The sequence below is a fragment of the Modestobacter sp. SYSU DS0511 genome, from assembly GCF_054050755.1.
In genome coordinates this window covers 1-56,777 of sequence record NZ_JBJGZY010000004.1, presented here as the reverse complement: position 1 = coordinate 56,777, position 56,777 = coordinate 1, and the positions used below count along the sequence as shown (strand labels likewise).

Sequence of the window (56,777 nt, the reverse complement as noted above, 5' to 3'; positions counted from 1 at the left end):
GAGGTGGGGGGCGGCGGTGGCCCGGAGGCCGCCGCCCGGGCCGGCCGCTACGCCGCCCTCGCCCGGGTGGCCGGCGAGCACGGGGCCCGGGTCGCGCTGGGCCACACCCTCGACGACCAGGCCGAGACGGTGCTGCTCGGGCTGGGCCGCGGGTCGGGCCCGCGCTCGGTGGCCGGCATGGTCGCCGAGCGGGTCGTGGACGGCGTCCCCTGGTGGCGGCCGTTCCTGGACGTCCGGCGGGCCACCGCCCGGCAGGCCTGCGCCGACCAGGGCCTGCCGGTGTGGGACGACCCGTGGAACAGCGATCCGGCCTACACCCGGGTGCGGCTGCGGACCGAGGTGCTGCCGCTGCTGGAGGAGGTGCTCGGCGGCGGGGTCGCGCCGGCGCTGGCGCGCACCGCCGGGCTCCTGCGGGAGGACCTGGAGGCCCTCGACGAGCTCGCCGGCGCCCGGCTCGCCGCGCTGCTCGTGGACGGCGGGCTGCCGGCCGGACCGGTGGCCGAGCTGCCCGACGCGCTCCGCCGGCGGGTGCTGCGCGGCTGGCTGCGGTCCGCCGGCGTTCCCGATCTGCAGGCGGTCCACCTGCGCGCGGTCGACGCCCTGCTCACCCGCTGGCGCGGTCAGGGCCGGGTGGACCTACCCGGTGGCGCGGGGGTGCTGCGCTCGTCTGGCAGGCTGGTGCTGCGCTCCGGCGCCGGGCACCCCGCCGTCCGGCGCCGCACCGCCACCCCCCGCGCAGCCGAACTCTCAGAGGAGCCCTGACCGTGAGCGAGCCGACCACCCCCGGAGCGCAGGGCACCGGGCAGTTGGGCCCCGACCACGGCTACGGCCCCGACATCGACCACGTGCTCCTGTCCGAGCAGCAGATCCAGGACAAGATCGAGGAGCTGGCCGCGACGATCGCCGCGGACTACGCCGGCCGGGAGGTGCTCCTGGTCGGGGTGCTCAAGGGCGCGGTGATGTTCATGTCCGACTTCGCCCGGGCGCTGCGGCTGCCCACCCAGATGGAGTTCATGGCCGTCTCCTCCTACGGCAGCGCCACCAGCTCCTCGGGTGTGGTGCGCATCCTCAAGGACCTCGACCGGGACATCAGCGACCGGCACGTGCTGGTGCTGGAGGACATCATCGACTCCGGGCTCACCCTGTCCTGGCTGCTGAAGAACCTGGGCGGCCGGCGGCCGGCGAGCCTCGAGGTGTGCACCCTGCTGCGCAAGCCCGACGCGGTGAAGGTCGACGTCCCGGTGAAGTACATCGGGTTCGACATCCCCAACGAGTTCGTCGTCGGCTACGGGCTCGACTACGCCGAGCGCTACCGCGACCTGCCCTACATCGGCACGCTCAAGCCCGAGGTCTACGAGTAGCAGAAGGACCCCGCTGCCCCCCGACGCCCGTACGCTCGCGGCGGGACCCGGCAGCGTGGCCGGGCTCGCGACGAGCGGGCGCACAGGTCCCGCGGTGTACCGTCGTGCCAACGACGTCGCCCCGCGGCGGGCTGCCGCCTCCGTCCGCGTGCGGCGTCCTTGCGACGATCAGGAGGGTCGACGGGCGGGCCGGGTACGTCCCGGGTGGCCCGGCATCGGTGTATGGAACGTAAGAAGATCTTCCGCTCGGTCTGGTTCTGGGTCCTCGTGGTCGTCGCGCTGGCCTTCATCGGCTCCAGCTTCTTCCGGGGCAACGACGGCTACGACGAGGTCTCGACGTCGACCGCGCTCGCCCAGATCGAGGCCGGGAACGTCACCTCCGCGACGATCAACACCACCGAGCAGACGGTCGACCTCGACCTCGAGAACCCGGTGGAGGGGAGCCAGCAGGTCAGCGCCTCCTACCCGGTGGCGCTCGAGGAGGACCTCGTCGGCCTGCTGCGCGACGCCGACGACGAGTTCGACACCACCGTCACCCAGACCAGCCTGCTCACCAGCCTGCTGGTCAGCTTCCTGCCCTTCCTGATCCTCCTGCTGCTGCTGTTCTGGCTGTTCAACTCCATGCAGGGCGGCGGCCGCGGCGTGATGGCCTTCGGCAAGTCCAAGGCCAAGGTGGTCAGCAAGGACACCCCGAAGACGACGTTCGCCGACGTCGCCGGCGCCGACGAGGCGATCGAGGAGCTGCACGAGATCAAGGAGTTCCTGCAGAACCCGGTGAAGTTCCAGGCGATCGGCGCCAAGATCCCCAAGGGCGTGCTGCTGTTCGGGCCGCCCGGTACCGGCAAGACGCTGCTGGCCCGCGCGGTCGCCGGCGAGGCCGGGGTGCCGTTCTACTCGATCTCCGGCTCGGACTTCGTCGAGATGTTCGTCGGCGTCGGCGCCAGCCGGGTCCGCGACCTGTTCACCCAGGCGAAGGAGAACGCCCCGGCGATCATCTTCGTCGACGAGATCGATGCCGTCGGGCGGCAGCGCGGCGCCGGCATGGGTGGTGGGCACGACGAGCGCGAGCAGACCCTCAACCAGATGCTGGTGGAGATGGACGGCTTCGACGTCAAGGGCGGGGTCATCATGATCGCCGCCACGAACCGACCGGACGTCCTGGACCCCGCGCTGCTGCGCCCGGGCCGCTTCGACCGGCAGATCGCCGTCGACCGCCCCGACCTGGCCGGCCGCGTCGCCGTGCTCAAGGTGCACGCCACCGGCAAGCCGCTGGCCGACGACGTCGACCTGGAGACCGTCGCCCGCCGCACCCCCGGCTTCACCGGCGCCGACCTGGCCAACGTGCTCAACGAGGCCGCGCTGCTCACCGCCCGGCACGACGGCACGGTGATCACCGACGCCGCCCTCGAGGAGGCGATCGACCGGGTCATCGCCGGCCCCGAGCGCAAGACCCGGGCGATGAGCGAGAAGGAGAAGAAGGTCACCGCGTACCACGAGGGCGGCCACGCCCTGGTGGCGCACGCGCTGCCGAACACCGACCCGGTGCACAAGGTGACGATCCTGCCGCGCGGGCGCTCGCTGGGGCACACCCTGGTGCTGCCGACCGAGGACAAGTACACCCAGACCCGCTCGGAGATGATCGACACCCTGGCGTACGCGCTGGGTGGCCGGGCCGCCGAGGAGCTGGTCTTCCACGAGCCCACCACCGGTGCCGGCAACGACATCGAGAAGGCCACCGCGATGGCCCGTTCGATGGTCACCCAGTACGGCATGAGCGCCAAGCTCGGCGCGGTCAAGTACGGCAGCACCGACTCCGAGCCGTTCCTCGGCCGGGACATGGGCTCGCGGCCCGACTACTCCGACGCGGTCGCCGCCGACATCGACGGCGAGGTGCGGGCGCTCATCGAGGCCGCGCACGACGAGGCGTGGGAGATCCTGGTCGAGTACCGGGACACCCTCGACCAGCTGGTGCTCGAGCTGATCGAGAAGGAGACCCTCTCCCGCGAGGACATGGCGCGGATCTGCGCCGGGGTCGCCAAGCGGCCCTCGCTGGCCCCGTACAACGGCTTCGGCAAGCGGACGCCGTCCCAGCGCGGTCCGGTGCTCACCCCGGCCGAGCAGGCCGCGGCGCAGAACGGGCACGTCAACGGCAGCTCGACGCAGGGCAACCCGAACCCGGTCGGGGACGTGGGCGCCCCGGCGCAGGGCCGGTGAGCGCCCGGCAGACCGGGGGCGGGCGCGAGGTCGACGGCGTCGGACAGGACCGGGTCACCGGTGACGTCGTCGGCGACCTGCGCCCGGGCCGGATCGACTCCGCCCGGGCCGAGGCCGCCGTCCGGGAGCTGCTGCTCGCCATCGGCGAGGACCCGGACCGGCCCGGCCTGGTCGACACCCCGGCCCGGGTGGCCCGGGCGTACGCCGAGGTGTTCGCGGGCCTCGACCAGGATCCCTACGACGTCCTGGCGACGACGTTCGCCGAGGACCACGACGAGATGGTGCTGGTCAGGGACATCCCGATGTACTCGACCTGCGAGCACCACCTGGTGCCCTTCCACGGGGTCGCGCACGTCGGCTACATCCCGGGCCCCGACGGTCGGGTGACCGGGCTGTCCAAGCTGGCCCGGCTGGTCGACGTCTACGCCCGCCGGCCCCAGGTGCAGGAACGGCTCACCCGCCAGGTCGCCGACGCGCTGCACGACGTGCTCAAGCCGCAGGGCGTGATCGTGGTGATCCAGGCCGAGCACCTGTGCATGTCGATGCGCGGCATCCGCAAGCCGGGGTCGTCGACGATGACCTCGGCCGTGCGCGGGGTCTTCCGGGACAGCGCGGCCACGCGCAGCGAGGCGATGAGCCTCATCCTGCAGCGGTGAACCTCGCGCTGCCGCGCCCCGGCCGGTGCGTGGTGATGGGCGTCCTCAACGTCACGCCGGACTCCTTCTCCGACGGCGGCACGTTCGCCGACCGGGACGCCGCTATCGCGCACGGCCTGCGCATGCACGCCGCCGGCGCCGACTACGTCGACGTCGGCGGTGAGTCGACCCGGCCCGGCGCCGACCGCGTCGACGCCGAGGAGGAGTGCCGCCGGGTCGTGCCGGTGGTCCGCGAGCTGGCCGGCGCCGGCGTGCGGGTGAGCGTGGACACCACACGCGCGGAGGTCGCCGAGGCGGCCCTGGACGCCGGCGCGGTGCTGGTCAACGACGTCAGCGGGGGGCTGGCCGACGCCGGCATGGCCCGGCTGGTCGCCGACACCGGGGTCCCGTGGGTGCTCATGCACTGGCGGGGGCACAGCCGGGAGATGCACGCGGCGGCCCGCTACGGCGACGTCGTCACCGAGGTTGCCGCCGAGCTGACCGCCCGGGTGGAGGACGTCGTGGCGGCCGGCGTCGACCCGGCGCAGCTGGTGCTGGACCCCGGACTGGGCTTCGCGAAGAACGCCGAGCACAACTGGGCGCTGCTCGCCGGCACCGACCGGCTGGTCGCCCTCGGCCTGCCGCTGCTGGTGGGCGCCTCGCGCAAGACGTTCCTGGGCCGGCTGCTGGCCGGCCCGGACGGCGCCGTCCGGCCGGTCGAGGGCCGGGAGGCGGCGACGACGGCGATCACCGTGCTGGCCGCGCAGGCCGGCGCGTGGGGCGTGCGGGTGCACGACCCGGTGCAGTCGCTGGACGCGATCAGGACGGTGGCGGCCGTGCAGGCCGCCCGGAGCGGAGGGACGCACCATGGCTGACCCGACCCGAGCCGTCCCCGACCGGATCACCGTGCACGGGCTGACCGGGCACGGCTTCCACGGGGTGTACCCCGAGGAGCGCGAACGCGGGCAGACGTTCCGGGTGGACGCCGTGCTGGAGCTGGACACCGCGCCGGCGGCGGCGACCGACGACCTCACCCGGACGGTCAACTACGCGGAGCTCTCCCAGCGGCTGCACGCGCTCCTGGTCGGCGAGCCGGTCGACCTGCTGGAGACCCTCGCCCAGCGGCTGGCCGACCTCTGCCTCGGGTACGGGATCGTGCAGGCCGTGGAGATCACCGTGCACAAGCCGCAGGCCGACCTCGGCGTCCCCGCCGACGACGTCACGGTCGCGATCCGGCGCGAGCGCGAATGAGCCGCGCCGTCCTGTCGCTGGGGGCCAACCTGGGTGACCGCGCGGGCACGCTGCGCCGCGCCATGGAGTCGCTCGCCGGGCAGGGGCTGGTGGCCCGCTCGGTGCTGTACGAGACGCCGCCGTGGGGGCCGGTCGAGCAGCCGCCGTACCTGAACGCGATCGCCGTCGTGCGGGGCGATCGGGACGCCGCCGGCTGGCTGGCGCTGGCCGCCGAGCTGGAGCAGGCGGCCGGCCGCACCCGGGAGGTGCGGTGGGGCGCCCGCACGCTGGACGTCGACGTGGTCACGGTGACCGCCGACGACGGCACCCCGGTGCTCTCCGACGACCCGGAGCTGACGCTGCCGCACCCCCGGGCGCACGAGCGGGCGTTCGTGCTGGTGCCGTGGCTGGCGCTGGACCCCGGTGCCCAGCTGCCCGGCCACGGGGCGGTGGCCGACCTGCTCGCCGCGCTGCCGGCCGACGACGTCGCCGCGGTGGTCCGCTGGGAGCAGCTGGCGTGAGCCCGGTGCGCCGGCGTGACCTGCTGGTCCTGGCCCTCGGCCTCGCCGTGGCGTCCTGGCTGGTGGTGCGGGTCGCCTACGGGTCGCTGCCCGCCCTGTCCTGGTGGCTGCCGCTCCCGCTCGGGGTGCTCGCGGTCGCGGAGGCGTTCGGTGCGCGCACGCTGCGGGCCCGGCTGAGCGCCCAGCGGGAGCGCCGGCCGTCGCCGACCGGGTCGGCCCACCCGGTGGAGCCCCTGCTGGTCGCCCGGCTCGCGGTGCTCGCCCAGGCCAGCGCCTACGTCGGTGCGGTCTTCGCCGGGGTCTGGGGCGGGCTGCTGCTGCACACGCTGCCGGCGCTCGGGCAGCTGCGCGCCGCCGCGGGCGACTCGGTCACCGGAGCGATCGGCGTCGTCCTCGGGGCCGGGCTGGTCGCCGCCGCGCTGTGGCTGGAGCACGTCTGCCGGATCCCGCCCGACCGCGACGACGAGGGCACCCCCGGCGGCGCCCGCGCGTAGTGGATCGGTCGGCCAGGTGGCCCCGTCCAGAGGCTCGTCCCGAGCGTGCGAGGGGTGAGGAGGACGGGGTCCTCTCTCAGACCCGGGCGGCCCCGGCCACCTCGGGCGCCCTGCCCTCGACCGACCGGCGCAGCGCCGCGTGCAGCGACTCGGGGGTCAGCACCCCGCAGAACCGGTCGCCGTCCAGCACCGCCACCCAGCCGGCCTCCAGCTGCAGCATCGTGGCGAACGCGGTCTTCAGCGTGGCGTCGACCGGCACCCAGGCCTCCATCCGCCGCGCCGCGCCGCGGACCGTGCCCGCCCCGGAGGCGCGCTCGGCGGAGATCCAGCCGTGCAGCCGCTGCGCGTCGTCCAGCACGACGGCCCAGCGGGCCCCGGCGTGCGCCAGCGCCGCCCGGGCGTCGGCCAGCCCGTCGTCGACGTGCACCACCGGGGGCTGCTCCAGGTCCCGGAGGTCGATCCCGGTGACCGCCAGCCGCTTGAGCCCGCGGTCGGCGCCCACGAAGTCGGCGACGAACGGGGTGGCGGGGGCGCCGAGCAGCTCCGCCGGCGGGGCGAACTGCTCGACGATGCCCCCCTCGCTCATCACCGCGATCCGGTCGCCCAGCCGGACGGCCTCCTCGATGTCGTGAGTGACGAAGACGATCGTCTTGCGGACCGCCTGCTGCAGCCGGAGGAACTCCGTCTGCAGGCGCTCCCGCACGATCGGGTCGACGGCGGAGAAGGGCTCGTCCATCAGCAGGACGCCGGGGTCGGCGGCCAGCGCCCGGGCCACCCCGGCCCGCTGGCGCTGCCCGCCGGAGAGCTGGTGGGGGTAGCGGTCGCCGAACGTCGCCGCGTCCAGCCCGACCAGCTCCAGCAGCTCATCCACCCGGTCGCGGGTCCGGCGCCTGTCCCAGCCGAGCAGCCGCGGGACGGTGGCGACGTTGCGCCGCACGGTCTGGTGCGGGAAGAGGCCCACGTTCTGGATGACGTAGCCGATCCGCCGGCGCAGCTGAACCGGGTCGACGGAGGTGACGTCGTCGTCGCCGAGCAGGATCCGCCCGCTGGTCGGCTCGATGATCCGGTTGATCATCTTCATCGTGGTGGTCTTCCCGCACCCGGAGGGGCCGACCAGCACGCTGAGCTCGCCCGCGGCGAAGGTCAGGTCCAGCTCCCGCACCCCGACGGTGCCGTCGGGGTAGCGCTTGCCGACGCCGTCGAGCCGGATCTCCTCGGCTCGCGAGGCTGCGGGAGGTCCGGACCGAGCAGTAGCGTCCACGAGGTGGCCTTCCTGGCAGGCGCCCGGTGGTGAGCGCGGCGAGCGATCTCGTGCTCGCGGTCGAGGCGGCGCCGAACCCCTGGTTCGACCCCTCCTACGTGACCCGGAACTGGGACACCATTGTGGACCTGGCGGGCGAGCACGTCAGGCTGACCGTCGCCGCCGTGCTGCTGGGGGCGGTGATCGCCCTGCCGCTGGCGCTGCTGGCCCGGCGCAGCCGGTGGCTGGCCGGCCCGGTGCTGGGCCTGTCCACGCTGATCTACACGATCCCCTCGTTGGCGATGTTCGCGTTCATCGCGCCGGTCACCGGGCTGACGGCGACCACCGTGCTGGTCGGGCTGGTGCTGTACTCGCTGGTCATCCTGGTCCGGAACTTCCTCGCCGGCCTGCGGTCGGTTCCGCCGGACGTGCGGGAGGCCGCCCAGGGCATGGGGTACGGGCCGGCGCGGCTGTTCTGGCAGGTGGAGCTGCCGCTGGCGCTGCCCTCGTTCGTCGCCGGGTTGCGGGTCGCCACCGTCTCCACGGTCGCGCTGGTCACCGTGGGGGTCATCGTGGGGCACGGGGGGCTGGGGCAGCTGATCGTCGGCGGCTTCAACGCGAACTTCTACCGGGCGGAGATCGTCACCGGCGCGGTGGGGTGCGTGCTGCTGGCGCTCTTCGCCGACCTGCTGCTGGCGGTGGCTGAACGGCTGCTCACGCCCTGGAGCCGGCGGGCCGCGGCGTGAACCTCTGGCAGGAGGCCCTGCAGTACCTCAACGACCCCTACAACTGGACGCGGCCGAGCGGGATCCTGGACCTGCTGGTCGAACACCTGCGGATTTCTGGCGTCGCGGTGCTGGCGGCGGTCCTGCTGGCCGTGCCGCTGGGCGCGCTGCTGGGGCACACCGGCCGGGGCGGCGGGTTCACCGTCGCGCTGTCCAACGTCAGCCGAGCGGTGCCGACCCTGGCGCTGCTCACGATCTTCGCGGTCACCCCGATCGGCTTCGGACCGACGGCGACCACCATCGCGCTGGCCGTCTTCGCGTTCCCCCCGGTGCTGACCAACACCCACATCGGCTTCCGCGGCGTCGACCGGGACGTCGTCGAGGCCGCCCGGGCGATGGGGATGAGCGAGCGGCAGGTGCTGCTGCGGGCCGAACTGCCGCTCGCCACCCCGCTGCTGATGACCGGGGTGCGCACCGCCGCGGTCCAGGTGGTCGCCACGGCCACGCTGGCCGCGCTGGTCGCCGGGGGCGGGCTGGGCCGGATCATCAACCTGGGGTTCGGCCAGCAGGACTACGGCACCGTGCTGGCCGGGGCACTGCTCGTGGCCGCCCTGGCGGTGCTCACCGAGGTGCTGCTCGCGGCGCTGAGCTGGGCGCTGACCCCCGGGGAGCGGCAGCTGCCGTGGACCCGGCTCCGGGTGCGCCGCCAGGCGCAGGCGACCTCCCCCCTCTGACCGCGGGTCACGGAACGGCAACGGGTCACCTGCGCGGTTGCGGCGCCGGTCCCCGGCGAGTTGGGTTGTGGGCTGCGGGTTCTTCCCGCCAGACACGCGTGGCCGTCCACCAGGGGGCGCCACGGGACACAGAAGGCGGAGCCCATGCGCACGCGTCGTCGTTCCTTCACCCACCTCGCCGTCACGGCGGCAGCCGCCGCGGTGCTGGCCACGGCGGCCTGCGGCGAGTCCGGCTCGTCCGGCACCGGCGGCGGCTCGCAGGCCGGTGGCTCGGCCGGCGGCGACGCCTGCGCGCCGGTGCCCGGCGACCAGCTGGTCGTGCTCGAGGACGACCAGGAGCTGCAGAACGCCGACAACATCATCCCGGCGGTCAACGCCGAGGCGGCCGCGGCCGACCCGGCGCTGCTCCCGGCGCTGGACGCCGTCTCGGCGGAGCTGACCACCGACGACCTCGTGGAGATGAACGCCGCGGTCGACGTGCAGCGGCAGAGCGCCGAGGACGTCGCCCAGGGCTGGGTCGACGAGCACGGCAGCGTGACCGAGGGGCTGGAGCAGGGCAGCGGCCCGATCACCGTGGGCGCGGCCAACTTCACCGAGTCCACGGTGCTGGCCAACGTCTACGCCGACGTGCTCGACGCGGCGGGCTTCGAGGCCTCGGTGCAGGTGGTGGGCAACCGGGAGCTGTACCTGCCCGCCCTGCAGCGCGGGGAGATCCAGGCCTTCCCGGAGTACCTGGCCACCGTCACCGAGTGGCTCGAGGGCGACGACCAGACCCAGGTCGCCTCGGGTGACGTCGAGGCCACGCTCGAGGCACTGCGGCCGTTGGCCGACGAGGCCGGGCTGGTGTTCGGCGAGCCCTCCGAGGCCGCCGACCAGAACGCCTTCGCCGTCACCCAGGCGTTCGCCGACGAGCTCGGCGTCGCCACCCTGTCGGAGCTGGCCGACGCCTGCGGCGACGGCTCGCTGGTGCTCGGTGGCCCGACCGAGTGCCCGACCCGGCCGCAGTGCCAGCCCGGCCTTGAGGAGACCTACGGGCTCGAGTTCGCCGGCTTCCGCGAGCTGGACGCCGGTGGCCCGCTGACCAAGGCCGCCATCCAGCAGGGCGAGGTGTCGATCGGCCTGGTCTTCAGCTCCGACGGGGCCCTCGCCCAGTAGGAGGACCGCCCTTCCCCCCACGTCTCGCACGCTCGGCGGGGGCCCCTGGAGGGCGGCTGTTGGTACCTCACCTCAGTGCCAGCCGCCGGGGGGCAGCTGCTCCCCGGCGGCGACGGCGGCGTCGGCCCGGTTGCCCTCCGGCGCCAGCGGGCAGGTCCACGCCGGGTCGTAGGCGCACGACGGGTGGTAGGCGAAGTTGAGGTCGACCACCAGTCGCCCGTCGTCCCCACCGAGGTCGGCGCCCTTCACCGTGTCCAGCAGGTACCGGCCGCCGCCGTAGGTCGAGCCGCCGGCGCTGCCGTCGCGCAGCGGCAGGAACAGCCCGCCGCCGTACCCGGCCAGCCACCACACGTCGAGCCGGCCGACGTCGCCCAGGGTCACCCGCCCGACCCGGCGCAGCACCACCCCACCGTCGTCGGTGGTGGGCACCCCGAGCCGCACCGGCTCGACGTCGGTGTCCACCCGGACGTCGAAGCGCAGCGCCGGGTCGTAGGCGGCGAACGGGAGCCCGGGAAAGCCCGGTCGGGCGCCCGCCGGCAGGGGAGAGTCGGGGTGCTCGCCGAGGAGCGCGTCGCGGCCGGCCCGCCAGCCCCGCCAGCCCTCCTCGGGGTCCGCGGCGGTGCGGGCCGACGCGTAGAGGGCGGCCACCCGGCGCCGCCAGTCCAGCAGGCTCAGCGTCATCCGCCCAGCCTGCCACCGCATCTCGCGCCGACGCCGCGCCGTGACCGCCTGACGCCGTTCGGTGGCCTTATGGTGGGCGCATGGGAGGTCGCCGGGACGACAGCGCGCCCGGGCGGCCTGTCCCCGCGGGGCGTCCGCCGGTCCCACCGCCGTCCCGTCCGGCCGCTGCCCGCGCGGGGTCGACCGCCGCTGCGGCCCGCCCGCTGCCCGCGCTGGACGAGCCGGTCGGGAACCGCACCGGGTCCCGGGGACGCGCTCTCCGGGGAAGCGCCGGCGTCGGCCTGGCGGTGCTGGTCACCGTGGTGGTCGTGCTCACCGACGACCCGGTGCACCTGCGCGTGCTGCTGCTCGCGGTCTGCTGGGCGGTGGTCGCCGCCGGCCTGCTGCTCGGTGGTCGCGGCGGCGTCCCCGAGCAGGGTGGCCGGGAGGAGGCGGACCGGGAGGCGGAGCTGCGCCACTCCTACGAGCTGGAGCTGGCCCGGGAGGTCGCGGCGCGGCACGAGTACGAGGCGGAGCTGGAGGGCCGGCTGCGGCGGGAGGCCGAGCAGGCCATGCGCGCCGAGCTGGTCCAGCTCCGTGGCGAGCTGGCCGGCCTGGCGCAGGTGCGGGAGGAGCTGGCATCGGTCAGGCGGCTCCGGGAGGACCTGACCGCGCTGGACCAGCTGCGCTCGGAGGTCGCCGCGCTCGGCTCGCTGCGCCAGGAGCTGAGCGGTCTCGGTCAGCTGCACAGCGAACTGGCCGCCCTGGGCGAGCTGCGGACGGACCTCGGCCGCATGCGCGCCGAGCTCACCGAGCAGCTCTCCGGCGAGCTGCTGGTCGAGCGGATGGTCATGCGCGCCCAGTCGGTGCGCGGGCCGGCCGCCGCGCTGCCCGAGCAGCGCGGCACGGACGGCGAGTCGTCCGGCTGGCCGACCTCGTCCGGGTGGGACACCGGGTTCCTGACGGCGGTCGATGCAGAGCCGGTCCAGCGGCCGATGCCCGAGGCCGTGCCCACGCCGGTGCCCACGCCGGTGCCCACCCCGCGCCCGGCGGCCCGTGCCGTCGAGCCCCCGCCCTCGCCGCGGGAGTGGCTCCGCGCGAACTCCCTGGTCGACCAGCCGGCCGCCGAGCCCGCACCCCGGCGGCACCGCCGGGCCGCCGAACCCGACGACGACGCCCCGGCCGCCGGCCGGCACGGACGGGCCGTCGAGCCGGGGCGCCCCGACCGGCCGACCGGCCCGGCGGAGGCGCCGGGCGACGCCGGGCCGGGCTCCTGGTCGAGCGAGCCCTACGGCACCGGCTCGCTCACCGGCTCCAGCTGGGCCGCCGCACCGGCCGGGGAGCCGGCGAGCTCCTGGTCCACCGGTCCGGCACGGTCGCGGTGGGATGGGGAACAGCCCGCTCGCGGGGCGCGCGAGCAGCCGGCGACGTCCGGGGACACCCCGGCACCCCGGCCCGCCCCGGAGCCGCAGGGGCACGCCCGGCTGGAGCAGATCCTCGCCGAGAGCGGTGTGCCGGCGCCGAGCGGTCGCCGTCGGCGCCGCTACCGCGACGAGGACGGCAGCGGGGACGACGTCCTGGCCCGGGTGCTCCGCGGCGAGTAGCCGGGCGCCCCGGGGCGAGGTCCGTCAGCCGATCGGGCCGCGGGAGAGTGCGCCGCCGTCGAGCACCAGGGTCTGCCCGGTGACCCAGCCGGCCTCGTCCGAGAGCAGGTAGGCGGCGGCTGCGCCGACGTCCTCGGGCACGCCGAGCCGGCCCACCGGGTACTGCGCGGCGACCTGCTCCTCGCGCCCGGTGAACAGCGCCTCGGCGAACCGGGTCTTCACCACCGCCGGCGCGACGGCGTTGACCCGCACGGTGGGCCCGAGCTCCACGGCCAGCTGGGTGGTCAGGTTGACCAGCGCCGCCTTGCTGACCCCGTAGGCGGCGATGCCCTCGCTGGACTTCAGCCCGGCCACCGACGCCACGATCAGCACCGAGCCGCCGTGCTCGGACAGCCACGCCCGCCAGGCCTCCTGCACCAGGCCGAGGCTGGCCACGACGTTGGTGTCCAGGATCTTGCGGACGGCGTCCAGCGGCGCGTCCATCAGCGGGCCGTAGACCGGGTTGATGCCCACGTTGCCGACCAGCACGTCCAGGCTGCCGAAGGTGTCGATCGCGGCGCGGACGGCGGCGGCGCGGTGCTCGGCGTCCCCGACGTTCCCCGCGACGGCCACCGCCTTCGCCGGCCCGCCCAGGGCCTCGACCGCCTCGGCGAGCGCCTCGGGTCTGCGGGCGGTGACCACCACCCGGGCGCCCCGGTCGACCAGTGCCCGGGCGATGGCGAAGCCGATGCCCCGGCTCGCCCCGGTGACCAGTGCGGTGCGTCCCTCGAAGCTGCTCACCGTGCTCCTCCCGCTCCGGCGCCGGCTCCGCTGCCGGCGCGCGCCTCAACGTATCCAGCGCCCGGTGACCGCGTGGACTCACCCGGGTGAGCCAGGACACAGCGGTCGACCGTTGCCCGACGCCGGGACGGTGACAGACTCGATGCCGACACGTCACCTGCGTGACACGCCTCCGGGCGGTTGCAGCGGGCGGGGTGCCCAACACGACAGCACCGCACAGCAGCACCGCACAGCAGCACGGCACAGCAGACTCCGGCCCACGACGACGTGGGACGACGCGACCTGAGTCCGGTACCCGCCAGGGACTGGAACGAGAGGGTGCACCCGGGATGTCGATCCGTCCCTCCCGCGCGGGAGATCCCGCGCCCGTCGACCTGCCCCACGACCTGCCCGCCGCCGGGCTCCCCCCGGCCGCCGAGGCCCCCGCCCGCCTCCGCGTCGGCGTCATCGGCGCCGGCCGGGTGGGCGCCGTGCTCGGTGCCGCGCTCGCCGCCGCCGGCCACGAGGTGGTCGCCGCCTCCGGGCTGTCCGCCGCCACCCGTGAGCGCGCCGCCCGCCTGCTGCCCGGGGTGCCGCTCCGCCCCGCCGACGAGGTCGTCGCCGGCAGCGACCTGGTCGTGCTCGCGGTCCCCGACGACACGCTGGCCGGGCTGGTCGCCGGCCTGGCGGAGACCGGCGTCTGGCGCCGTGGCCAGCTGCTCTTCCACACCTCCGGCGCGCACGGCCTGGCCGCGCTGGAGCCGGCCGAGCGGGCCGGCGTCCTGCCGCTGGCCCTGCACCCGGCGATGACCTTCTCCGGCGGGCCCGAGGACGCCCAGCGGCTGACCGCGAGCCCGTTCGGGGTGACCAGCCGGCCCGAGCACCGGGCCGTGGCGGAGATGCTGGTGCTGGAGATGGGGGGCGAGCCGTTCTGGGTCGACGAGGCCGACCGGCGGCTGTACCACGCGGCGCTGGTCACCGGCGCCAACCACCTGGTCACCCTGGTCGCCGAGGCCGCCGACCTCCTGCGCACCGCCGGCGTGGACGCCCCCGCGCGGGTGCTGGGCCCGCTGCTCACCGCCGCCCTGGACAACGGCCTGCGCCGCGGTGACCGCGGGCTCACCGGACCGGTCAGCCGGGGCGACGTCGGCACCGTCCGCGACCACCTGGACACCCTCACCGAGCGGGCCCCGGACTCGGTCGGCGCCTACGTGGCGCTCGCCCGGCGCACCACCGAGCGGGCGCTGGCCGCCGGCCGGCTGAAGCGGCACGAGGCCGACCCGCTGCTGGAGCTGCTCGACGGCGCGCGGCAGAACGGCGTAGCTCGATGACCGCTGGTCGGTCTCCTTCCGGGGTCCCTCGCGAGCGTGCGAGCGGAGGGGAGAAGGGGGTGCTTCCGCCGATGACCGTGACCACGCGCCCGGCCGTCGCCGCGACCACCGCCGAACTGCGCACGCTCCGCACCGCCCTGCCCGGCCCCGTCGTCCTGGTGCCCACGATGGGCGCGCTGCACGAGGGCCACCGCACGCTGGTGCGGGCCGCGCGGGAGCACGGCGGCAGCGTCGTGGTCTCGGTGTTCGTCAACCCGACCCAGTTCGGGCCCGGCGAGGACTTCGACCGCTACCCGCGCACCTGGGACGCCGACCTCGCCGCCCTCGCCGAGGAGGGGGCCGACGTCGTCTTCCACCCGCCGATCGAGGAGGTCTACCCGCCCGGCGCGGTGGGCGTCACCGTGCATCCCGGGCCGCTCGGTTCGGTGCTGGAGGGCGCCGTCCGACCCGGGCACTTCGCCGGCGTGCTCACCGTCGTGGCGAAGCTGTTCGGCCTGGCCCGCCCGGACGTCGCCGTGTTCGGGGAGAAGGACTACCAGCAGCTCACGCTGATCCGCGCGATGGCCCGCGAGCTCGCGCTGGGGGTCGAGGTCGTCGGCGTGCCCACCGTCCGGGAGGCCGACGGCCTGGCGCTGTCCTCCCGCAACCGGTACCTCGACGCGGAACAGCGGCAGGCGGCCGCGGCGTTGTCCGCGGCACTGCGCGCCGGAGCAGCCGCCGGGGCGCAGGGCGCCGCCGCCGTCCTGGCCGCCACCCGCGCGGTCCTCGCCGCCGCCCCGGGGCTCCTCCTGGACTACCTCGAACTGACCGATCCGGACCTCGGACCGGCGCCGGCCGCCGGCCCGGCCCGGCTGCTGGTCGCCGCCCGCGCCGGCAGCACCCGGCTCATCGACAACACCGCGGTCCTCCTGGCCCGCCCAGCCCAGCCGATCGGAGACGACCGATGATGCGCACGATGCTCAAGAGCAAGATCCACCGGGCCACGGTGACCCAGGCCGATCTGCACTACGTCGGCTCGGTGACCATCGACGAGGACCTGCTCGACGCCGCGGACCTGCTGCCCGGTGAGCAGGTGGCGATCGTCGACGTCACCAACGGCGCCCGGCTGGAGACCTACGTGATCCCCGGCGAGCGCGGGTCCGGCGTGATCGGCATCAACGGCGCCGCCGCGCACCTGGTGCACCCCGGCGACCTGGTCATCCTGATCAGCTACGGCCTGATGGACGAGACCGAGGCCAAGTCGTACCTGCCGAAGGTCGTGCACGTCGACGGCGCCAACCGCGTCGTCGAGCTCGGCGCCGACCCGTCCGCCCCGGTGCCCGGCGCCCCCGACCAGCAGCGCAGCGACCGCGGCGTCCCCGTCCGGTGACCGCTGCCGCAGAAATGGCCATTTCTGCGGCGGCGGCGGCCCGCACGCGGCTGCCGTTGCGGTTGTCGGCGCCGGCCCCCGGCTGGGAGCTGACCGCCGACGTCTGCGTCGTCGGCTCCGGGGTCGCCGGGCTGTGCGTCGCGCTGCACGCCCGCGCCGCCGGCCTGTCGGTCGCCGTCGTCACCAAGGTCGAGGTCGACGACGGCTCGACCCGCTGGGCGCAGGGCGGGATCGCCGCCGTGCTCGACCCGGCCGACACCCCCGCCGCGCACGCCCGGGACACCGAGGTGGCCGGCGTGGGGCTGTGCGAGCCGGCCGCGGTCCAGGCGCTGGTCACCGAGGGTCCTCAGCGGCTCCACCAGCTGATCAGCTGGGGTGCGGCGTTCGACCGCGACCCCGCCGGCCGGCTGCTCCTCACCCGCGAGGGCGGGCACTCGACCGACCGGATCGTGCACGCCGGCGGCGACGCCACCGGTGCGGAGGTGCAGCGGTCGCTGGTGCAGGCCGTCGCCGCCGACCCCGGCATCACCCTGGTCGAGCACGCCATGGTGCTCGACCTGGTCACCGACGCCACCGGGCGCGCCTGCGGGGTGACCCTGCACGTGCTGGGTGAGGGCAGTGCCGACGGCGTCGGCGCGGTCCGCGCCCGGGCCGTCGTGCTCGCCACCGGCGGCATGGGGCAGGTCTACGCCTCGACCACCAACCCCTCGGTCTCCACCGGCGACGGCGTGGCCCTGGGCCTGCGCGCCGGAGCCGTCGCCACCGACCTCGAGTTCGTCCAGTTCCACCCCACCGCCCTGTACCTCGGTGCCGGCGCGCGCGGGCAGCAGCCGCTGGTCTCCGAGGCGCTGCGCGGTGAGGGTGCGGTGCTGCGCGACGGCGCGGGGGAGCGGTTCCTGGTCGGCGTGCACGAGCTCGCCGAGCTGGCGCCCCGGGACGTCGTCGCCAAGGCCATCACCCGGGTGCAGCTGCGCGACGGCGCCGACCACGTCTGGCTCGACGCCCGGCGCGTCCCCGGCCTGGCCGACCGCTTCCCGACGATCGTCGCCAGCTGCCGGGCGCACGGCATCGACCCGGCCACCGAACTGGTGCCGGTGACCCCCGCGGCGCACTACGCCTCCGGTGGCCTGGTCACCGACCTGGCCGGGCGGACGACGGTGCCCGGGCTGTACGCCTGCGGGGAGGCCGCCTGCACCGGCGTGCACGGCGCGAACCGGCTGGCGTCCAACTCGCTGCTGGAGGGGCTGGTCTTCGCCGGCCGGATCGGCGAGGCGCTGGCCCGCGAACTGCCCGTGCCCGGCACCCCGGCCGGGGCCGACCCCCGCCCGGTGGGCCTGCTGGACGCCGACGCGCGGAGCGCGCTGACCGCGGCCATGTCCGCGCACGTGGGCGCGCTGCGCAGCGGCGCCGGTCTGGCCGCTGCCGGCGAGCGGATCGCCGCCCTGGCCGCGCGGGCCGGCGACGGCGTCGACCCGGGCGTGCCCGGCTGGGAGACCACCGACCTGTTCACCGTGGCCGCCGCGATCACCGCCGCGGCCACCGCCCGCGAGGAGACCCGTGGCTGCCACTGGCGCGAGGACCACCCCGACGCCCACGACGACTGGCGGGTGCACCTGGACGTGCGCCTGGGCGCCGACGGCGGGGTCACGGTGACCCGCCGCCCGGTCGGCACACCGGTGGAGGTGGACTGGTGAGCCGCGACGCCACGGACCTGATCGGCACCGGCCTGGACGCGGCGTGGGTCGACGAGCTGGTCGAGCGGACGCTCACCGAGGACCTCACCGGCGGCGCCCCGCTGCCCCGGCAGCCGGACGTCGCGGTCGGCTGCGACGTCACCAGCGCCGCCACCGTCCCCGGCGACCAGTTCGGGACGGCGGACCTGGTGGCCCGCGCGGACGGCGTCGTCGCCGGGGTGCCGCTGGCCGCCCGGGTGTTCGCCCGGCTGGCCCCCGGCGCCACCCTGACCGCCTCGGCCGCGGACGGGGACCGGGTCCGCCGCGGCGACGTGCTGCTCACCGTGCGCGGCCCGGTGCGGGCGCTGCTCGCCGCCGAGCGCAGCGCGCTGAACATCGCCAGCCGGGCCAGCGGCATCGCCACCGCCACCCGCGCGTGGGTCGACGCGGTGGCCGGCACCGGCGCGGTCGTGCTGGACACCCGCAAGACCACCCCGGGTCTGCGGCCGCTGGAGAAGTACGCGGTGCGCTGCGGCGGCGGGTCGAACAAGCGGATGGGCCTCTACGACGTCGCGATGGTCAAGGACAACCACGTCGCCGCCGCCGGTTCGGTCGCCGCCGCCGTCGCCCTGGTGCGGGAGCGGGCGCCGCGGATCACCGTGCAGGTCGAGTGCGACACCCTCGAGCAGGTCGCCGAGGCGGTGGCCGCGGGTGCGGACTTCCTGCTGCTGGACAACATGGCCCCCGACCAGCTGCGGCAGGCGGTCGCGCTGGTGGGGGACCGGGAGGTCGAGCTGGAGGCCACCGGTGGGCTCACCCTCGCCGTGGCCGCGGAGGTCGCCGCGACCGGCGTCGACTTCCTCTCCGTCGGGGCACTGACCCACTCGTCGCCGATCCTGGACCTCGCCCTCGACCTGCGGGCGCCGGGCCTGCGCGCCGGGGGCTGACCGTGCTGCTCACCGTGGACGTCGGCAACAGCCACACCGTGCTGGCCACCTTCGACGGCGACCGGCGGGTCGGGAGCTGGCGGGTGACCACCCGGTCGCGGGCCACCGCCGACGAGCTGCTGCTCCTCTGGCGGGGGCTGCTGCGCGACACGGAGGTCACCGGGGTGGCCGCCTGCTCCACGGTGCCCGCGCTGCTGCCGGCGCTGCGCCAGCTGCTGGACTCCCTCGCCGTCCCGGTCACCCTGATCGGACCGGGGGTGCGCACCGGCGTGCCGCTGCACGTGGACAACCCGCGGGAGGTGGGCGCCGACCGGGTGGTCACCGCCCTGGCCGCCCACGAGCTCTACGGCCGCCGGCCCGACGGCAGCGGCCGGCCGGTCGTCGTCGTCGACTTCGGCACCTCCACCAACGTCGACGCCGTCGGCCCGGGCGGGCAGTTCCTCGGCGGCGCGCTGGCCCCCGGGGTCGAGGTGAGCCTGGACGCGCTGGCCACCCGGGCGGCGCAGCTCCGCTCGGTGGAGCTGACCGTGCCGACCCAGGCGATCGGGAAGAACACCGTGGCCGCGCTGCAGTCCGGCCTGGTGCTGGGCTTCGCCGGGCTCGTCGACGGCCTGGTCGACCGGATCGCAGGAGAGCTGGTGGCCCAGTTCGGCGCCGCGCCGGTGGTGGTCGCCACCGGAGGCCTGCACCGGCTGGTCGCCGACAGCTGCCGGTCCATCGCCGAGCGTGACCCGGACCTCACCGTGCAGGGACTGCGGCTGGCCTTCGAGCGCCACCAGGGCGGTACCGCGGAGCGCTGACCGGTGCCCGCCGTAGGCTGGGACCCCGTGAGCGAGGAACCCCCCGGCAACGTCGACGACGAACTCCCCGAGCAGCTGCGGGTCCGGCGGGCCAAGCTGGACCGGCTGCGCGAGGCCGGGACCGACCCCTACCCCGTCACGGTGGCCCGTACGGCGAGCCTGGCCGACGTGCGCGCCGAGCACCCGGACCTGCCGCCGGACACGATGACCGGTGCGCGGGCCGGCGTGACCGGGCGGGTGATCTTCTCCCGGAACACCGGGAAGCTCTGCTTCGCGACGCTGCGCGAGGGCGACACCGAGCTGCAGGTCATGCTGTCGATCGACCGGGTCGGCGAGGAGCTCCTGGCCGCCTGGAAGGCCGACGTCGACCTCGGCGACCACGTGCTGGTCACCGGTGAGATCGGGACGTCGCGGCGTGGCGAGCTGTCGGTGTTCGCCGACTCCTGGCAGCTGGCCGCCAAGGCGCTGCGCCCGCTGCCGGTGGCGCACAAGCCGATGAGCGAGGAGCTGCGGGTCCGCCGTCGCTACGTCGACCTGATCGTCCGGGACGAGGCGCGGCGCACCGTGCAGGAGCGCGCCGCGGTGATGAGCGCACTGCGTTCCGGGCTCACCGGGCGCGGCTTTCTCGAGGTCGAGACGCCGATGCTGCAGACGGTGCACGGCGGAGCGGCGGCGCGTCCATTCCGGACGCACATGAACGCCTTCGACCTGGACCTCTACCTGCGCATCGCGCCGGAGTTGTTCCTCAAGCGCTGCATCGTCGGTGGCCTCGACCGGGTGTTCGAGATCAACCGGAACTTCCGGAACGAGGGGGCCGACTCCTCGCACTCCCCGGAGTTCGCGATGCTGGAGTTCTACGCGGCCTACGGCGACTACTCCGACGGCGCCCGCATCACCCGCGAGCTCATCCAGGAATGCTGTGCGGCGCTGTTCGGCGACCATGTCGCACGTCACCACGACGGCACCGAACTGGACCTCTCCGGTGAGTGGCCGCAGCGCCCGCTCTACGGACTGGTCTCCGAGGCGGTGGGGGAGGAGGTCACCCCGCAGACGCCGGTGGAGCACCTGCGCGCCCTCGCCGAGCGGCACGAGGTCGGCGTCGACCCGGCCTGGCTGCCCGGCAAGGTCGTCGAGGAGATCTTCGAGGCGTTGGTCCAGGACACGTTGCAGAGCCCGACGTTCGTCGCCGACTACCCGCTGGACACCTCGCCCCTGACCCGCGCGCACCGCTCGGAGCCCGGCCTGGCGGAGAAGTGGGACCTCTACATCGGCGGCATCGAGCGGGGCACCGGCTACTCGGAGCTCGTCGACCCGGTCGCCCAGCGCGAGCGGTTCACCCAGCAGGCGCTGCTGGCGGCGGCCGGTGACCCCGAGGCGATGGTGCTCGACGAGGACTTCCTGGAGGCCCTCGAGTACGGCATGCCGCCCACGGCGGGCGTCGGCATGGGCATCGACCGGCTGATGATGACGCTCACCGGACTCGGCATCCGGGAGACGATCCTGTTCCCGCTGGTGCGGCCGCTGCATTCCTGACCTGCGTTTTCCCCACGCTTCCGCGTGAAATGCGCGGGCGGATTGGGGAAATGGCGGGCAATGTGGTGCAATGGTGCCGGTCGACCCCCGGGTCGGCTAATTGCACTGGCCACGGGGGCTGACGCAACAGGAGTGGAACAACAATGGCTCGCAAGGTCCAGGTGATCCTCAGTGACGACCTCGACGACGGCATTCCCGCCGACGAGACGGTGACCTTCGCCCTCGACGGGACGACGTACGAGATCGACCTGTCGGAGAAGAACGCCGCGGAGATGCGCGACGTGTTCGGCAAGTACGTCTCGGCGGCGCGCAAGGTGAGCAGCCGCGGCACCCGGGCCTCCGGTGCCGGGCGTTCCCGGGCGACCGGTGGCGGTGGCCGGATGGACCGCGAGCAGGCCGGCGCCATCCGCGACTGGGCCCGCAAGAACGGTCACGAGGTCAGCGACCGGGGCCGCATCCCGGCCAGCGTCGTCGAGGCCTTCGAAGCGGCTCACTGAAGAAGGACCCCCTCGCCCCCCACCGCTCGCACGCTCGCGGCGGGCCCCTGCGAGGGGGCCGTTCCAGGACGTGACGTCGGCCCGGTCACCCCTCGCGGGTGGCCGGGCCGACGTGCTCAGCAGTCGAACACCGACCAGCAGAGGTCGTTGCGCAGCCGCTGGTCGTCGAGGACCAGCGCACGGACCGCCTCCGGGAGCCGGTCGCGCTGCCACCGGCACTCGCGTCGCCCAGCCGCCTCCGCCTCGCCCTCCGGCGCAGCCGCGCGGGCGGACTTGATCGCGTAGGCGGCCGCGCCCAGGTCGTGCGCAGCCACGTGCGCCACCGCCGCGGCCTGGCCGGCGGCGTACGCGGCGTACCGGGGTGCCCCGGTCAGGTCCCGGGCCGCGCCCATGGCGTGTCCGCCCGCCGCGCGCGCTCGCATCATCGGGACCTCGCCGCGCACCCACGCGCGGGCGTGCTCGATCGCCCGGCGCGGTCGCGGGTCCGCCGGGCGGGCCGCCTCGAACAGCGGGAGCACGTGCTCTGCGCACGACGCCGCCCACAGGGCGAGCAGGTGGTGGTGGGCGTCGGTGAGGGTCCCGCCGCGGCGGACCGTCACCAGTCGGGGGTCCGGCACCCTCGGGAGGATCACGGTGGAGCTCCTGTCCGCTCGGGGGGCGTCCGCTGACGGCGTAACCGCGGCACGGGGGCGGCGGAACACCGTCAGTGGGACGACAGTTGACTCTCACGAGCCCCCGATCAGGTCCGACGGCCTCGTCTCGGCGCAGGTCGGGCGGTGCGAACTACAGTGGAACGACCGGTGCCCCAGCGCGCCGACGTACGTCGGGTGTCCACCGTCCCCTGCCGGGGACACGAGCACAGCAGGTCCAGCCGGTCAGAGGGAGATACAGCAGATGTTCGAACGGTTCACCGACCGAGCCCGTCGGGTGGTCGTCCTGGCCCAGGAAGAGGCCCGGATGCTCAACCACAACTACATCGGCACCGAGCACATCCTCCTGGGTCTGATCCACGAGGGTGAGGGTGTCGCCGCCAAGGCGCTCGAGTCCCTCGGCATCTCGCTGGAGGGCGTCCGGCAGCAGGTGGAGGAGATCATCGGCCAGGGCCAGCAGGCCCCGTCCGGGCACATCCCCTTCACCCCGCGCGCCAAGAAGGTCCTCGAGCTGTCCCTGCGCGAGGCGCTGCAGCTCGGCCACAACTACATCGGCACCGAGCACATCCTGCTCGGCCTGATCCGCGAGGGCGAGGGCGTGGCCGCCCAGGTCCTCGTGAAGCTCGGCGCCGACCTCAACCGCGTCCGCCAGCAGGTCATCCAGCTGCTCTCCGGCTACCAGGGCAAGGAGCCGGCCGCCGCCGGTGGCCCGGCCGAGGGCACGCCGTCGACCTCGCTGGTCCTCGACCAGTTCGGCCGCAACCTGACCCAGGCTGCCCGCGACTCCAAGCTCGACCCGGTCATCGGGCGGGCCAAGGAGATCGAGCGGGTCATGCAGGTCCTGTCGCGGCGGACCAAGAACAACCCGGTCCTGATCGGTGAGCCCGGCGTCGGCAAGACCGCCGCCGTCGAAGGGTTGGCCCAGGCGATCGTCAAGGGCGAGGTGCCCGAGACGCTGAAGGACAAGCAGCTCTACACCCTCGACCTCGGCGCCCTGGTCGCCGGTTCCCGCTACCGCGGTGACTTCGAGGAGCGGCTGAAGAAGGTCCTCAAGGAGATCCGCACCCGCGGCGACATCATCCTGTTCATCGACGAGATCCACACCCTCGTCGGGGCGGGCGCTGCCGAGGGCGCGATCGACGCCGCCAGCATCCTCAAGCCGATGCTGGCCCGCGGTGAGCTGCAGACCATCGGCGCCACCACGCTGGACGAGTACCGCAAGCACCTGGAGAAGGACGCCGCGCTCGAGCGCCGCTTCCAGCCCATCCAGGTCAGCGAGCCGACCCTCGCCCACACGGTGGAGATCCTCAAGGGCCTGCGCGACCGCTACGAGGCGCACCACCGGATCAGCATCACCGACAGCGCCCTGGTGGCCGCGGCGACGCTGGCCGACCGGTACATCTCCGACCGCTTCCTGCCGGACAAGGCGATCGACCTGATCGACGAGGCCGGTGCCCGGATGCGGATCAAGCGGATGACCGCTCCGCCGGACCTCCGCGAGTTCGACGACCGCATCGCCGGCGTCCGCCGCGAGAAGGAGTCGGCGATCGACGCGCAGGACTTCGAGAAGGCGGCCTCTCTCCGCGACAAGGAGAAGCAGCTGCTGGGCGAGAAGGCCGAGCGGGAGAAGGCGTGGAAGGCCGGCGACATGGACGTCGTCGCCGAGGTCGACGACGAGCAGATCGCCGAGGTGCTGGCCAACTGGACCGGCATCCCGGTCTTCAAGCTCACCGAGGAGGAGACCTCCCGGCTGCTCCGCATGGAGGACGAGCTCCACAAGCGGATCATCGGCCAGGAAGAGGCCATCAAGAGCGTCAGCCAGGCGATCCGGCGCACGCGGGCGGGCCTGAAGGACCCCCGTCGTCCCGGCGGTTCGTTCATCTTCGCCGGCCCCTCGGGTGTCGGTAAGACCGAGCTGGCCAAGGCGCTCGCGCAGTTCCTCTTCGGCGAGGACGACGCCCTCATCCAGATCGACATGGGCGAGTTCCACGACAAGTTCACCGTGTCGCGGCTCGTCGGTGCGCCTCCCGGCTACGTCGGTTACGACGAGGGTGGCCAGCTGACCGAGAAGGTGCGGCGCAAGCCGTTCTCGGTGGTCCTCTTCGACGAGATCGAGAAGGCGCACGCCGATGTCTTCAACACGCTGCTCCAGGTGCTGGAGGACGGCCGGCTGACCGACGGCCAGGGCCGGATCGTGGACTTCAAGAACACGATCCTGATCCTGACCACCAACCTCGGGACGCGGGACATCTCCAAGGCCGTCGGCCTCGGCTTCCAGGCCGGGAACGACAACCAGAGCAACTACGAGCGGATGAAGCTCAAGGTCAACGAGGAGCTCAAGCAGCACTTCCGGCCGGAGTTCCTCAACCGCATCGACGACATCGTCGTGTTCCACCAGCTGACCGAGGACGAGATCGTCCACATCGTGGACCTGATGCTCGGCCGCCTGGAGACGCAGCTCAAGAACAAGGACATGGCGATCGAGGTCACCCCGGCGGCGAAGAAGCTGCTCGCCGCCCGGGGCTTCGACCCGGTGCTGGGTGCCCGCCCGCTGCGGCGGACCATCCAGCGCGAGATCGAGGACGCGCTGTCGGAGAAGATCCTCTACGGCGAGCTGACCAGCGGTCAGATCGTGGTCGTCGACGTCGACGAGTCCGAGGACCCGACCAAGTCGACCTTCACCTTCCGCGGTGAGGCCAGGCCGATCGACGTGCCCGACACGCCGCCGGTGGCGCTCTCCGGTGCGGACGGCGACGACGAGGGTCCGGCGGCCGCGCAGGCCGAGTGATCGACCCGTAGGTCTCCACAGGGGCCGTCTCCCATCCGGGAGGCGGCCCCTGTGTCGTGCCGGGGCCCGTCTCCGGGATCAGCTGACCTGATCGTGCGTGCTCCTGGCTCAGCTCCCGGGGTGAGCCAGGAGCACGCACGGTGAGCCCGGACGCCGCAGCGGCGGGCGCTCAGGCGGGCAGGGAGAACCGGCCGTCGGTGGTCTGCTCGACCAGGCCGTCGACCAGCAGCGAGTCCAGGCAGCGGGAGCGCTGGACGGCGTCGTCCCACGCCGGCACGAGCGCGTCGGCCTCCACCGGTCCCTCCGCGGTGCGCAGCACGTCCAGCAGCCGGCCGCGCACCTGCCGGTCGGTGCCGGCGAACTTCTGCACCCGGCGGGGCGGGCCGTCGTGGGCAGGGGAGCCGGCCAGCCGCCAGGCGCAGCGGTCGCGCACCGGGCAGGCGGGGCAGCGCGGTGTCCCGGCGACGCAGACCAGCGCACCGAGCTCCATCACCGCCACCGAGAAGCGGACCGCCCGGGCGTCGTCGACCGGCGCCAGAGCAGCGATGTCGGTCAGGTCCGAGGCGCGGGCCGGAGCCGCCTCGGCGCGGCCGTGCACCAGGCGGGCGACGACCCGGCGGACGTTGGTGTCGACGACGGGCTGCCGCCGGCCGTGGCCGAAGCAGCTGACCGCCCGGGCGGTGTAGGTGCCGACGCCGGGCAGGGCCTCCAGCTCGGCCACCTCGGCCGGCACCTGACCGCCGTGGCGCTGGGTGAGGGCGACTGCCGCCTCGCGCAGCCGCAGCGCCCGCCGGGGGTAGCCCAGCTTCCCCCACGCTCGGATGACCTCCGCGGGGCTCTCCGCGGCCAGCGATGCCGGGGTGGGCCAGCGCCGCAGCCAGGCACGCCAGACCGGCTCCACGCGCGCCACCGGGGTCTGCTGCAGCATCACCTCGCTGACCAGGACCGCCCACGGGTCGGTGCCCGGCGCCCGCCAGGGCAGGTCGCGTGCCGCCCGGGCGTACCAGTCGACGATCGTCTCCCCGATCGGTTCGTCGTCGGCGGCGGTCCGGTCGGTGCCGAGGAGAGCGCTCACGAGCGCCCAGTCTGCCCCGTGGCCGAAGCGGTGGACCGGTTCGCCACGGAGCGTCACCGCTGGATCGCGGGTCGGTGAGGCCGGTCGAGCTGCGCGGCCGGAGGCCGTGCGGTCCGGGCGTGGCGCGCGGCCACCGGCGCGGACGGGCGGCTAGCGTCGCCGTGTGCTCCACCCGGTCGGCCCCCTGCCCGCCGCCGTCTACTGGCGGCGGCGGCTGCTCGTGCTCGGGTGCGCCGTGGGGGTGCTCGGCGGGGGCGGCTGGGTGGCGGTCGCGGCCGCCACGAGCGAGGACGCCGAGGTCGCCGCGGAGGCGCCCGGGAGCGGAGAACCGGTCGACCCGCCGCTGCTGGACCGGGTGAGCCCCTCGCTGGCCGCGGTCGAGGTGCCCACCGCCTCACCCACGGCGCCACCCACGGCGACAGCGCCCGCCGCCAGCTCACCCCCGCCGGAGCCCACCGGGCCGGCGCCCGGGGACAGGTGCAGCGACGAGATGATCGCGGTCGAGGTCCAGCCCCGACCGGCGACCACCCCGGTCGGCAGCAAGCCCACGTTCGACCTGGTGGTGAGCAACGTGTCGGCGGTGCCGTGCGTGCGCACCCTGGACAAGCAACTGCAGGAGATCGTGCTGCTCGACGGCGCGGGGAACCGGCTCTGGGGGAGCAACGACTGCTTCCCGGAGGCGACCTCGGACGTCCGGACGCTGCAGCCGGAGGAGTCCGTCGTCTTCCCGGTGCTGTGGGGCGGGCTCACCAGCACCCCAGGCTGCGCCACCGAGCGGACGCCGCCTCCGCCGGGCGACTACGTCCTCCGCGGGCGCCTGGACACGCGCACCAGCCCGGACGCCCAGTTCACCCTCACCTGAGCAAGGACCTCTCACTCCTCACCGCTCGCGAGCTCGCGGTGGGCCCCTGCGAGGGGGCCGACAGGGTGCCGGTGCTCAGGAACGGTCGATCAGGAGTAGCGGTCGAGGATCGAGGTCTCGGCGAGCCGGGACAGCCCTTCGCGGATGCCGCGGGCGCGGGCCTCGCCGACGCCCTCGACGGCGAGCAGGTCCTCGATGGTCGCGGCCAGCAGCTTCTGCAGCCCGCCGAAGTGGGTGACCAGCCGGTCGATGATGCCGGCGGGCAGCCGCGGCACCCGGGCCAGCAGGCGGTACCCGCGCGGGCTGACCGGGGAGTCGAGGGCGTCGGGGGAGGTGGGCAGCCCGTAGCAACGCGCCACCGCGGAGAGGTCGAGGAGCTCGGTGGCCGACAGCGCCCGCAGATCGGCCAGGACCTCCTCGCCGGTGCGGCCGCGCCGGCCGCTGGGCAGGTAGTCGCGGACCAGCAGCCCGCGGTCCTCCTCGACGCCGGCGAGCATCTCGTCCAGCTGCAGGGCCAGCAGGCGGCCGTCGGTGCCGAGCTCGATGACGAAGCCCTCGATCTCGTCGGCGATCCGGCGGACCATCTCCAGCCGCTGGCTGACGCTCATCGCGTCGCGCACGGTGACCAGGTCCTCGATCTCCAGGGCCGACAGCGTGCTGGCGACCTCGTCGAGTCGCAGCTTGTACCGCTCCAGGGCGCTCAGCGCCTGGTTGGCCCGGGCCAGGATCGTCGTCGGGTGCTCGAGGATGTAGCGGCGGCCGGTGACGTAGACGGAGATGATGTGCATCGACTGGCTGACCGAGATCACCGGGAACCCGGTCTGCAGGGCCACCCGCTCGGCGGTGCGGTGCCGGGTGCCCGATTCCTCGGTGGGGATCGTCGGGTCGGGCATGAGGTGCACACCGGCGCGCACGATCCGGGTGCCGTCGTAGGAGACGATCACCGCGCCGTCCATCTTGGCGAGCTCGCGCAACCGGGTGGCCGACAGGGCCACGTCGAGGGCGAACCCGCCGGTGCACAGCGACTCGACCACCCGGTCGTAGCCGAGGACGATCAAGGCTCCGGTGCGGCCGGCGAGGATCCGCTCCAGACCGTCCCGGAGCGCGGTTCCCGGGGCGATCCGACCGAGCAGCTCCCGCAGCGCGGCCTCGGGGTCCACAGCGGGGGGCACGAGCGCTCCTGACGGTCGGGCGGTACGGCCGCTGATCCTACGCGGCTCCCCCTGCTGCTCGGTCACCTCGGGTCCCCCTCGCGGGTGGCCGTCGGCGCCTTCGCCACGCAGCGTCACCACAGCCGCGCGAACGCGCCGCCCAGGTCGGCGACCTCGATCAGGCGCATGCCCTGCGGGGCCGGTCCGGAGTCGACCGGGACCAGCGCCGCCGTGTACCCCTGGCGCGCGGCCTCGGCCAGCCGCCGGCCGGTGCCGCCGACCCGGCGGATCTCCCCGGACAGGCCCACCTCGCCGATGGCGACCAGCCCGGCGGGGAGCGGGGTGTCCTTCGAGGCGGAGGCGATCGCCAGCGCCAGCGCGAGGTCGGCGGCGGGCTCGGCGATCCGCACGCCGCCCACCGAGGCGGCGAAGACGTCGGCGTCCCCGAGCCGGATGCCCCCCCGGCGCTCGACGACGGCGTTGACCATCGCCACCCGCTGGGAGTCCAGGCCGCTGACCGCCCGCCGGGGCGAGCCGCCGCCACCGCTGGTCGCGACCAGCGACTGGACCTCGGCCAGCAGTGGTCGGCTGCCCTCCATGGTCACCGTCACGCAACTGCCCGGCACCGGGGCCGAGCGCCGGGAGACGAACAGGTGGGAGGGGTCGGGGACGCCGACCACGCCGCCGTCGCCGATTTCGAAGCAGCCGATCTCGTCGGCCGGGCCGAACCGGTTCTTGGTGGCCCGGATCATCCGCAGCGTGGAGTGCCGCTCGCCGTCGAAGGAGATGACGACGTCGACCAGGTGCTCCAGGGCCCGGGGGCCGGCGATGGCGCCGTCCTTGGTCACGTGGCCGACGAGGATGGTGGTCATCCCGCGGGTCTTGGCGACGGCGGTCAGCGCGCTGGCCACGGCCCGCACCTGGCTGGCGCCGCCGTCGGTGCCGTCGACCGCGGGGGAGCGCACGGTCTGCACGCTGTCGAGGACCAGCAGCGAGGGGGAGACGTCCTCCACGTGGGAGAGGACGGCCGACAGCTCGGTCTCGGCGGCCAGGTAGAGCTGGTCGTGCAGGGCATCGATCCGCTCGGCGCGCAGCCGCACCTGCGCGGCGGACTCCTCGCCCGACACGACCAGCGTGGGGCCGTTCGCGGCGGCGACCCGGTGCGCGACCTCGAGCAGCAGCGTCGACTTCCCGACCCCGGGCTCGCCGGCGACCAGCAGCACCGCGCCGGGGACCAGCCCGCCGCCGAGCACCCGGTCGAACTCGGGGATGCCGGTGGGCACGGCGCGGGCGCCGGCGAGCTCGACCTGGGCGATCGGCCGTGCCTTCGCGCTCACCGGGCCGGCCGGGACCGCCCGGAGCGGCGCGGCGATCGCGCCGACCTCCTGCAGGGTGCCCCAGGCCTGGCACTCGGGGCAGCGGCCGACCCATTTGGCGGAGGCGTGTCCGCACTCGGTGCAGCGGTGGGCGGGGCGGGCGGACTTCACGCCGGAGGGGGGCACTCCGCCATCGTCGTGGCGGGGTACGACAGAACGGGGGAGGAGGGGGTGAGCCGGGGGCTCACTCGTCCGCGGACTCGGAGGACTCGGACCCGGGCTCGGTCGGCTCGGACCCGGGCTCGGGATCGGACGCGTGGCTCCCCCCGCCCCCGGTCCCGCTCCCGCTGCCGCTGCCTTCCTCCTCGTGGTGCCAGTCGAAGGCCTCGCCGCGGGGCAGGTCGCGGGGGGGATTGTCGACCGGGACCGAGACGGTGACCTCGCCGGCCTCCTCGAAGACGAAGGTGACGTCGATGTGCTGGCCCACCCCGAGCTCGTCGTCGAGGCCCGTCAGGGTGATCGTGGGCCCGTCGCCGCTGGTCAGGAACAGGATGCCCTGGGCCGGGACGGTGAGGTCCAGCTCATCGGAGCCGCTGGCATCGGCGGCGGGGGCGGCGGCGGAGGGGTCGACCACCTCGACTCCGTCGAACGCGTCGCCCTCGATCGACACCAGGGTGTCCTCGGTGTTCCCCGAGCTCGCGATGGCGCCCACCAGTCGGGCGTCGCTCCCGCTGGAGTAGGTGCCGCCGGGCGGGTAGGCCAGGTTCAGGGCGCGGAGACGCAGGTCGCCGGCGGAGGCCATCGTGCCGACATGGTCCCGCTCCTGCTCGGCCGTCTGCGCGACCTGGCCGGTGCCGCATGCGGTGAGCGCGATCGGAGAGAGCAGCAGGGCGCCCATCACGGCAACGCGCGGTGCGCGGTTCACAGCGTCGACCTCCAGGAGACGTGCCGGCCACCGAGGACGCCGGTGGCACGGGTCCCGCTGAGACTAACGGTCCCCCCACCATGTCCGCTGGGAGGTGCGGCCCGTGGCGGGCGCAGGCGCACCGGGGGAGCCGGCCGGGGGCGACCCGGTGAGCGCCGACTCCGCAGCTCAGGCGCCGGGCGCCGACCCGCGCTGCCCCCTGCTCAGGTGAGCGACGCGCCCCCGGCCAGCAGCAGGACGACGTCGAGCACGGTCAGCAGCATCACCGCGGGGAAGGCCAGTCGCAGGGCCCGCGGCCGGCCGGCCAGCGCCGCGACGACGACGGCCGGGGCGGCCACCAGGCACGCCAGCCACCCGGCGGTGGAGGGCGCGCCGGCCGGCCCCAGCACCAGCAGCAGGGTGGCGGCACCGAGCAGGAACGCGCCGGCCACCGCGGAGGGGGCCCGGCCGAGCCGGTGCGGGAGGCCGCGGACGCCGGTGGCCAGGTCGTCATCGACGTCGGGGGCCACGTTGGCGACGTGCGCGGCGCCGCCGAGTGCCGCGCCGGCGGCCACCAGCCACCAGGGGGCGACCGGCGTGCCGGGCGCGGCGGCGACCACGCCGGCGGGCAGCGCGCCGAAGCCGGTGAGGTAGGGCAGCGGCGACCAGGCGGTGCGCTTGAGCCCGGCGTCGTAGGCCAGTCCGCTGGCGGGCAGCACCAGCAGCAGCAGGCCGGGGACGACGCCCAGGGCCAGGGACGCGCCGACCGCGACCGCGACGGCGACGAGCGTCGCCCGGCGCAGCAGCGCAGGGGTGAGCAGCCCCTGGACGACGGGCTTGTCGGTGCGGCCCACGGTCCGGTCCCGGTCGGCGTCCAGCCAGTCGTTGCACCAGCCGATGGCCGCCTGCCCGGCCAGCACCGCGGCCCCGACCAGCACGGTCCGCCCGGCGGGGACGCCGGCGGCCAGCGCCAGCAGCACGGCCACGGTGGTGACCGCCAGCGCCGGTCCGAGGTGGGTCGCGCGGGCCATCGCCGCGGCGGTCACGAGCGGGCCGGGCCGGCGCGCGACGTCGTCCGACTGCACACCGACCACCTCCCTGTCAACCCCTGACTGAGCCCGATCACGCCGCTGACCTGCACTTTTGTCGCACTCTGCCGAGCCCGACCGCATTCTCCCGTGGTAACCTGGGCCGAGCGAAAGGGGTCACATCCACATGGGCTTCACTGTTGGCGAGACCGTTGTCTACCCGCACCACGGCGCGGCGCTCATCGAGGCGATCGAGCAGCGCACCATCAAGGGCGTAGAGAAGTCGTACCTCGTGCTGAAGGTCGCCCAGGGCGACCTGACCGTCCGCGTGCCGGCCGACAACGCCGAGATCGTCGGCGTTCGCGACGTCGTCGGCCAGGAGGGTCTCAACCGGGTCTTCGAGGTCCTGCGGGCCCCGCACACCGAGGAGCCGACCAACTGGTCGCGCCGCTACAAGGCCAACCTCGAGAAGCTGGCCTCCGGTGACGTGAACAAGGTGGCCGAGGTCGTGCGCGACCTCTGGCGTCGCGACAAGGACCGGGGCCTCTCCGCCGGCGAGAAGCGGATGCTGTCCAAGGCCCGCCAGATCCTGGTCAGCGAGCTGGCGCTCGCCGAGGGCACCAACGAGGACAAGGCCGAGGTCCTGCTCGACGAGGTCCTCGCGTCCTGATCGGGCGCACCTGACCCACCTGCGTCCCGCAGACACCCAGACCACTCCCGTGCACGCTGTCGGCATCGTCGCAGCGGCCGGGAGTGGTCTGCGTCTGGGGGCGGAACTGCCGAAGGCGCTGGTCCCGCTCGGTGGCCGGCCGCTGGTCTGCTGGGCGGTCGACGCGCTGCGCGCCGGCGGGGTCGACGAGGTCGTCGTCGCCGTCCCCGGCCCGCAGCAGGTCGCCTTCACCGCCGTCCTCCCCGCCGACGTGCACGTGGTCGTCGGTGGCGGCACCCGCACCGCCTCGGTACGGGCCGCGCTGGCCGCCGCCCGCGGGCCCGCCGGCGACCGGGGGTGTACCGCGGTGCTGGTGCACGACGCGGCCCGCCCGCTGACCCCGCCCGACGTCGTCGCCCGCGTGCTGGCCGCGCTGGCCGCCGGTGCCCGCGCCGTCGTCCCGGTGCTCCCGGTCGTGGACACCACGGTCGTGGTCGACGACGACGGGGTGGTCGCCGCCGACGTCCCGCGCCCGTCGCTGCGCAGGGTGCAGACACCGCAGGGCTTCGACCGCGCGACGCTGGTGGCCGCCTACGCCGCCGCGGACGGTGCGGCGGCGGAGTTCACCGACGACGCCTCCGTGGTGCGCGCCGCCGGCATCCCGGTGCACACCGTGGCCGGCGACGAGCGGGCCGCGAAGATCACCGTCGCGCACGACCTGGAGACAGCCGAGCTGCGGGTGGGTGCGTGAACCTGCCCCGCGTCGGCATCGGCACCGACGTCCACCCGATCGAGTCCGGCCGGCCGTGCCGGCTGGCCGGGCTGGAGTGGCCCGGTGCCGACGGCTGCGCCGGGCACTCCGACGGCGATGTCGTCGCCCACGCGCTGACCGACGCCGTCCTCTCGGCCGCGGGTCTGGGCGACATCGGCGGCCTGCTGGGCACCGACGACCCGCGCTGGGCCGGGGCCCGGGGCGTGGCCGTGCTCGAGCACGTGCGCGCGGTGCTCACCGAGGCCGGCTGGACGATCGGCAACGCGAGCGTGCAGCTGATCGGGAACACCCCCAAGGTGGGCCCCCGTCGCGCCGAGGCCGAGGCCGCGCTCTCCGCCGCCCTGGGTGCGCCGGTCAGCGTCACCGCCACCACCACCGACGGGCTGGGGCTGACCGGGCGCGGCGAGGGCCGCGCGGCGGTCGCGACGGCGCTGGTCGTGCGCTCGGGACCAGGGGAGACGCGGTCCGTAGACTCGGCGCGGTGAGCCTCCGCCTGTACGACACGGCCGCGCGTGCCGTGCGCGACTTCACGCCCCTGCGTGCGGGACAGGTCTCCATGTACGTCTGTGGCCTGACCGTGCAGGGCCCGCCGCACATCGGCCACATCCGCTTCGCCGTCGCCTTCGACGTGCTGCGCCGCTGGCTGGAGCACCAGGGCAACCAGGTCACCTACGTCCGCAACGTCACCGACGTGGACGACAAGATCCTGACCAAGGCCGCCGCCGCCGGCGTGCCGTGGTGGGCCTGGGCGTACGAGAACGAACGGGCCGCCACCCGCGCCTACGAGGTGCTGGGCACCCTGCCGCCCACCTACGAGCCGCGGGCGACCGGGCACGTGCCGGAGATGGTCGAGCTCATCGAGCGGCTGGTCGAGCGCGGGCACGCCTACGCCGTCGACGGCGACGTCTACTTCGATGTCCGGTCCTTCCCCGGCTACGGCGAGCTGACCGGGCAGAAGGTGGGCGACCTGCAGCCGGCTGCGGACACCGACACCGACGAGCGCAAGCGCGACCCCCGGGACTTCGCCCTGTGGAAGGCGGCCAAGCCCGGCGAGCCGGACACCGCCTCCTGGCCGACGCCCTGGGGGCGCGGCCGACCCGGCTGGCACCTGGAGTGCTCGGCGATGGCCGAGAAGTACCTGGGTGCGGAGTTCGACGTGCACGGCGGCGGGCTCGACCTGCGCTTCCCGCACCACGAGAACGAGCGCGCCCAGTCCCAGGCCGCCGGTGACGGGTTCGCCCGGTACTGGCTGCACAACGCCTGGGTGACCATGGGCGGCGAGAAGATGAGCAAGTCGCTGGGCAACACGGCACTGGTCGACGAGGTCGTCCGGCGGGTGCGCCCGGTCGAGCTGCGCTACTACCTGGTGGCCCCGCACTACCGGTCGACGATCGAGTTCACCGACGCCGCGCTGGCCGACGCCGGGGTCGCCTACCGGCGGATCGAGTCCTTCGTCCGCAAGGCAGCCGAGCGGGTCGGGGCGGACTCCGGCAAGCCGGTCGTCACCGCGGAGTTCGCCGCCGCGATGGACGACGACCTGGGCACCCCCGCCGCCGTCGCCCACCTGCACGAGCAGGTGCGCGCCGGCAACAGCGCCCTGGCCGACGGCGATGCCGACCGGGTCGCCGAGCTGCTCGGCGCGGTCCGCGGCGGGCTCGCCGTGCTGGGCCTGGACCCGCTCGACCCGCAGTGGGCCGACGCCGGTGACCGGCGCCTGGTCGAGGTCACCGACGGCCTGGTGCACCTCGCGCTCGAGCAGCGCACCGCTGCCCGCGCCCGCAAGGACTACGCGGCCGCCGACGCCATCCGTGACCAGCTCGGCGCCCTGGGCGTGCAGGTCGAGGACACCCCCCAGGGCACACGATGGGAGCTGACCTGATGGCCGGCAACAGCCAGCGGCGCGGCCGCACCAGCGGCGCGAGCAAGAAGGGCGCGACGACCGGCACGGGGGGCAAGAACCGTCGGTCGCTGGCCGGCCGGGGCGCCACCCCGCCGGCGGCGGCGCGACCGCACCACCCGGCCTACAAGAAGGCCCAGGCGGTCGCTGCCCGGCGCGACGACCGGGCCCGCGCGCGCCAGCGCAACGAGGACACCCCCGAGCTCCTGCTGGGCCGCAACCCGGTGCTGGAGGCCCTGCGCGCGCAGATCCCGGCGACCGCGCTCTACGTGGTCACCGGCGACGCCCGGGGTGGTGCGGCCACCGACGAGCGGATCGCCGAGTCGGTGCAGCTGGCCGCCGACCGCGGCCTGCCGCTGATGGAGGTCGGCCGGGCCGAGTTCGACCGGATGAGCGACGGGGCGCTGCACCAGGGCATCGGCCTGATGGTGCCGCCCTACGACTACGCGCACCCCGACGACCTGCTCGACATCGCGCGGAACTCCGGCCGCCCACCGCTGCTGGTGGCGCTGGACGGGGTCACCGACCCGCGCAACCTGGGGGCGATCATCCGTTCGGCGGCCGCCTTCGACGCGCACGGCGTGGTCATCCCGCAGCGCCGGGCCGTCGGCATGACCGGCTCGGCCTGGCGCACCAGCGCCGGTGCAGCGGCGCGGTTGCGGGTCGCCCGGGCGACCAACCTGGCCCGCAGCCTGGCCTCCTACCAGGACGCCGGCCTGCAGACCGTGGGCCTGGCCGCCGACGGGGACATGAGCATCCACGAGTACGACGGGCTGGCCGACCCGGTCGCCCTGGTGGTGGGCGCCGAGGGCGCCGGGCTGTCCCGGCTGGTGCGCGAGCGCTGCGACGTCGTGGTGTCCATCCCGATCACCCGGGACACCGAGTCGCTCAACGTCAGCGTCGCCGCCTCCATCGCCCTGTTCGCCGCGGCCACCGCCCGCCGCGGCTGACCGCACCGCCCGGGTCCACCGAGAGCTGCGATCTCGTGGCGTCCGCGGTCGGGATGCTCCGAGATCGCAGACCTCGGGGGACAGCCTTCAGCCCAGCAGCTGGGCGATCGTGTAGATGACCAGCCCGGCCAGGCCGCCGACGACGGTGCCGTTGACCCGGATCCACTGCAGGTCCCGGCCGACCTGCAGCTCGATGCGCCGGCTGGTCTCCTCGGTGTCCCAGCGGGCCACCGTGCTGCCGACCAGGTCCGCGGCGTCGCCGGCGAAGCGCTCGACGACGTAGCCGGCCGCGCGCACCGTCTGGCGCTGCACCAGCTCCCGGACCGTCGGGTCGGTCTGCAGCACCCCGGCGCCGGAGCGGATCAGGCCGACCACCCGGGCGCGCAGCTCGGAGTCCGGGTCGGCGGCGGCGGTGACCACGGCGGTCTTCGCCGTCGTCCACAGCGACCCCGACCAGGTGCGCACCGCCGGGTGGTCGAGCAGCTCCTCCTTGAACCGCTCCACCCGGGCCGCCGTGGCCGGGTCGGTGCGCAGCCGGTGGACGTAGGCGCGCAGTCGCTGGTCGTAGCTGCGCCGCAGTTCGTGCCGCGGGTCGGCGCCGACCTCGGCGAGGAAGCCCTGCAGCAGGTCGAACACCCGGTCGAACACCCGGTCGTCGACCCAGTCCGGCACCCAGGCCGGGGAGGCGTCGCCCAGCCGCGCGCGGAACACCAGCCGGTTGTCCGCCAGGAAGTTCGCCAGCCCGGTCAGTGCCGCGGACAGCACCTCCTGGTGCCGGTCGCCGTCGACCATCAGCTCCAGGCCCCGCGCGACGGCGGGGGCGGCAGGGGTCTCCCGGAGCTTGCGGTCGACGAAGCCGGCGACGGCCGGCTGCAGCTCGTCGTCCTTGAGCAGGTCGGTGAGCGCGCCCAGTGCGGCGCCGGCGTCCCCGGCGAGCCGCTCCGCTCGGCCGGGGGAGGCCAGGAAGGCCCCGAGCCGGCCGGGGACGTCGACGGTGGCCAGCCGCTCCTCGACCACCGCCCGGGTCAGGAAGTTCTCCTGCACGAACGTGCCCAGGCTGGAGCCGATCTGGTCCTTCTTGCGCGGGATGATGGCGGTGTGCGGGATCGGCAGCCGCAGCGGGTGCCGGAACAGGGCGGTCACCGCGAACCAGTCGGCGAGCGCGCCGACCATCGACGCCTCCGCGGTCGCCCGCACGTAGCCGACCCACGCCCCGGCGTCCTCGCCCAGCAGCACGCAGGCCAGGAAGACCGCGGCGGCGAGCCCGAACAGCCCGGAGGCCAGCCGCTTCATCTTCTGCAGGTCGGCGGCCCGCTGCGGGTCGTCGAGCGCTCCGGCGAGGGGAACGGCCAGGGACGGTGACTGCTGCGGGCCCGGCACCCGCACGAGCCTAGGAGCAACGACGAGGACCCCGCAGCCGCGGGGTGCGGCTGCGGGGTCCCTGTCGTTGCGGGTCGGGGGGGCGAGCGGTCAGCTGGTCTCGTCGAGGGTGACGTCGACCTGCAGGCTGTCCGCGCCGCGGCGCACGGTGAGGGTGACCGTGTCGCCGGGCTCCGCGCTGCGGATCGCCGCGGTCAGCTCGGTGGAGGTGGTGATCGCCCGCCGGCCCACCGCGGTGATCACGTCGCCGGACCGGAGTCCGGCGTCGGCCGCCGGGCTGCCGGGGTTGACGTCGACCAGCTGGGCGCCGGTGCCGACGGGGGAGCCGTTGGCGGCCGCGGTGCGGGCCGTGACGCCCAGCAGCGCGTGGCTGGCCGAACCGGTCTCGATGATCTGCTGCGCGATGCGCTGCGCGGTGTTCGACGGGATGGCGAAGCCGACGCCGATGTTGCCGCTCTGCGTGTCCTGGCCGGGCAGACCGCTGGAGGGGACCGTGGCGATCGCGGTGTTGATGCCGATCACCTCGCCGGCGGCGTCGACCAGCGCGCCGCCGGAGTTGCCGGGGTTGATCGCCGCGTCGGTCTGGATCGCGTCGATCACGGTGTTCTCGTCCTGGGTCGAGCCGGTCTGCACGGCGCGGTTGGTCGCGCTGATGATGCCGTCGGTGACCGTGTTGGACAGCCCCAGTGGGGCGCCGATGGCCACCGCGAGGTCGCCGACCTGCACCTCGTCGGAGTCGGCGAACCCGGCCGGCGTGAGCCCGCTGGCGTCGGTCAGCCGCACCACGGCCAGGTCCGAGGACGGATCGGTGCCGACCACCGTGGCGTCGTACAGCGTGCCGTCGCTGGTGCGCACCTGCACCGTCGCGTTCCCGCCCGCGCCGTCGAGGGACACCACGTGGTTGTTGGTTAGCACGTAGCCGTCCTCGGTGAGGATCACACCCGAGCCGGAGCCCGATCCGGAGCCGGAGCTCACGTAGAGGGTCACCACGCTCGGCGAGGCCTTGGCCGCCGCGGCGGTCGCCGTCGTCGCCCGCTCGGGGTCGGTGATCGTGACGCTCTGCGCGCTCGCCGTGCCCTGCGTGGACGACCCGCCGTTGTCGGTCAGGGTGGCCACCCCGGCACCGGCGCCGCCGCCGATCAGGGCGCCGGCGACCAGGCCGGCCAGGCCCATCTTCCAGCGGCCGGCCGGCTTGGCCGCAGCGGGCGGGGCGAACGCCGGCGGCAGGGCGCCGGGCTGGCCGCCGTACGGAGGCTGCTGCGCGGTGTGCTGCGCGCCCCAGCCGGCCGGTGGCCAGGGGCGGTGGCTGCCGGTGGGGGCGGCGAACTGCTGGGTCTGCTGACGCTCGGCGCCGAAGCCGGTGCCGGTGGCCGGGGTCTGCCAGCCGGTGGCCGGGGCGCCGGGCGCCTGCCAGCCGGTGGCCGGGGCCTGGCTCGCCGGCTGGCCCGACGAGTGGGCACCGGGGGCGGTCTGCGGGGTGGTCGGACCCTGCGGAGCCGCTGCCGGCCAGCCGCCGCTGGAGCCCCCGGCGGTCGAGGTGCGGTCCGACGCGGTGTCGTCGGCCGGGCGGTTCTGCTCAGTCATCGTTGCTGGTCCTCCCACCTCGCGGCAGGACCTCCCCGCCGCGATGACACCACTGTGCGTCCCGGCTCTGGGCCGAGGCTGGTGGTGGGCTGTGAGTTCCCTGGAAGCGCCGGTTCACTCGCGCAGGTCGCCGCGGGCCACCAGTTCGGTGGTCACCCAGACGGCGATCGCCTCCGCAGCCAGCAGGCCGACCAGCACCAGCAGCTGGGCCGCACCGGCCTCCAGGGCGCTCCCGCCGCCCAGGAGGACGCCGACGAAGGCACCGGGCAGCGTGACCAGCCCGACGGTCCGGGTCTGGTCCAGCGCCGGCACCAGCGCCGTGGCGGCCACCGGGCGGGCCACCTCCAGGACGGCGTCCCGGGGGAGCAGCCCGACCGACAGCGCGGCCTCGACCTCGCCGCGCCGCTGGTCCAGCTCGTCGCGCAGCCGGCGGCCGGCGAGCGAGGTCGCGGTCATCGCACCGCCGATCACGATGCCGGCGACCGGGATCACCGCCGCCCCGCGCAGCGGTACCGCGCCGCTGGCCAGCACCACGGCGACGACGGGTGCTGACCCGGCCACGATCGCCAGGACGGTGGCGCGCACCCGGGGACCCGCGCCGGGGGCGCGCAGCGGGCGGCCGGTGACCCGGCCGGCGGCGGTCACCCCGGCGACACCGACCATCAGCAGCACGAACGCCGCCGAGAGCCACAGCGAGGAGACGACGGCGACCAGGACCACCGAGACGGCCGCCAGCTGCGCGGTCGCCCGCACCGCCGCCACCAGGACCGGGCGCTCCTGGCCGAGGCCGGAGAGTCGCCCGGCGACCGCGGCCAGCGTCGTCAGGGCGACGACGGCGACCGCCAGCCCCGGTCCGAGGTCCACCACCGAGCCGTCCACGGGGGGCATCGTGCCGTCCGGTGCGGCGCGCCACGCCGGCGGCCGGTTCATCGGGCGTGAACCGGCCGCCTCCGGGGAACCCCTGGTCCGCGGGCGCCGACCCGCGCCCTGCCCGTCGCTGTGTTGCCCCTCGCTGTGTTGCCGCTCGCCGTCCTGCCCGTCGCCGCCCTGTGCGCAGCTCCCCGTCCCGGAGGTCCCGGTGCCCCGTCGTGCGCCTGCCCGCATCGGACTCGCCCTGCTGTCCGCCCTCGGTGCCGTGCTGGCGGCGATCGGAGCCGCTGCCCTCGGCGGTACCGGACTGGTCGCGGTCGTGCTCGCCGCCGTGGTCAGCGCCTGCGTGGCCGTCGGCGTCGCGCGGGAGTCGGTGCCGGCACGGCCACGGCACCAGGTGGCCGAGGCGGGCTGGCGCGCGGCCGCCGGAACGGTCGGCGTCCTGCTCGTGCTGAACGGCAGCGCGGTGGCTGCCGGTGGCGTCGTGACCACCCTGCTGGTCGGCTGCGGGCTCGCCTGGCTGGTGGCCCGGTGGCTGCTCTCCTCCGGCCGGCGGAACCGGGGGCCGCGGGCCACGCCGCGGCCGGCGACGGGGATCGCCGACGTCGTCCCGCTGCCCCCGGGCGGGCCGGGCAGCGGGACGACGGGGATGGGCTCGGAGCCGGTCGGCCCCGGAGCCTGGGCGCACGCCATGAGCGTGGCGGCGCTGGGTCGGGAGTGGGTGCGCACCTCCGCGGCGCTGGGGCAGGTGCGCGAGCCGCGCGCCCGGCAGGAGCTTGTCCGCCGGCGGCAGGAGGCGCTCGACGAGCTGGAGCGCCGGGACCCGGCCGGCTTCGCCCGCTGGCTGGCCGAGGGGGCCACCGTCGACAGCGACCCCGCTGCCTACGTGTCCGGTGACCCGGCGGCCGGCTCCGACGCCGCCTGAGGCAACCGAGCGCCCTCGTCGGTCAAGCGCCGTCCGGGGCGAACCCCTCGATCAGCGCGCTCAGGTCCACCGCGCCCGGGTCGGGCAGCCGCTCGATCGCCCGCTCCATCAGCGCGACCGCGGCGGCGTCGAACTGGTCGGGCACCCCCGCGAGCTGCAGCGCGGCGCGGATCAGCCGGGCGTCCTTGGTGGCGCCGGTCAGACCGAAGCTCACCGGGTGCTCGCCGGCGAGCATGTTGCCGGCCTTGAGCTTCGCGTAGGGGGTGTCCATCGGGCCGCCGTCGACGGCATCCAGGAACAGCTGTGGATCGACCCCGAGCCCCCGGGCCAGGGCGATGGACTGCGCGGTGCCCACGCTGATCGAGACGAGCCAGGCGTTGCAGGCCATCTTCAGCCGGCTGCCCGCGCCGGCCTCGCCCGCCCACACCGTCTTGCGCCCCATCGCGTCCAGCAGGGGGGCCAGTCGCTGGCGCTGCTCGGCCGGGCCGGAGGCGAGCATGACCAGCTGGCCCTGCTCCGCCGGCTGCCGGGTGCCCAGCACCGGGCAGTCGACGAGGACCAGGCCGAGCTCGTCGGCCACCTCGGCGGTCCGGTCGGCGCCTTCGACGCCCACCGTCGAGCACTGCAGCCAGACCGTGCCGGCCGGCGCCCCGGCCTGCCGGACCACCTCGATCGCGGCGTCGGCGTCGAAGAGCATGGTGAGCACGACGTCGGCTCCGGCCACCGCCTCGGCGGGGGAGTCGAACGCCTCCGCGCCGGTGGGGGTCAACGCCCGGGCCTTGTCGCCGTTGCGGTTCCACATCCGCACCGGGACCTCCGCCCGGCGCAGGGACTGCACCATGCCCGCGCCCATCACGCCCGTACCGAGGACCGCCACCACCGGGTTCGTCATGACGTCGATCCTCTCCCCGGTCCGGCAGCCCGGCAGCGCGGGTGCCCGGTGGAGGGGGGTGGCCGGTAGCCTCGACGCCGGCTCCGGCCTCGCCCCATTAGCTCAGTGGTAGAGCACTCGCCTTGTAAGCGAAAGGTCGTCCGTTCAATCCGGACATGGGGCTCTCCTCCCGCTCGCGGGGTGTGCGATCGAAGCGTGCGGTCGCGGGGCGCGTGGTCGCGTGCCAGGGTCGGTGCGACCGCTGCCGCCCGGGCAGCACCCCCGCGAGGAGTCCGTCGTGAGCGACCACGTCTACCGGCTGAGCGAGATCGTCGGCAGCTCCACCACCAGCGTCGACGACGCCGTCCGCACCGCCATCCGCAAGGCGTCGGAGACCGTGCGGCACATCGAGTGGTTCCAGACCAGCGAGATCCGCGGTCAGGTCGTCGACGGCGACGTCGCCTACTTCCAGGTCACCCTCAAGATCGGTTTCCGCGTCGAGGACTGACGCCGCTCAGGCGAGGACGACGTCGGCCCCGGACACCTGCACCGCCACCGGGGCCAGCGGCTCGCTCGCGGGTCCGGTCAGGGCCTCCCCGGTGCCGGCGTCGAACACCGAGCCGTGGCACGGGCAGGCCAGCCGCTCGTCGTCGGCCGGCCGGACGGCGCAGCCCTGGTGCGTGCAGGCGGCGTCGAACGCGACGACGACGTCGTCCGCCGGACGGCTCAGCACCATCCGCCGGCCGTCCACCGACAGCTCGTAGCTGCCGCCGACGGGGATCTCGTCGAGCGCCACCAGCCGGCTGCCCGCCGAGGCGCCGGTGACCTCGGGGACGTCGACGCCGGCGCAGGCGGTCAGCGTGACGGCGCCCAGGCCGGCGGTGGCGCCGACGAGCAGGGCGCGGCGGGAGAAGCAGGGGTGCACGGCGACATCCTGCCGGTGGCCCTCAGTCGAAGCTGCCGGCGCCGCCGGACCGGTACCGGGCGCGGCGCTCGAGCCGTTCGCGCTCGACTCGCTCGGTGCGCACTCGCGCCGTCGTCCCGGGCGGCCACCCGGCCTTGACCGCGCGGTGCTCGGTGGTCTCGGTCATGTAGGCGACGGCGAACATGCCCCCGATGACCAGCCCGCCGACCGCCGCCGTGATCCGGATGCCCAGGGGCACGGGCGGGACCAGCAGGCACAGCACGAGCACCGGCGTCAGCTGGACCAGGGCGCGCAGCAGGTGCCGGCCCACCCAGGTGGGCCCGGTGGTGTCGGCCAGCACCCAGTCGGCCAGGTGCGGCGGCAGGCCGCCCCCGTAGGCGTACCAGAGCCACTGGGCTGGGTTCGGGCGTCCCGCTGGCACGGCATCCACGGTAGGACCACGGAGCGGCGGGCGCCGACGGGTCCCGACCGCCGGTTGCCGCGCGCAACCCACCCCCAGGGCGGGCGTACGGTGCGCCGGTGGACGAACGCCGGATCGGGGTGCTCGCCGGCCTCGGGGCCTACTCCCTGTGGGGGGTGTTCCCGCTGTACTTCCCGCTGCTGGAGCCTGCCGGCGGGCTGGAGATCGTCGCGCACCGGGTCGCCTGGTCGCTGCTGTTCATCGCCCTGCTGCTGAGCGTGCGCCGCGGCTGGGGGCAGGTGCGGCGGGCCGTCGCCGACCGGCGGGCGCTGCTGGTGCTGGCCGCCGCCGCCGGGCTGATCGCGGTGAACTGGCTGGTCTACGTCTACGCGGTCAACTCCGGGCACGTGGTCGAGGCGTCGCTGGGCTACTTCATCAACCCGCTGGTCAGCGTCGTCCTCGGCGTGCTGGTGTTCCGGGAGCGGCTGCGCCGGCTGCAGTGGGTGGCCGTGGGCATCGCCCTGGTGGCGGTGGTGGTGCTCACCGTCGACTACGGGCACCCGCCGTGGATCGCGCTCGCCCTGGCGTCCAGCTTCGGCCTGTACGGGCTGATGAAGAAGGTGGTCCGGGTCGAGGCGGCGCCGGGCCTGTTCGTCGAGACCGCCGTGGTGTTCCTCCCGGCGCTCGTGGTCATGGGGTTCCTGGAGTCCGACGGGCAGGCCGCGTTCGGCCATGCCGGCGCCGGTCACGCCCTCCTGCTGGTGAGCTCGGGTCTGGCCACCGCCGTGCCGCTGCTGCTGTTCGCCGCGGCGACCCGGCGGGTGCCGCTGTCGACCGTCGGCCTGCTGCAGTACGTCACCCCGCTCATGCAGCTGTCCATCGGCGTCTTCGTCTACGGCGAGCCGATGCCGCCGGCCCGGCTGGCGGGGTTCGCCATCGTGTGGGTGGCGCTGGCCGTCTTCAGCGCGGACAGCCTGCGGGCCGCCCGGGCGGCGCGGCGCGCCGCCGCCGAGCCGATGCCCGCCGGTCTCTGACCGGGTGGGCCGGCACCTCCCGGCGCGCGCCGGGAGGTTGCCCGGAACTGTCGGTGCCCGGGGCTAGCGTCGACCGCGATCGACCACCGGCGCCCACGGCGCCCGACCCCCGGAGGCAGCACCCATGAGCACCGAGACTGCGTCCGCCGTCCCCCCGGCACCTGCCGAGGTCGACGCCGGGGCGGGTGCGGACGCGGTGCCGGCCGGCCTGGCCGAGCGCGATCGTGCGGTGCTGGCCTTCGAGCGGCACTGGTGGCGCTTCGCCGGAGCGAAGGAGGCGGCCATCCGCGAGCGGTTCGGTCTCTCGGCGACCCGGTACTACCAGCTGCTCAACGCGCTGGTCGACCGTCCGGAGGCGTTGGCCGCCGACCCGCTGCTGGTACGCCGGTTGCGCAGGATGCGTGCGGTGCGACAGCGAGCACGCCACGGCGATGTCCTGGGCAGCGACGGCTGAGCCGTCTAGCCTCACTCACTGTGGGGAGGCATGCGGCGCCAGGCGGTGACGGAAACCAGCCGGAGACCGACGTCGCCCTCGGTCGGCGTCGTGCCGACTCCCGGCGTGAACCGGGCGCCCGGCCGGAGCCTCCCGCCCGGCGTGGGACGGGCGACCGGCCGGCGACGACCACCGACGGCGCCATGACCATGCCCCGGCAGAGCCGGGCCGAACGACGCCGTGAGGGCCAGCTCTCCTCCGTCGGGGACGTCGCTGTCCGTCGTCCGCCGGAGCGCCCCGGCGCCGCCACGCCGGCGGGTACCGGTCGCCGGCGGACCGACGCCGCACCGGCCGTTCCGGACGCCGCACCGGCCGTTCCGGACGCCGCACCGGCCGTTCCGGACGCCGCACCGGCCGTTCCGGACGCCGCACCGGCCGTTCCGGACGCCGCACCGGCCGCGACCGGACCGGCCACCGCCATCGGTGGTGCGCCCGTGGTCGCCGGGCGCCCGGCCGTCCCGTCGGCGCGCCGCGGTGCCCCCGCACCCGCCACCAGCCACGCACCCGCTGTGCCGTCCTCGGCGACGCCGCCCGCCACGGCTCCCGGCCGGGCATCCGCGCCGGCCCCGGCCGACGCCACCCAGCGGGTCGACGCCGGCCGTCCGTCGCGCCGGCCCGCGGTGGGACCGCCGGCCCAGCACAGCACCCAGCGGGTCGCCGGCCCCGCACCCGCCGAGTCCGCCTGGAGTGCCCCCACCCCGGCCCCCACCCCGGCCCCCACCTCGGCCTCGGCCCCGGCCCGCCCGGCCGCCGCGCCGCTGCCACCCGCGCGCCCTGCCTCCGCCTCCGCCCCCGCATCCGCCCCCGAGCCCGAGCCGTCCGGCATGGACCGGCTCACCGAGTCCCGCCGTCGCCGTGAGGCGCTGGAGGAGGCCGGGGCCTCCGGCCGCGTCCCCGAGACCGCGGCCACCGTCGGTGGGCGGGCGGCCGAGCGGGCCGAGCGCCAGGCCGCCGACGCCGCGCGCCGCAAGGCCGAGAAGGGCACCGGCGCGACCCGCGCCGGCTCGGTCGACGCGTCCCCCGACGGGAGCGGCGGTGCGTCCCCCGACGGGAGCGGCGGTGCGGACCGTCGGCTGCCCCGCCGCGCGGCCCTGGGCGCGCTCGCCGTCGTGCTGGTCGCGCTCACCGTGCTCAGCGTCTGGTCGTTCACCTCGCCGGGCACCCAGGAGACCTCGGCCCAGACCCCGGTGACCAGCTCCGCACCGCCCGCCCCGTCTTCCGCGGAGCCGGAGACGACCCCGGCGGAGCAGGTCGTGACCGCCCCGCCGGCGGAGCCGGTCGGGCCGGTGCGCGCCCCGATCACGGTGCTCAACAGCACGGCCATCAACGGCCTGGCCGCCGACCTCGGTGAGCAGTTCTCCGGCGGCGGCTGGGAGGTCGCCGGCACCGGCGGCTACCCGGGCTTCGACATCGCCGCCAGCACCGTCTACTTCACCGCCGGCGACCCGGTGCAGGAGGAGGCGGCGAGCCAGCTCGTCGAGCAGTTCCCCGAGCTCACCGGTCCGGCCGCGCGCTTCTTCGAGGTCCCCGGCCAGCCGTCGCCCGGCCTGGTCGTCGTCGCCACCGGGAACTGGCGGCCCTGAGACACCCCGGCGGCCGGAACCACCCGGGCCGCTCGCGCGTTGCCGCCTTCGTGCGCTTCGCTCCCGGGCCGGCGCGCCCCGGCCCGCGCTTCGGCGCACGCCCGGCGGCGACCACCCTCCCCACCGTCCTCCCCACCGTCCTCCTCGTCGTCCTGCTGGCCCTCGGTGCGGTCGTCGCCGTGCTGGCCGCCGGCTCCGGCAGCCCCGCGCGAGCCGCGGAGGACGTGCGGACCGAGGACGCCCGCGTCGCCTCCGGCAGCGGCGCGGACGCGGTCGAGCTGGACACCACCCTCTACCTGCCGGCCTCCGCGACCGCGGACGCCCCGGCTCCTGCGGTGCTGCTCGCCCACGGCTTCGGCGGCAGCAAGCAGTCGGTGGCCGACGACGCCCGGGACCTCGCCGGACGGGGCTTCGTCGTGCTCGCCTGGTCCGCGCGGGGGTTCGGCGCGAGCACCGGGCAGATCGGCCTGGACGACCCCCGCTACGAGGTCGTCGACGTCAGCACGCTGCTCGACCGGCTCGCCGAGCGCGACGACGTGCTGCTCGACGAGGCCGGCGACCCCCGGGTGGGCGTGGCCGGCGCCTCCTACGGGGGGGCGCTCAGCCTGCTGGCGGCCGCCTACGACCAGCGGATCGACGCGATCGCCCCGCAGATCACCTGGAACTCCCTCAGCACGGCCCTCTTCCCCGACGCCTCGGGCATCGTCGAGGACGCCGGCACCCCCGCGGCCACCCCGCGCACCACCGACGCCGGCGTCTTCAAACGGCTGTGGGCCGGCCTGTTCTTCGGCATGGGGGCGGCGCCCACCGGCGACGGCCCGCCCGCCGGGAACGCCCCGACCGGAGAGGTGGCCGGCGCTGACCGGGCCGCCGTCGCCCAGGCGCTGACCTGCGGGCGCTTCCGCCCCGAGATCTGCGCCGCGTACCAGGAGGCGGCCAGCAGCGGCACCCTCACCCCGGAGATCGCCGATCTCCTGGAGCGGAACAGCCCGGCGGGCGTGCTGGACCGGATCACCGCCCCGACGCTGCTGATCCAGGGCACCCAGGACTCGCTGTTCGGCCTCGGCGAGGCCGACGCCAACGCCCGCGGCATCGCCGCCAACGGCACTCCCGTGCAGGTCACCTGGTACGACGGCGGTCACGACGCCGGCGCCTCGGACCGGGTCACCGCCGACCTGCGCGACCAGGTGGCCGGCTGGTTCGACGCCCACCTGCGCGACGGGTCCACCGACCCCGCCGGTTTCCGGTACCCCGCCCCCACCGGGCTGGGGAGCGGTGTCGGCCGGGTGCAGGGCGGCTCGCGCACCGTCGAGGCCGACGACTACCCCGGCCTCCGCGGCGACCCGGCCACCCGGCTCGACGTCGCGCTCGAGGGCGGCACCCAGCCGGTGGTCACCCCGGCCGGTGGCAGCCCGGCGGCGCTCACCACCGTGCCCGGGCTGGGGGGCATCGGCGCTGCGCTCAGCGGCGGCACCCTGGAGGTGCCCGGGCAGTTCGCCGCCTTCGCGACCGCGGAGCTGGACGAGGCGGTCGAGGTGGTCGGTGCCCCGCAGGTGCGGCTCGCCGTCTCCTCACCCACCGGGGCCGCGACGCTGTTCGCCAAGCTCTACGACGTCAGCCCCGACGGTGCGACGATCCTGCCCGCCGGGCTGGTCTCACCGCTCGCGCTGACCGACGTCTCCACCGACCCGGCCGCGCCCACCGAGGTGGCGGTCACCCTGCCGGCGATCGTGCACCGGTTCGAGGCCGGCCACACCATGCGCGTCGTCGTCTCCTCCACCGACCAGGGGTACGCCCTGCCGGCCGACGCGTCGGTGTACACCGTGGGCCTGGCCGACGGCGCGTCGCTGGCGGTGCCCGAGGCCGCCGGGGAGGTGCAGGCCACGGCCGGCACGGCCCGCTGGTGGGTGCTGCTCGGCGTGCTCGCCGCCCTCGGGCTGCTCGGCTGGCTCGCCGCGGTGCTGTGGGGCCGCCGACGCCGCCGCGCGGACACCCCCGCCGCCGACGGCGAGGACGTGCCGCTGCGGTTCACCGGGGTCACCAAGGCGTACAAGGACGGCTTCGTCGCCGTCCGGGACCTCTCCTTCGAGGTCCGCCGGGGCCAGGTCCTCGGCCTGCTCGGCCCCAACGGCGCGGGCAAGACGACGTCGCTGCGGATGCTGATGGGGCTGATCCGGCCCACCGAGGGGCGGATCGAGGTGTTCGGCCACGCCGCCGGGCCCGGCGCGCCGGTGCTGTCCCGGCTGGGCTCCTTCGTCGAGGGCACCGGGCTGCAGCCGCACCTGTCCGGCCGGGACAACCTGACCCTCTACTGGGCCGCGACCGGCCGGCCGCCGGCCGACGCGCACATGGACGAGGCGATCGAGGTCGCCGGCCTGGGCGCAGCGCTGGACAAGCCGGTGCGCAGCTACAGCCAGGGCATGCGGCAGCGGGTGGCGATCGCCCAGGCGATGCTCGGCCTGCCCGACCTGCTGGTGCTCGACGAGCCGACCAACGGGCTGGACCCGCCGCAGATCCACGCCATGCGCGACGTGCTGCGCTCCTACGCCGAGACCGGCCGGACCGTGATCGTCTCCAGTCACCTGCTGAGCGAGATCGAGCAGACCTGCAGCCACGTCGTCGTCATGGCCAAGGGCCAGAAGATCGCCCAGGGCACGGTCGAGGAGATCGTCGGCACCGGCGGGTCGGTGCTGATCGGGCTCGCCGACGACGCCGACGCCGACCGGGCCGCCGACGTGCTCGGCGCGCTCCCCGGTGCGGGTCCGGTCGAGTGCACCGACGAGGGCCTGGTGGTCGACCTCGGGCCGACCAGCAGGGCGGCCGCGCTGACCGCCCTGGTGCAGGCCGGGGTGGCGGTCGACCAGCTCACGCCGCGCCGCCGGCTGGAGGACGCGTTCCTGTCACTGGTGGGGGAGTCATGAGCAGCGCCACGGTTCCGTCGACGGGGGCCGCGCCGGGGTACCGGCCCGACCGCACCCTGCGGCTCGGTGTCGAGCTGCGCCGTCAGTTCAAGCGCCGCCGCACCCTCGGCGTCGTCGCGCTGATGGCGGCGCTGCCGCTGATCCTGATCGGCGCGCTGCAGCTGGGCGGCACCGAGGAGGCGGAGGAGAACACCCGGGTCAACCTGGTCGACGTCGCCTCCGCCAGCGGGCTGAACCTCACCCTGTTCGTGCTCTTCGCGACCACCGGGTTCTTCCTGGTCGTCGTGTTCGCGCTGTTCTTCGGGGACACGATCGCCAGCGAGGCCTCGTGGGGGTCGCTGCGGTACGCGCTGGCGACGCCGATCCCGCGGATGCGGCTGCTCCGGCAGAAGTGGCTGGCCGCGCTGGTGATGTCGGTCGGCTCGATGCTGCTGCTGGTCGCGGTGGCGATGGTCGCCGGAGGGATCGCGTTCGGCTTCGGCGACGTGCAGACCCCGGTCGGCGTGGCGCTGGACCAGGGGACGGCGTACCTGCGGCTGGCCGGGATGCTCGGCTACCTGACCGTGCACCTGCTGGTCGTCGGCTCGCTGGCCTTCTGGCTGTCGACGGTGACCGACGCCCCGCTGGCCGCGGTCGGCGGGTCGGTGTTCACCACGATCGTCTTCGCCGTTCTGGAGCAGGTCGAGCAGCTCGGGGCGATCCGCGACTGGTTCCCCACCGCGTTCAACTACGCGTGGACCGACCTGCTGCAGACCCCGGTCGACTCCGGGGACCTGTTCCGCGGTGTCGTGCAGGGGCTGGTCTGGTCGGCGCTGTTCACCGCGCTGGCGTTCCACCACTTCGCCCGCAAGGACGTCACCTCCTAGAGGCTGGCCAGCACCGCCTGGGCCCAGCCCTCGCCCATCGGGGCGTCGGTGACCGAGACGTTGGGCAGTGCGGCCAGCCGCTCGGGCATGCCGTCGACCGCGGCCCCGTTGGCGGTGATCCACAGCCGGTCGACGGCGGGGGCCATCTCCAGGTCGCTGACGCTGTCGCCGATCGCCACCGCGTCGTCGGCGGTGAGCCCGCGGCGGGCCAGGTCCCAGCTGATCGCCGCGCCCTTGGAGATGCCGCGTGGCATCAGGTGGTAGACGTGCGGCGGCAGGGCGGCCTCGTCCAGCCGCATGCGCGGGGCGGCGGGGACGGCGCCGTTGTCGTTCATGGTCAGCCAGCCCCAGCCGCGCTCGGCCAGCCAGGTGTCGACGGCGGCGGCGTCGACCCGGCCGCGCAGCAGGGCGTCGGCGGAGTGCGTCGTGTGCCAGGGCTCGTGCCACTCCAGCCGGCCGGGGTGCTCGGCGAGCAGCGCGTCGACCACGCCGAGCTCGGCGAGGACGTCCATCGGTGCCCGGCCGGCGTAACGCTCCGGCAGCTCACCGGCGAGCAGGTGGCTCTCCGCGCCGCCCGCCCAGCTGACCAGCGAGCCCAGCTCGGCGATCGCGCCGTCGGCGGCGAAGATGCGCGCGGCCTCCAGCAGCTGGGCGGAGGTGCGGCCGGAGACGAGCACCAGCGCGGCCCCGGCGCGGTGCAGCTCCAGCAGCGCGGCGGCGGGGGAGTCGGTCAGCTCCCGGCCGGCGGTGTGCCAGAACGACCCCCGCGGGCCGACCATCGTGCCGTCCAGGTCGGTGTAGACGATGCGTGCGGCCACCCGGTCATCCTGGCGGTGCCGCCGTCCCGGCCGCCGCCCGGGTACGCTCACGGCGTTCCACTCATCCAGAGGGGCAGAGGGACACGGCCCGACGAAGCCCCGGCAACCGCTCGCCGCACCAGTGCGGCGAGGAGGTGCCAATTCCGTCCCGCGCGGCTCGACGGCCCGACGCGGGGAAGATGAGGAGGTAGTCGTCGCATGACACTGACCGCTCCCGGTTCTCTCCAGGCCGACTCCGCAGCAGGGGGCCAGGTCGCCCCGAACCCGGCCAAGGGCCTGGTCTGCCGCAACTGCGGCGCGACCTTCGGGCTGATCGCCGAGCACGCCTGCGCCGAGTGCTTCGGCCCGCTCGAGGTCGACTACGACAAGGGCCTGCTCGCCGCGGTCACCCGCGAGCAGATCGAGGCCGGCCCGCAGAACATCTGGCGCTATGCGGCGCTGCTGCCGGTGGGGCAGGACCCGGCGTCCCGCGTCACGCTCGACCCGGGGATGACCCCGCTGGTCCGCGCCGACCGGCTGGCCGACGAGCTCGGCATCACCGGCGGGCTGTGGGTGAAGGACGACTCGGCCAACCCCACGCACTCGTTCAAGGACCGCGTGGTCAGCCTGGCCGCCACCGCGGCCAAGGGCTTCGGCTACCGGAAGATCGCCTGCGCCTCGACCGGCAACCTGGCCAACTCGGTCGCCGCGCACGCCGCCCGCAACGGGTGGCCCTCCTACGTGTTCGTCCCCAGCGACCTGGAGCCGGGCAAGATCGTCCAGTCGGCGGTCTACGGGCAGGCGCTGGTCGCCGTCGACGGCTCCTACGACGACGTCAACCGGCTGACCAGCGAGCTCGCCGAGACCGACGAGTTCGAGGACGCCGCCTTCGTCAACCAGAACGTCCGGCCCTACTACGCCGAGGGCTCGAAGACGATGGGCTACGAGATCGCCGAGCAGCTCGGCTGGCGGATCCCGGCCCAGGTGGTCATCCCGATGGCGTCGGGCTCGCTGCTGACCAAGGTCGACAAGGCGTGGCGCGAGCTGGTGACCGCCGGGATCGTCGCGGACACGGAGTGGACCGTCTTCGGTGCCCAGTCCGCCGGCTGCGACCCGATCGCCACCGCCTTCGACAACGGCTGGGACGTCGTCAAGCCGGTCAAGCCCACCGGCATCGCGAAGTCGCTGAACATCGGCAATCCGGCCGACGGTCCGTACGCGCTGGACGCGATCCGGCGCACCGGCGGCTCGGTCGGCCGGGTCGGGGACGCGGAGATCGTGCAGGGCATCCGCGACCTGGCCCGCACCACCGGTGTCTTCGCCGAGACCGCCGGCGGGGTGACGACGGCGGTGCTGCGCCAGCTGGTGGAGAAGGGGCTGCTGGACCCGGCGAAGGAGACCGTCGTCCTCAACACCGGGGAAGGGCTGAAGACCCTCGACCCGCTGCTGCCGGTCGTCGGGCCCTCGCACCGCGTCCAGCCGTCGCTGAAGTCGCTGCGCGAGGCGGGCCTCATCGCCTGACGGCGGGTGTGCGGCGCGTGCGGCGGGCCGTCATCGAAGCGTTACCACACACGGCCGGAGCGCGCGCAACGGACCGGTGACCTGCGCGCTTCTGTCCTGTACCGTTCCGCGCGGTTCGAGTTCCACGTTCGTGTTCGACGGGCGGAAGAGCGAGACCCGACCCCCCGGACGCAGGGGGGTTGACCGCACGCACGAACGTGGGAGCACACGTGGCAGAAGGCACCGTGAAGTGGTTCAACGCCGAGAAGGGCTTCGGCTTCATCGCCGTCGACGGCGGTCAGGACGTCTTCGTCCACTACTCGGCCATCCAGATGGACGGCTACAAGAGCCTCGACGAGGGCCAGCGGGTCTCCTTCGAGGTCGTCCAGGGGGAGAAGGGCCCGCAGGCCGACGCGGTCCGCAGCGCCTGATCCACCCGGCACACGAGGCCCGGTCTCCCTCGGGAGGCCGGGCCTCGCTGCGTTCCGGCCGGCCCGGGAACAGTGCCCAGGGGACCCCCGTTCTTGCACTCGCACGGGTCGAGTGCCAGACTCTCGATTGGCACTCGGCCCCGTCGAGTGCCAAACAGGTCGGAACGGTGAGGCACCGGCAGTGGGCCGCAGGAGCGTCCACGTGGCTGGTGTCGTCCGTCGCGGGCGCCGGACCAGACCGTGCAGCGATCCACGCATGGAGGACATCACCACATGGCCAAGATGATCGCGTTCAACGAAGAGGCGCGCCGCGGCCTCGAGCGAGGGATGAACACCCTCGCCGACGCCGTCAAGGTGACCCTCGGCCCCCGTGGCCGGAACGTCGTGCTGGAGAAGAAGTGGGGTGCCCCCACCATCACCAACGACGGTGTGAGCATCGCCAAGGAGATCGAGCTCGAGGACCCGTGGGAGAAGATCGGGGCCGAGCTGGTCAAGGAGGTCGCGAAGAAGACCGACGACGTCGCGGGTGACGGCACCACCACCGCCACCGTGCTCGCCCAGGCCCTCGTCCGCGAGGGGCTGCGCAACGTCGCCGCCGGCGCCAACCCGATGGCCCTGAAGAAGGGCATCGAGAAGGCCGTCGCCTCGGTCTCCGAGTACCTCCTCTCGACGGCCAAGGACGTCGAGACCAAGGAGCAGATCGCGGCCACCGCCTCGATCTCCGCCGCCGACACCGCCATCGGTGAGCTCATCGCCGAGGCGATGGACAAGGTCGGCAAGGAAGGTGTCATCACCGTCGAGGAGAGCAACACCTTCGGCCTGGAGCTCGAGCTCACCGAGGGCATGCGCTTCGACAAGGGGCACCTGTCGGCGTACTTCGTGACCGACACCGACCGCATGGAGACCGTGCTCGACGACCCGTACATCCTGGTCGTCAACGGCAAGATCTCCTCGGTCAAGGACCTGCTCCCGCTGCTGGAGAAGGTCATGCAGTCCGGCAAGCCGCTGGCGATCATCGCCGAGGACGTCGAGGGCGAGGCCCTGGCGACCCTGGTGGTCAACAAGATCCGCGGCACCTTCAAGTCGGTCGCCGTCAAGGCCCCCGGCTTCGGTGACCGGCGCAAGGCCATGCTCGCCGACATCGCCATCCTCACCGGTGGTCAGGTCATCAGCGAGGAGGTCGGCCTCAAGCTCGACAACGCCGACATCTCCCTGCTGGGCCGCGCCCGTCGCGTCGTCACCACCAAGGACGAGACGACGATCATCGAGGGCTCCGGCGACGCCGACCAGATCCAGGGTCGGGTCAACCAGATCCGCGCCGAGATCGAGAAGTCGGACTCCGACTACGACCGCGAGAAGCTGCAGGAGCGCCTGGCCAAGCTGGCCGGTGGTGTCGCCGTCATCAAGGCCGGCGCCGCGACCGAGGTCGAGCTCAAGGAGCGCAAGCACCGCATCGAGGACGCGGTGCGCAACGCCAAGGCCGCCGTCGAGGAGGGCATCGTCGCCGGTGGTGGCGTCGCCCTGGCGCAGGCCACCACCGTCGCGTTCGAGAAGCTCGACCTCGAGGGTGACGAGGCCACCGGTGCCAACATCGTGCGCGTCGCGCTCGAGGCCCCGCTGAAGCAGATCGCCGTCAACGCCGGCCTCGAGGGTGGCGTCGTGGCGGAGAAGGTCCGCAACTCGGAGACCGGGCACGGCCTCAACGCCGCCACCGGCGAGTACGTGGACCTGGTCGCCGCCGGCATCATCGACCCGGCCAAGGTGACCCGCTCGGCGCTGCAGAACGCCGCCTCCATCGCGGCGCTCTTCCTCACCACCGAGGCCGTCATCGCCGACAAGCCGGAGAAGAACGCCCCGGCCATGGCCGGTGCCGGCGACGGTGGCATGGGCGGCATGGACTTCTGAGTCCCGCCGTCAGCCACGGCTGACACTGCACCACCAGCACTGCCCGGCAGGGGCGGTCCGCTTCGGCGGGCCGCCCCTGTCGGCGTCTGTGCATGCGCGGCTCAGGTTGGTCATGGGCACGTCGTCGCTCGACGCGCCGGTGGACGGCGTGTCCCGCAGCACGACGCCCATGATCAACGGGGCTGGCGGGTCATGCCTCCGGGGCGAAGCGGGTTGACCCAGATCCGCGGCCCGGCCCCGAGGGGTCGACGATGAGCCCCGGTCCGGCCGGGTCCCCGTCGCGGGGGGGGGCGCGCCGGACATAGCCCATCGCGGCGGACCACCGGTCGGCGACCGCCTGGTGGTAGCGGGCGTCGAGGCAGAGGTCCAGGAAGCGGGCGGGGGAGTCGCGCACGACGGCAGGTCAGGTCGAGCGGCCCGTGCGCGAGATCTGCAGTCCCGTGGCTCCCGACGCCGGGAGGGCCCGAGATCGCAGATCTCGTCGCGGCGGACCACCGCCTCGTCGGGGAACACCGGCGGATGAGCGGAGCCGGGGCAGGGTAGGCGGCTCCGGTGACGGTGATCATCGGGACGTCGGGGTGGCAGTACCGCGATTGGCGCGGGCGCTTCTACCCGCCGACGCTGGCCCAGCGGCTGTGGCTGGAGCACCACGCCGAGCACTTCGCCACCGTCGAGAGCAACAACGCCTTCTACCGGCTGCCCGAGCGGGCGACCTTCGAGCGCTGGCGGGAGCGCACGCCGGCCGACTACCGCTGGGCCGTGAAGGCCAGCCGGTTCCTCACCCACCTCAAGCGGCTGCGCGAGCCCACCGAGCCGGTGGCGCGGCTGATGGACCGGGTCGCCGGCCTGGGCGACCGGCTGGACGCCGTCCTGCTGCAGCTGCCGCCCACCCTCCGGGCCGACGTCGACCTGCTCAACGAGTGCCTGGGCCAGTTCCCCGCCGGCACCCGGGTCGCCGTCGAACCGCGGCACGAGAGCTGGTGGACCGACGAGGTCCGCGGGCTGCTGGAGCGGTACGGGGCGGCGCTGTGCTGGGCCGACCGGGGCGAGCAGCCGATCACGCCGCTCTGGCGCACCGCCGAGTGGGGGTACCTGCGGCTGCACACCGGCCAGGACGGCTGGGACTACCCGCCCGAGACGCTGCAGGCGTGGGCGCAGCGGCTGCAGGAGACCTACGGCGACGACGACGTCCTCGTGTACTTCAACAACGACCCCGGCGGCGCGGCGACCCGGGACGCGGTCACCTTCGCCGACGCGGTCCGGGCCGGTGGGGGCACGCACACCCGGGTGCCGACGATGGACCAGGCCAGCGGCGCGGCCTGGCCACCACCGCCGCCCCCGCGTCAGAGGACGGCGCGGTCCTCGACGAAGGCCACGCCGAGCTGACCGGCGGCCTGTTCCAGCACGCCCATCACGGCCAGGGTGTCGGCCAGCGGCATGACGGCGCTCTCGGTCCGCCCGGCGCGCACGCACCCGGTCACCTCGGCCAGCTCGTGGCTGTAGCCGGCGCCGGTCGGGGGGAGGGTGATCTCCTCCGGCTCGGCGTCGGCGCGGTGCAGCACGATCGTCTGCGGGTGGTGGAAGCGGGGCAGCACGTCGATCCAGCCCGCCGTCCCGAACACCCGGGCCTGTCCGGGCAGCGCGTTGCGCAGCGAGGTGGTCAGCGTCGCCGAGCGGCCGTCGGCGTACCCGAGCAGCAGCGAGGCCTCGGCGTCCACCCCGGTGGAGAAGGTGGAGCCGGTGGCGGCCACGGTGTCCGGCGTGCCGAGCACCTGCTGGGCGAAGGAGACGACGTAGACGCCGAGGTCCAGCAGGGCCCCGCCACCGAGCTCACGTGCGAACAGCCGGTCGGCCGGGTCGAACTCGCGGGCCACCCCGAGGTCGGCCTGCACCGAGCGGACCTCGCCGATGGCGCCGTCGGCGATCAGCTCGCGCATCCGGACGACGGCCGGCTGGAACCGGGTCCACATCGCCTCCATGACGAAGACCCCGCGCTCGCGGGCCCGGTCGGCGACCTCCTGCGCACCGGCCAGGGTGGCGGTGAACGCCTTCTCCACCAGCAGCGCCTTCCCCGCGGCGATGGCGCCCAGCGCCACCGCGTGGTGCTGCGGGTGCGGGGTGGCGACGTACAGGACGTCGACCTCGGGGTCGGCGAGGATCTCCGCGTAGGAGCCGTGCGCGCGCTCCAGCCCGTGCCGGCGGGCGAAGTCCTGCGCCCGGTCCAGCGACCGGGAGGCGACGGCCACCACGCGGGCCCCGTCGACGACAGCGAAGTCCTCGACCACCTTCTCCGCGATGCGGCCCGGCCCGACGACGCCCCAGCGGATCTCCTCAGTCACGCCCTGACCGTAGCCGGGGCAGACTGTCCGGGTGGCACTGCTGATCGACACCCCGGTCTGGCCGTGGCGGGGACGGCGGTGGTCGCACCTGGTCAGCGACACCGGCTACGACGAGCTGCACGTCTTCGTCGCCGCGCACCTGGGCATCCCGCGCCGGGCGTTCCAGGGCGACCACTACGACGTCCCCGAGGAGCTGTACGACCGGGCGGTCGCCGCCGGCGCCGAGCCGGTGAGCTGCCGGGAGCTGCTGTCCCGGCTGCTCGCGGCCGGCCTGCGCGTGCGGAAGGCGCATGCCCCGTCGGGCTAGCTGTTCTGACCACGGACGTTGGTGACGGCGTCTGGTGACAAGAGGAAGACCTCCGAGTGAGGTGTGGAGCTGTCTAGGAACCGCTCCTCAACCCGGAGGCCTTCGTGTCCCACGCTAATGCC

At 74.9% G+C, this 56,777-nt stretch carries 56 protein-coding genes, 1 tRNA gene and 1 riboswitch (1 of these 58 running past the window's edge); of the genes, 40 read left to right on the top strand and 17 right to left on the bottom strand.

Features of this window, described 5'->3' with window-relative positions; all coding sequences use genetic code 11:
- The 8 genes from tilS to ACI783_RS03285 form a co-directional block, all read left to right on the top strand.
- Positions 1–762, top strand: the 3' portion of a protein-coding gene (gene tilS / locus ACI783_RS03320; RefSeq protein WP_457139107.1) for a tRNA lysidine(34) synthetase TilS. Its footprint begins 273 nt before the window's first position; 762 of the gene's 1,035 nt are visible here — the last part of the coding sequence; its start codon lies off the left edge, out of view; the stop codon is at positions 760–762.
- 2 nt (positions 763–764) lie between these two features.
- Entirely contained in the window at positions 765–1,361 is a 597-nt protein-coding gene (gene hpt / locus ACI783_RS03315) for a hypoxanthine phosphoribosyltransferase (protein ID WP_457139106.1), read from the top strand.
- 222 nt (positions 1,362–1,583) lie between these two features.
- Positions 1,584–3,575 (top strand): ATP-dependent zinc metalloprotease FtsH, encoded by a 1,992-nt coding sequence (gene ftsH / locus ACI783_RS03310; RefSeq protein WP_457139105.1) that lies wholly within the window; start codon positions 1,584–1,586, stop codon positions 3,573–3,575.
- Positions 3,572–4,231: a GTP cyclohydrolase I FolE gene (folE, locus tag ACI783_RS03305; protein ID WP_457139104.1), complete on the top strand. Its 660-nt coding sequence runs from the start codon at positions 3,572–3,574 to the stop codon at positions 4,229–4,231. Before ftsH ends, folE begins: the two co-directional genes overlap by 4 nt.
- Positions 4,228–5,085: a dihydropteroate synthase gene (folP, locus tag ACI783_RS03300; protein ID WP_457139103.1), complete on the top strand. Its 858-nt coding sequence runs from the start codon at positions 4,228–4,230 to the stop codon at positions 5,083–5,085. The genes folE and folP overlap by 4 nt, the downstream gene beginning before the upstream one ends.
- The gene (folB, locus tag ACI783_RS03295; RefSeq protein ID WP_457139102.1) at positions 5,078–5,461 is read left to right on the top strand and encodes a dihydroneopterin aldolase; all 384 of its coding nucleotides are present in this window, start codon (positions 5,078–5,080) and stop codon (positions 5,459–5,461) included. Before folP ends, folB begins: the two co-directional genes overlap by 8 nt.
- Entirely contained in the window at positions 5,458–5,961 is a 504-nt protein-coding gene (folK, locus tag ACI783_RS03290) for a 2-amino-4-hydroxy-6-hydroxymethyldihydropteridine diphosphokinase (RefSeq protein WP_457139101.1), read from the top strand. Before folB ends, folK begins: the two co-directional genes overlap by 4 nt.
- Entirely contained in the window at positions 5,958–6,455 is a 498-nt protein-coding gene (locus ACI783_RS03285; RefSeq protein WP_457139100.1) for a DUF3180 domain-containing protein, read from the top strand. The genes folK and ACI783_RS03285 overlap by 4 nt, the downstream gene beginning before the upstream one ends.
- Positions 6,456–6,531: 76 nt before the next feature.
- On the opposite strand, the gene ACI783_RS03280 is transcribed toward ACI783_RS03285, so the two are convergent.
- Positions 6,532–7,716: an ABC transporter ATP-binding protein gene (locus tag ACI783_RS03280; RefSeq protein ID WP_457139099.1), complete on the bottom strand. Its 1,185-nt coding sequence runs from the start codon at positions 7,714–7,716 to the stop codon at positions 6,532–6,534.
- A 29-nt stretch (positions 7,717–7,745) separates the two neighbouring features.
- Here ACI783_RS03280 and ACI783_RS03275 point away from each other — a divergent pair, with 29 nt between their 5' ends.
- The 3 genes from ACI783_RS03275 to ACI783_RS03265 all read left to right on the top strand — a co-directional run bounded on the left by ACI783_RS03275 (position 7,746) and on the right by ACI783_RS03265 (position 10,309).
- Positions 7,746–8,441 (top strand): ABC transporter permease, encoded by a 696-nt coding sequence (locus tag ACI783_RS03275; RefSeq protein ID WP_457139098.1) that lies wholly within the window; start codon positions 7,746–7,748, stop codon positions 8,439–8,441.
- On the top strand, positions 8,438–9,154 hold the full coding sequence (locus ACI783_RS03270; protein ID WP_457139097.1) for an ABC transporter permease: 717 nt from the start codon (positions 8,438–8,440) through the stop codon (positions 9,152–9,154). Before ACI783_RS03275 ends, ACI783_RS03270 begins: the two co-directional genes overlap by 4 nt.
- Positions 9,155–9,298: 144 nt before the next feature.
- Positions 9,299–10,309 (top strand): glycine betaine ABC transporter substrate-binding protein, encoded by a 1,011-nt coding sequence (locus ACI783_RS03265; RefSeq protein WP_457139096.1) that lies wholly within the window; start codon positions 9,299–9,301, stop codon positions 10,307–10,309.
- Positions 10,310–10,381: 72 nt separating this feature from the next.
- On the opposite strand, the gene ACI783_RS03260 is transcribed toward ACI783_RS03265, so the two are convergent.
- Positions 10,382–10,990 (bottom strand): DUF1684 domain-containing protein, encoded by a 609-nt coding sequence (locus tag ACI783_RS03260; RefSeq protein WP_457139095.1) that lies wholly within the window; start codon positions 10,988–10,990, stop codon positions 10,382–10,384.
- Between the two features lie 287 nt (positions 10,991–11,277).
- On the opposite strand from ACI783_RS03260, the gene ACI783_RS03255 reads away from it, so the two are divergent.
- Positions 11,278–12,573, top strand: coding sequence for a DUF6779 domain-containing protein (locus ACI783_RS03255; protein WP_457139094.1), 1,296 nt, complete (start codon positions 11,278–11,280; stop codon positions 12,571–12,573).
- Positions 12,574–12,597: 24 nt separating this feature from the next.
- Here ACI783_RS03255 and ACI783_RS03250 read toward each other — a convergent pair whose 3' ends face one another.
- Positions 12,598–13,353: an SDR family oxidoreductase gene (locus tag ACI783_RS03250; protein ID WP_457139093.1), complete on the bottom strand. Its 756-nt coding sequence runs from the start codon at positions 13,351–13,353 to the stop codon at positions 12,598–12,600.
- 329 nt (positions 13,354–13,682) lie between these two features.
- Here ACI783_RS03250 and ACI783_RS03245 point away from each other — a divergent pair, with 329 nt between their 5' ends.
- From ACI783_RS03245 to ACI783_RS03210, 8 genes are all read left to right on the top strand, one after another.
- The gene (locus ACI783_RS03245) at positions 13,683–14,663 is read left to right on the top strand and encodes a Rossmann-like and DUF2520 domain-containing protein (protein ID WP_457139092.1); all 981 of its coding nucleotides are present in this window, start codon (positions 13,683–13,685) and stop codon (positions 14,661–14,663) included.
- A gap of 71 nt (positions 14,664–14,734) precedes the next feature.
- On the top strand, positions 14,735–15,610 hold the full coding sequence (gene panC, locus ACI783_RS03240; protein WP_457139091.1) for a pantoate--beta-alanine ligase: 876 nt from the start codon (positions 14,735–14,737) through the stop codon (positions 15,608–15,610).
- 8 nt (positions 15,611–15,618) lie between these two features.
- Entirely contained in the window at positions 15,619–16,032 is a 414-nt protein-coding gene (gene panD, locus ACI783_RS03235) for an aspartate 1-decarboxylase (RefSeq protein WP_457080405.1), read from the top strand.
- A gap of 14 nt (positions 16,033–16,046) precedes the next feature.
- Positions 16,047–17,726, top strand: coding sequence for an L-aspartate oxidase (locus ACI783_RS03230; protein WP_457139090.1), 1,680 nt, complete (start codon positions 16,047–16,049; stop codon positions 17,724–17,726).
- On the top strand, positions 17,723–18,652 hold the full coding sequence (nadC, locus tag ACI783_RS03225) for a carboxylating nicotinate-nucleotide diphosphorylase (protein WP_457139089.1): 930 nt from the start codon (positions 17,723–17,725) through the stop codon (positions 18,650–18,652). The genes ACI783_RS03230 and nadC overlap by 4 nt, the downstream gene beginning before the upstream one ends.
- Before the next feature lie 2 nt (positions 18,653–18,654).
- Positions 18,655–19,452 (top strand): type III pantothenate kinase, encoded by a 798-nt coding sequence (locus ACI783_RS03220; RefSeq protein ID WP_457139088.1) that lies wholly within the window; start codon positions 18,655–18,657, stop codon positions 19,450–19,452.
- A gap of 27 nt (positions 19,453–19,479) precedes the next feature.
- Entirely contained in the window at positions 19,480–20,985 is a 1,506-nt protein-coding gene (gene lysS, locus ACI783_RS03215) for a lysine--tRNA ligase (RefSeq protein ID WP_457139087.1), read from the top strand.
- Between the two features lie 143 nt (positions 20,986–21,128).
- Entirely contained in the window at positions 21,129–21,482 is a 354-nt protein-coding gene (locus ACI783_RS03210) for a histone-like nucleoid-structuring protein Lsr2 (protein WP_457080415.1), read from the top strand.
- 116 nt (positions 21,483–21,598) lie between these two features.
- Here the strand turns inward: ACI783_RS03210 and ACI783_RS03205 are convergent, their stop codons facing one another.
- Positions 21,599–22,099: a putative immunity protein gene (locus ACI783_RS03205; RefSeq protein WP_457139086.1), complete on the bottom strand. Its 501-nt coding sequence runs from the start codon at positions 22,097–22,099 to the stop codon at positions 21,599–21,601.
- Between the two features lie 277 nt (positions 22,100–22,376).
- On the opposite strand from ACI783_RS03205, the gene ACI783_RS03200 reads away from it, so the two are divergent.
- Positions 22,377–24,920 (top strand): ATP-dependent Clp protease ATP-binding subunit, encoded by a 2,544-nt coding sequence (locus tag ACI783_RS03200; RefSeq protein WP_457080420.1) that lies wholly within the window; start codon positions 22,377–22,379, stop codon positions 24,918–24,920.
- Between the two features lie 169 nt (positions 24,921–25,089).
- Here ACI783_RS03200 and ACI783_RS03195 read toward each other — a convergent pair whose 3' ends face one another.
- Positions 25,090–25,995 carry an A/G-specific adenine glycosylase gene (locus ACI783_RS03195; RefSeq protein WP_457139085.1) on the bottom strand — a complete coding sequence of 302 codons (906 nt, stop codon included), beginning with the start codon at positions 25,993–25,995 and terminating at the stop codon, positions 25,090–25,092.
- Positions 25,996–26,158: 163 nt separating this feature from the next.
- Here ACI783_RS03195 and ACI783_RS03190 point away from each other — a divergent pair, with 163 nt between their 5' ends.
- Positions 26,159–26,857 (top strand): MucR family transcriptional regulator, encoded by a 699-nt coding sequence (locus ACI783_RS03190; RefSeq protein WP_457139084.1) that lies wholly within the window; start codon positions 26,159–26,161, stop codon positions 26,855–26,857.
- 89 nt (positions 26,858–26,946) lie between these two features.
- Here the strand turns inward: ACI783_RS03190 and disA are convergent, their stop codons facing one another.
- The 4 genes from disA to ACI783_RS03170 all read right to left on the bottom strand — a co-directional run bounded on the left by disA (position 26,947) and on the right by ACI783_RS03170 (position 31,313).
- Positions 26,947–28,029, bottom strand: a complete 1,083-nt coding sequence (gene disA / locus ACI783_RS03185; RefSeq protein ID WP_153362306.1) for a DNA integrity scanning diadenylate cyclase DisA — start codon at positions 28,027–28,029, stop codon at positions 26,947–26,949.
- Positions 28,030–28,142: 113 nt separating this feature from the next.
- The gene (gene radA, locus ACI783_RS03180) at positions 28,143–29,510 is read right to left on the bottom strand and encodes a DNA repair protein RadA (protein WP_457139083.1); all 1,368 of its coding nucleotides are present in this window, start codon (positions 29,508–29,510) and stop codon (positions 28,143–28,145) included.
- A 58-nt stretch (positions 29,511–29,568) separates the two neighbouring features.
- Complete coding sequence (locus ACI783_RS03175; protein WP_457139082.1) at positions 29,569–30,249, bottom strand: copper chaperone PCu(A)C; 681 nt, start codon at positions 30,247–30,249, stop codon at positions 29,569–29,571.
- 203 nt (positions 30,250–30,452) lie between these two features.
- Positions 30,453–31,313 (bottom strand): UbiA family prenyltransferase, encoded by an 861-nt coding sequence (locus tag ACI783_RS03170; protein WP_457139081.1) that lies wholly within the window; start codon positions 31,311–31,313, stop codon positions 30,453–30,455.
- Between the two features lie 130 nt (positions 31,314–31,443).
- Between ACI783_RS03170 and ACI783_RS03165 the strand changes: the two genes are divergently transcribed.
- From ACI783_RS03165 to rlmB, 5 genes are read left to right on the top strand one after another with little or no spacing between them, the layout of a single operon-like run.
- On the top strand, positions 31,444–31,926 hold the full coding sequence (locus ACI783_RS03165) for a CarD family transcriptional regulator (protein ID WP_153362320.1): 483 nt from the start codon (positions 31,444–31,446) through the stop codon (positions 31,924–31,926).
- 49 nt (positions 31,927–31,975) lie between these two features.
- On the top strand, positions 31,976–32,656 hold the full coding sequence (ispD, locus tag ACI783_RS03160) for a 2-C-methyl-D-erythritol 4-phosphate cytidylyltransferase (protein ID WP_457139080.1): 681 nt from the start codon (positions 31,976–31,978) through the stop codon (positions 32,654–32,656).
- Complete coding sequence (ispF, locus tag ACI783_RS03155; RefSeq protein WP_457139079.1) at positions 32,653–33,162, top strand: 2-C-methyl-D-erythritol 2,4-cyclodiphosphate synthase; 510 nt, start codon at positions 32,653–32,655, stop codon at positions 33,160–33,162. Before ispD ends, ispF begins: the two co-directional genes overlap by 4 nt.
- Positions 33,159–34,556: a cysteine--tRNA ligase gene (cysS, locus tag ACI783_RS03150; RefSeq protein WP_457139078.1), complete on the top strand. Its 1,398-nt coding sequence runs from the start codon at positions 33,159–33,161 to the stop codon at positions 34,554–34,556. Before ispF ends, cysS begins: the two co-directional genes overlap by 4 nt.
- Positions 34,556–35,524, top strand: a complete 969-nt coding sequence (gene rlmB / locus ACI783_RS03145; protein ID WP_457139077.1) for a 23S rRNA (guanosine(2251)-2'-O)-methyltransferase RlmB — start codon at positions 34,556–34,558, stop codon at positions 35,522–35,524. The genes cysS and rlmB overlap by 1 nt, the downstream gene beginning before the upstream one ends.
- An 87-nt stretch (positions 35,525–35,611) precedes the next feature.
- Here the strand turns inward: rlmB and ACI783_RS03140 are convergent, their stop codons facing one another.
- The 3 genes from ACI783_RS03140 to ACI783_RS03130 form a co-directional block, all read right to left on the bottom strand.
- Complete coding sequence (locus ACI783_RS03140) at positions 35,612–36,904, bottom strand: DUF445 domain-containing protein (RefSeq protein ID WP_457139076.1); 1,293 nt, start codon at positions 36,902–36,904, stop codon at positions 35,612–35,614.
- 90 nt (positions 36,905–36,994) lie between these two features.
- Complete coding sequence (locus ACI783_RS03135) at positions 36,995–38,488, bottom strand: trypsin-like peptidase domain-containing protein (protein ID WP_457139075.1); 1,494 nt, start codon at positions 38,486–38,488, stop codon at positions 36,995–36,997.
- 114 nt (positions 38,489–38,602) lie between these two features.
- On the bottom strand, positions 38,603–39,367 hold the full coding sequence (locus ACI783_RS03130; RefSeq protein ID WP_457139074.1) for an ABC transporter permease: 765 nt from the start codon (positions 39,365–39,367) through the stop codon (positions 38,603–38,605).
- Between the two features lie 199 nt (positions 39,368–39,566).
- Between ACI783_RS03130 and ACI783_RS03125 the strand changes: the two genes are divergently transcribed.
- A complete protein-coding gene (locus ACI783_RS03125) occupies positions 39,567–40,283 on the top strand; it encodes a hypothetical protein (protein WP_457139073.1) in 717 nt (238 codons plus the stop codon).
- 22 nt (positions 40,284–40,305) lie between these two features.
- Here ACI783_RS03125 and ACI783_RS03120 read toward each other — a convergent pair whose 3' ends face one another.
- Positions 40,306–41,175, bottom strand: coding sequence for an NAD(P)-dependent oxidoreductase (locus tag ACI783_RS03120; protein WP_457139072.1), 870 nt, complete (start codon positions 41,173–41,175; stop codon positions 40,306–40,308).
- Between the two features lie 91 nt (positions 41,176–41,266).
- Here ACI783_RS03120 and ACI783_RS03115 point away from each other — a divergent pair.
- Positions 41,267–41,338, top strand: a tRNA-Thr gene (locus ACI783_RS03115).
- Positions 41,339–41,452: 114 nt separating this feature from the next.
- The gene (locus ACI783_RS03110) at positions 41,453–41,662 is read left to right on the top strand and encodes a dodecin (protein WP_457080452.1); all 210 of its coding nucleotides are present in this window, start codon (positions 41,453–41,455) and stop codon (positions 41,660–41,662) included.
- A 6-nt stretch (positions 41,663–41,668) separates the two neighbouring features.
- Here the strand turns inward: ACI783_RS03110 and ACI783_RS03105 are convergent, their stop codons facing one another.
- Together ACI783_RS03105 and ACI783_RS03100 are read right to left on the bottom strand one after the other, a co-directional pair.
- Positions 41,669–42,079 carry a Rieske (2Fe-2S) protein gene (locus tag ACI783_RS03105; protein WP_457139071.1) on the bottom strand — a complete coding sequence of 137 codons (411 nt, stop codon included), beginning with the start codon at positions 42,077–42,079 and terminating at the stop codon, positions 41,669–41,671.
- Between the two features lie 22 nt (positions 42,080–42,101).
- Entirely contained in the window at positions 42,102–42,500 is a 399-nt protein-coding gene (locus ACI783_RS03100) for a DUF5313 family protein (protein WP_457139070.1), read from the bottom strand.
- A 98-nt stretch (positions 42,501–42,598) separates the two neighbouring features.
- Here ACI783_RS03100 and rarD point away from each other — a divergent pair, with 98 nt between their 5' ends.
- From rarD to ACI783_RS03075, 5 genes are all read left to right on the top strand, one after another.
- Entirely contained in the window at positions 42,599–43,513 is a 915-nt protein-coding gene (gene rarD, locus ACI783_RS03095; protein ID WP_457139069.1) for an EamA family transporter RarD, read from the top strand.
- A 124-nt stretch (positions 43,514–43,637) separates the two neighbouring features.
- On the top strand, positions 43,638–43,967 hold the full coding sequence (locus ACI783_RS03090) for a DUF3263 domain-containing protein (RefSeq protein ID WP_457139068.1): 330 nt from the start codon (positions 43,638–43,640) through the stop codon (positions 43,965–43,967).
- A 182-nt stretch (positions 43,968–44,149) separates the two neighbouring features.
- Positions 44,150–45,589 carry a LytR C-terminal domain-containing protein gene (locus ACI783_RS03085; protein WP_457139067.1) on the top strand — a complete coding sequence of 480 codons (1,440 nt, stop codon included), beginning with the start codon at positions 44,150–44,152 and terminating at the stop codon, positions 45,587–45,589.
- 50 nt (positions 45,590–45,639) lie between these two features.
- Entirely contained in the window at positions 45,640–48,510 is a 2,871-nt protein-coding gene (locus ACI783_RS03080; protein WP_457139066.1) for an alpha/beta fold hydrolase, read from the top strand.
- The gene (locus tag ACI783_RS03075; protein ID WP_457139065.1) at positions 48,507–49,376 is read left to right on the top strand and encodes an ABC transporter permease; all 870 of its coding nucleotides are present in this window, start codon (positions 48,507–48,509) and stop codon (positions 49,374–49,376) included. Before ACI783_RS03080 ends, ACI783_RS03075 begins: the two co-directional genes overlap by 4 nt.
- Here ACI783_RS03075 and ACI783_RS03070 read toward each other — a convergent pair.
- Complete coding sequence (locus ACI783_RS03070; RefSeq protein ID WP_457139064.1) at positions 49,373–50,194, bottom strand: HAD family hydrolase; 822 nt, start codon at positions 50,192–50,194, stop codon at positions 49,373–49,375. The genes ACI783_RS03075 and ACI783_RS03070 overlap by 4 nt on opposite strands.
- Before the next feature lie 58 nt (positions 50,195–50,252).
- Positions 50,253–50,380: riboswitch (SAM riboswitch) on the top strand.
- Between the two features lie 12 nt (positions 50,381–50,392).
- Here ACI783_RS03070 and thrC point away from each other — a divergent pair.
- From thrC to ACI783_RS03050, 4 genes are all read left to right on the top strand, one after another.
- Positions 50,393–51,694 (top strand): threonine synthase, encoded by a 1,302-nt coding sequence (gene thrC / locus ACI783_RS03065; protein ID WP_457080470.1) that lies wholly within the window; start codon positions 50,393–50,395, stop codon positions 51,692–51,694.
- Between the two features lie 209 nt (positions 51,695–51,903).
- A complete protein-coding gene (locus ACI783_RS03060) occupies positions 51,904–52,104 on the top strand; it encodes a cold-shock protein (protein ID WP_153362423.1) in 201 nt (66 codons plus the stop codon).
- Positions 52,105–52,377: 273 nt separating this feature from the next.
- The gene (gene groL, locus ACI783_RS03055) at positions 52,378–54,009 is read left to right on the top strand and encodes a chaperonin GroEL (protein WP_457080473.1); all 1,632 of its coding nucleotides are present in this window, start codon (positions 52,378–52,380) and stop codon (positions 54,007–54,009) included.
- Positions 54,010–54,561: 552 nt separating this feature from the next.
- Entirely contained in the window at positions 54,562–55,395 is an 834-nt protein-coding gene (locus ACI783_RS03050) for a DUF72 domain-containing protein (RefSeq protein ID WP_457139063.1), read from the top strand.
- On the opposite strand, the gene ACI783_RS03045 is transcribed toward ACI783_RS03050, so the two are convergent.
- The gene (locus ACI783_RS03045) at positions 55,353–56,348 is read right to left on the bottom strand and encodes a Gfo/Idh/MocA family protein (RefSeq protein ID WP_457139062.1); all 996 of its coding nucleotides are present in this window, start codon (positions 56,346–56,348) and stop codon (positions 55,353–55,355) included. The two genes, ACI783_RS03050 and ACI783_RS03045, sit on opposite strands and share 43 nt — an antisense overlap.
- 31 nt (positions 56,349–56,379) lie before the next feature.
- Here ACI783_RS03045 and ACI783_RS03040 point away from each other — a divergent pair, with 31 nt between their 5' ends.
- The gene (locus ACI783_RS03040) at positions 56,380–56,655 is read left to right on the top strand and encodes a DUF4031 domain-containing protein (RefSeq protein WP_457139061.1); all 276 of its coding nucleotides are present in this window, start codon (positions 56,380–56,382) and stop codon (positions 56,653–56,655) included.
- The last annotated feature ends 122 nt before the right edge of the window (positions 56,656–56,777 follow it).

Bases quoted from the DNA above. Each gene is read 5' to 3' on its own strand.
- ftsH (WP_457139105.1), top strand. From the start codon at position 1,584: ATGGAACGTAAGAAGATCTTCCGCTCGGTCTGGTTCTGGGTCCTCGTG.
- folB (WP_457139102.1), top strand. From the start codon at position 5,078: ATGGCTGACCCGACCCGAGCCGTCCCCGACCGGATCACCGTGCACGGG.
- folK (WP_457139101.1), top strand. From the start codon at position 5,458: ATGAGCCGCGCCGTCCTGTCGCTGGGGGCCAACCTGGGTGACCGCGCG.
- ACI783_RS03265 (WP_457139096.1), top strand. From the start codon at position 9,299: ATGCGCACGCGTCGTCGTTCCTTCACCCACCTCGCCGTCACGGCGGCA.
- ACI783_RS03260 (WP_457139095.1), bottom strand. From the start codon at position 10,990: ATGACGCTGAGCCTGCTGGACTGGCGGCGCCGGGTGGCCGCCCTCTAC.
- ACI783_RS03245 (WP_457139092.1), top strand. From the start codon at position 13,683: ATGTCGATCCGTCCCTCCCGCGCGGGAGATCCCGCGCCCGTCGACCTG.
- panC (WP_457139091.1), top strand. From the start codon at position 14,735: ATGACCGTGACCACGCGCCCGGCCGTCGCCGCGACCACCGCCGAACTG.
- panD (WP_457080405.1), top strand. From the start codon at position 15,619: ATGCTCAAGAGCAAGATCCACCGGGCCACGGTGACCCAGGCCGATCTG.
- ACI783_RS03230 (WP_457139090.1), top strand. From the start codon at position 16,047: ATGGCCATTTCTGCGGCGGCGGCGGCCCGCACGCGGCTGCCGTTGCGG.
- ACI783_RS03210 (WP_457080415.1), top strand. From the start codon at position 21,129: ATGGCTCGCAAGGTCCAGGTGATCCTCAGTGACGACCTCGACGACGGC.
- ACI783_RS03200 (WP_457080420.1), top strand. From the start codon at position 22,377: ATGTTCGAACGGTTCACCGACCGAGCCCGTCGGGTGGTCGTCCTGGCC.
- ACI783_RS03165 (WP_153362320.1), top strand. From the start codon at position 31,444: ATGGGCTTCACTGTTGGCGAGACCGTTGTCTACCCGCACCACGGCGCG.
- rlmB (WP_457139077.1), top strand. From the start codon at position 34,556: ATGGCCGGCAACAGCCAGCGGCGCGGCCGCACCAGCGGCGCGAGCAAG.
- ACI783_RS03135 (WP_457139075.1), bottom strand. From the start codon at position 38,488: ATGACTGAGCAGAACCGCCCGGCCGACGACACCGCGTCGGACCGCACC.
- ACI783_RS03120 (WP_457139072.1), bottom strand. From the start codon at position 41,175: ATGACGAACCCGGTGGTGGCGGTCCTCGGTACGGGCGTGATGGGCGCG.
- ACI783_RS03090 (WP_457139068.1), top strand. From the start codon at position 43,638: ATGAGCACCGAGACTGCGTCCGCCGTCCCCCCGGCACCTGCCGAGGTC.
- ACI783_RS03085 (WP_457139067.1), top strand. From the start codon at position 44,150: ATGACCATGCCCCGGCAGAGCCGGGCCGAACGACGCCGTGAGGGCCAG.
- ACI783_RS03075 (WP_457139065.1), top strand. From the start codon at position 48,507: ATGAGCAGCGCCACGGTTCCGTCGACGGGGGCCGCGCCGGGGTACCGG.
- thrC (WP_457080470.1), top strand. From the start codon at position 50,393: ATGACACTGACCGCTCCCGGTTCTCTCCAGGCCGACTCCGCAGCAGGG.
- groL (WP_457080473.1), top strand. From the start codon at position 52,378: ATGGCCAAGATGATCGCGTTCAACGAAGAGGCGCGCCGCGGCCTCGAG.